The organism is Streptomyces sp. NPDC006476 (assembly GCF_040612015.1).
Classification (GTDB): domain Bacteria; phylum Actinomycetota; class Actinomycetes; order Streptomycetales; family Streptomycetaceae; genus Streptomyces; species Streptomyces griseorubiginosus_B.
The window spans coordinates 113,284-164,383 of the sequence record NZ_JBEXPK010000022.1; the positions used below are offsets into that span (position 1 = coordinate 113,284).

General features: G+C 70.3%; 36 protein-coding genes, 3 tRNA genes and 1 pseudogene (1 of these 40 cut by a window edge). 18 read left to right on the forward strand and 22 right to left on the reverse strand.

The window, feature by feature from the left end:
* Nucleotides 1-779 carry the 5' portion of an MFS transporter gene (locus tag ABZZ74_RS25250; RefSeq protein ID WP_356768545.1) on the reverse strand. Its footprint begins 667 nt before the window's first position, so the window shows 779 of its 1,446 coding nt (coding positions 1-779); it begins with the start codon at nucleotides 777-779; its stop codon lies beyond the left edge, outside the window.
* Nucleotides 780-898: 119 nt separating this feature from the next.
* Between ABZZ74_RS25250 and dusB the strand changes: the two genes are divergently transcribed.
* On the forward strand, nucleotides 899-2,044 hold the full coding sequence (gene dusB / locus ABZZ74_RS25255; protein WP_356768547.1) for a tRNA dihydrouridine synthase DusB: 1,146 nt from the start codon (nucleotides 899-901) through the stop codon (nucleotides 2,042-2,044).
* A gap of 290 nt (nucleotides 2,045-2,334) precedes the next feature.
* On the opposite strand, the gene ABZZ74_RS25260 is transcribed toward dusB, so the two are convergent.
* The 3 genes from ABZZ74_RS25260 to ABZZ74_RS25270 all read right to left on the reverse strand — a co-directional run bounded on the left by ABZZ74_RS25260 (nucleotide 2,335) and on the right by ABZZ74_RS25270 (nucleotide 7,684).
* Nucleotides 2,335-4,098, reverse strand: coding sequence for a CDP-alcohol phosphatidyltransferase (locus ABZZ74_RS25260; RefSeq protein WP_356768549.1), 1,764 nt, complete (start codon nucleotides 4,096-4,098; stop codon nucleotides 2,335-2,337).
* A 173-nt stretch (nucleotides 4,099-4,271) separates the two neighbouring features.
* Nucleotides 4,272-6,212 (reverse strand): glycogen debranching N-terminal domain-containing protein, encoded by a 1,941-nt coding sequence (locus ABZZ74_RS25265; protein WP_356768551.1) that lies wholly within the window; start codon nucleotides 6,210-6,212, stop codon nucleotides 4,272-4,274.
* The gene (locus tag ABZZ74_RS25270; protein WP_356768553.1) at nucleotides 6,209-7,684 is read right to left on the reverse strand and encodes a hypothetical protein; all 1,476 of its coding nucleotides are present in this window, start codon (nucleotides 7,682-7,684) and stop codon (nucleotides 6,209-6,211) included. The genes ABZZ74_RS25265 and ABZZ74_RS25270 overlap by 4 nt, the downstream gene beginning before the upstream one ends.
* Before the next feature lie 120 nt (nucleotides 7,685-7,804).
* Between ABZZ74_RS25270 and ABZZ74_RS25275 the strand changes: the two genes are divergently transcribed.
* The 5 genes from ABZZ74_RS25275 (at nucleotide 7,805) to ABZZ74_RS25295 (ending at nucleotide 14,343) form a co-directional block, all read left to right on the forward strand.
* A complete protein-coding gene (locus tag ABZZ74_RS25275) occupies nucleotides 7,805-9,001 on the forward strand; it encodes an ROK family protein (RefSeq protein ID WP_356768555.1) in 1,197 nt (398 codons plus the stop codon).
* Nucleotides 9,002-9,385: 384 nt separating this feature from the next.
* The gene (ppdK, locus tag ABZZ74_RS25280; RefSeq protein ID WP_356768557.1) at nucleotides 9,386-12,106 is read left to right on the forward strand and encodes a pyruvate, phosphate dikinase; all 2,721 of its coding nucleotides are present in this window, start codon (nucleotides 9,386-9,388) and stop codon (nucleotides 12,104-12,106) included.
* Nucleotides 12,107-12,287: 181 nt separating this feature from the next.
* On the forward strand, nucleotides 12,288-12,653 hold the full coding sequence (locus ABZZ74_RS25285) for a hypothetical protein (protein WP_356768560.1): 366 nt from the start codon (nucleotides 12,288-12,290) through the stop codon (nucleotides 12,651-12,653).
* Nucleotides 12,640-13,068: a hypothetical protein gene (locus ABZZ74_RS25290; RefSeq protein ID WP_356768562.1), complete on the forward strand. Its 429-nt coding sequence runs from the start codon at nucleotides 12,640-12,642 to the stop codon at nucleotides 13,066-13,068. The genes ABZZ74_RS25285 and ABZZ74_RS25290 overlap by 14 nt, the downstream gene beginning before the upstream one ends.
* A 348-nt stretch (nucleotides 13,069-13,416) precedes the next feature.
* Entirely contained in the window at nucleotides 13,417-14,343 is a 927-nt protein-coding gene (locus ABZZ74_RS25295; RefSeq protein ID WP_356768564.1) for an oxidoreductase, read from the forward strand.
* 7 nt (nucleotides 14,344-14,350) lie between these two features.
* Here the strand turns inward: ABZZ74_RS25295 and ABZZ74_RS25300 are convergent, their stop codons facing one another.
* A complete protein-coding gene (locus tag ABZZ74_RS25300) occupies nucleotides 14,351-15,661 on the reverse strand; it encodes an MFS transporter (RefSeq protein WP_356768566.1) in 1,311 nt (436 codons plus the stop codon).
* 30 nt (nucleotides 15,662-15,691) lie between these two features.
* On the opposite strand from ABZZ74_RS25300, the gene ABZZ74_RS25305 reads away from it, so the two are divergent.
* Complete coding sequence (locus tag ABZZ74_RS25305; protein WP_356768568.1) at nucleotides 15,692-16,276, forward strand: CGNR zinc finger domain-containing protein; 585 nt, start codon at nucleotides 15,692-15,694, stop codon at nucleotides 16,274-16,276.
* A gap of 87 nt (nucleotides 16,277-16,363) precedes the next feature.
* Here ABZZ74_RS25305 and nirD read toward each other — a convergent pair whose 3' ends face one another.
* Genes nirD through ABZZ74_RS25320 form a run of 3 tightly spaced genes read right to left on the reverse strand, consistent with a single transcriptional unit; the run spans nucleotide 16,364 to nucleotide 20,510 of the window.
* Nucleotides 16,364-16,714 (reverse strand): nitrite reductase small subunit NirD, encoded by a 351-nt coding sequence (gene nirD, locus ABZZ74_RS25310; RefSeq protein WP_356768570.1) that lies wholly within the window; start codon nucleotides 16,712-16,714, stop codon nucleotides 16,364-16,366.
* Nucleotides 16,711-19,299, reverse strand: a complete 2,589-nt coding sequence (gene nirB / locus ABZZ74_RS25315; protein ID WP_356768572.1) for a nitrite reductase large subunit NirB — start codon at nucleotides 19,297-19,299, stop codon at nucleotides 16,711-16,713. Before nirB ends, nirD begins: the two co-directional genes overlap by 4 nt.
* Nucleotides 19,299-20,510 carry an FAD-dependent oxidoreductase gene (locus tag ABZZ74_RS25320; RefSeq protein WP_356768574.1) on the reverse strand — a complete coding sequence of 404 codons (1,212 nt, stop codon included), beginning with the start codon at nucleotides 20,508-20,510 and terminating at the stop codon, nucleotides 19,299-19,301. Before ABZZ74_RS25320 ends, nirB begins: the two co-directional genes overlap by 1 nt.
* 214 nt (nucleotides 20,511-20,724) lie before the next feature.
* On the opposite strand from ABZZ74_RS25320, the gene cpt reads away from it, so the two are divergent.
* On the forward strand, nucleotides 20,725-21,288 hold the full coding sequence (cpt, locus tag ABZZ74_RS25325) for a chloramphenicol phosphotransferase CPT (protein WP_356768576.1): 564 nt from the start codon (nucleotides 20,725-20,727) through the stop codon (nucleotides 21,286-21,288).
* On the opposite strand, the gene ABZZ74_RS25330 is transcribed toward cpt, so the two are convergent.
* The 3 genes from ABZZ74_RS25330 to ABZZ74_RS25340 all read right to left on the reverse strand — a co-directional run bounded on the left by ABZZ74_RS25330 (nucleotide 21,266) and on the right by ABZZ74_RS25340 (nucleotide 24,605).
* Nucleotides 21,266-21,889 carry a class F sortase gene (locus ABZZ74_RS25330; protein ID WP_356768578.1) on the reverse strand — a complete coding sequence of 208 codons (624 nt, stop codon included), beginning with the start codon at nucleotides 21,887-21,889 and terminating at the stop codon, nucleotides 21,266-21,268. The genes cpt and ABZZ74_RS25330 overlap by 23 nt on opposite strands.
* A gap of 105 nt (nucleotides 21,890-21,994) precedes the next feature.
* Nucleotides 21,995-22,519 carry a hypothetical protein gene (locus tag ABZZ74_RS25335; RefSeq protein WP_356768580.1) on the reverse strand — a complete coding sequence of 175 codons (525 nt, stop codon included), beginning with the start codon at nucleotides 22,517-22,519 and terminating at the stop codon, nucleotides 21,995-21,997.
* 433 nt (nucleotides 22,520-22,952) lie between these two features.
* On the reverse strand, nucleotides 22,953-24,605 hold the full coding sequence (locus ABZZ74_RS25340; protein ID WP_356768582.1) for a M4 family metallopeptidase: 1,653 nt from the start codon (nucleotides 24,603-24,605) through the stop codon (nucleotides 22,953-22,955).
* Between the two features lie 130 nt (nucleotides 24,606-24,735).
* On the opposite strand from ABZZ74_RS25340, the gene ABZZ74_RS25345 reads away from it, so the two are divergent.
* Nucleotides 24,736-25,155 carry a gamma-glutamylcyclotransferase family protein gene (locus ABZZ74_RS25345; protein ID WP_356768584.1) on the forward strand — a complete coding sequence of 140 codons (420 nt, stop codon included), beginning with the start codon at nucleotides 24,736-24,738 and terminating at the stop codon, nucleotides 25,153-25,155.
* Here ABZZ74_RS25345 and ABZZ74_RS25350 read toward each other — a convergent pair.
* Both ABZZ74_RS25350 and ABZZ74_RS25355 read right to left on the reverse strand, forming a co-directional pair.
* The gene (locus ABZZ74_RS25350) at nucleotides 25,145-27,496 is read right to left on the reverse strand and encodes a molybdopterin-dependent oxidoreductase (RefSeq protein WP_356768586.1); all 2,352 of its coding nucleotides are present in this window, start codon (nucleotides 27,494-27,496) and stop codon (nucleotides 25,145-25,147) included. The two genes, ABZZ74_RS25345 and ABZZ74_RS25350, sit on opposite strands and share 11 nt — an antisense overlap.
* 102 nt (nucleotides 27,497-27,598) lie before the next feature.
* Nucleotides 27,599-28,285 carry an ElyC/SanA/YdcF family protein gene (locus ABZZ74_RS25355; protein ID WP_356768588.1) on the reverse strand — a complete coding sequence of 229 codons (687 nt, stop codon included), beginning with the start codon at nucleotides 28,283-28,285 and terminating at the stop codon, nucleotides 27,599-27,601.
* Between the two features lie 214 nt (nucleotides 28,286-28,499).
* Between ABZZ74_RS25355 and ABZZ74_RS25360 the strand changes: the two genes are divergently transcribed.
* From ABZZ74_RS25360 to ABZZ74_RS25380, 5 genes are all read left to right on the forward strand, one after another.
* Entirely contained in the window at nucleotides 28,500-29,315 is an 816-nt protein-coding gene (locus tag ABZZ74_RS25360) for a sirohydrochlorin chelatase (RefSeq protein ID WP_356768590.1), read from the forward strand.
* Nucleotides 29,316-29,380: 65 nt separating this feature from the next.
* Nucleotides 29,381-30,640, forward strand: a complete 1,260-nt coding sequence (locus ABZZ74_RS25365; RefSeq protein WP_356768592.1) for a deoxyguanosinetriphosphate triphosphohydrolase — start codon at nucleotides 29,381-29,383, stop codon at nucleotides 30,638-30,640.
* Nucleotides 30,641-30,801: 161 nt separating this feature from the next.
* Nucleotides 30,802-32,067: an FAD-dependent oxidoreductase gene (locus ABZZ74_RS25370; RefSeq protein ID WP_356768594.1), complete on the forward strand. Its 1,266-nt coding sequence runs from the start codon at nucleotides 30,802-30,804 to the stop codon at nucleotides 32,065-32,067.
* A 108-nt stretch (nucleotides 32,068-32,175) separates the two neighbouring features.
* The gene (gene dnaG, locus ABZZ74_RS25375) at nucleotides 32,176-34,080 is read left to right on the forward strand and encodes a DNA primase (protein WP_356768596.1); all 1,905 of its coding nucleotides are present in this window, start codon (nucleotides 32,176-32,178) and stop codon (nucleotides 34,078-34,080) included.
* Nucleotides 34,081-34,183: 103 nt separating this feature from the next.
* Nucleotides 34,184-35,500 carry an RNA polymerase sigma factor gene (locus ABZZ74_RS25380; protein WP_356768598.1) on the forward strand — a complete coding sequence of 439 codons (1,317 nt, stop codon included), beginning with the start codon at nucleotides 34,184-34,186 and terminating at the stop codon, nucleotides 35,498-35,500.
* Nucleotides 35,501-35,611: 111 nt separating this feature from the next.
* On the opposite strand, the gene ABZZ74_RS25385 is transcribed toward ABZZ74_RS25380, so the two are convergent.
* The 4 genes from ABZZ74_RS25385 to ABZZ74_RS25400 all read right to left on the reverse strand — a co-directional run bounded on the left by ABZZ74_RS25385 (nucleotide 35,612) and on the right by ABZZ74_RS25400 (nucleotide 41,257).
* Entirely contained in the window at nucleotides 35,612-37,543 is a 1,932-nt protein-coding gene (locus ABZZ74_RS25385) for an ABC transporter ATP-binding protein (protein WP_356768600.1), read from the reverse strand.
* Nucleotides 37,543-39,276, reverse strand: a complete 1,734-nt coding sequence (locus tag ABZZ74_RS25390; RefSeq protein WP_356768602.1) for an ABC transporter ATP-binding protein — start codon at nucleotides 39,274-39,276, stop codon at nucleotides 37,543-37,545. The genes ABZZ74_RS25385 and ABZZ74_RS25390 overlap by 1 nt, the downstream gene beginning before the upstream one ends.
* A 115-nt stretch (nucleotides 39,277-39,391) precedes the next feature.
* Entirely contained in the window at nucleotides 39,392-40,834 is a 1,443-nt protein-coding gene (locus tag ABZZ74_RS25395) for an FGGY family carbohydrate kinase (RefSeq protein ID WP_356768604.1), read from the reverse strand.
* A 117-nt stretch (nucleotides 40,835-40,951) separates the two neighbouring features.
* Nucleotides 40,952-41,257 carry a YtxH domain-containing protein gene (locus ABZZ74_RS25400; RefSeq protein ID WP_133041144.1) on the reverse strand — a complete coding sequence of 102 codons (306 nt, stop codon included), beginning with the start codon at nucleotides 41,255-41,257 and terminating at the stop codon, nucleotides 40,952-40,954.
* A gap of 143 nt (nucleotides 41,258-41,400) precedes the next feature.
* On the opposite strand from ABZZ74_RS25400, the gene ABZZ74_RS25405 reads away from it, so the two are divergent.
* From ABZZ74_RS25405 to ABZZ74_RS25415, 3 genes are all read left to right on the forward strand, one after another.
* Nucleotides 41,401-41,473 (forward strand) — tRNA-Asn (locus ABZZ74_RS25405).
* Nucleotides 41,474-41,478: 5 nt separating this feature from the next.
* A tRNA-Asn gene (locus ABZZ74_RS25410) sits at nucleotides 41,479-41,551 on the forward strand.
* 179 nt (nucleotides 41,552-41,730) lie between these two features.
* Nucleotides 41,731-41,807: transfer RNA gene (locus ABZZ74_RS25415), tRNA-Ile, on the forward strand.
* Between the two features lie 213 nt (nucleotides 41,808-42,020).
* Here the strand turns inward: ABZZ74_RS25415 and ABZZ74_RS25420 are convergent.
* From ABZZ74_RS25420 to ABZZ74_RS25435, 4 genes are all read right to left on the reverse strand, one after another.
* Entirely contained in the window at nucleotides 42,021-44,036 is a 2,016-nt protein-coding gene (locus ABZZ74_RS25420; protein WP_356768606.1) for an acetoacetate--CoA ligase, read from the reverse strand.
* 100 nt (nucleotides 44,037-44,136) lie between these two features.
* Nucleotides 44,137-44,658: an acetone carboxylase subunit gamma gene (locus ABZZ74_RS25425; RefSeq protein WP_356768608.1), complete on the reverse strand. Its 522-nt coding sequence runs from the start codon at nucleotides 44,656-44,658 to the stop codon at nucleotides 44,137-44,139.
* A 24-nt stretch (nucleotides 44,659-44,682) separates the two neighbouring features.
* Entirely contained in the window at nucleotides 44,683-46,923 is a 2,241-nt protein-coding gene (locus ABZZ74_RS25430) for a hydantoinase B/oxoprolinase family protein (protein ID WP_356768610.1), read from the reverse strand.
* A 35-nt stretch (nucleotides 46,924-46,958) separates the two neighbouring features.
* Nucleotides 46,959-49,109, reverse strand: coding sequence for a hydantoinase/oxoprolinase family protein (locus tag ABZZ74_RS25435; RefSeq protein ID WP_356768612.1), 2,151 nt, complete (start codon nucleotides 49,107-49,109; stop codon nucleotides 46,959-46,961).
* Nucleotides 49,110-49,478: 369 nt separating this feature from the next.
* Here ABZZ74_RS25435 and ABZZ74_RS25440 point away from each other — a divergent pair, with 369 nt between their 5' ends.
* Nucleotides 49,479-50,363 carry an AraC family transcriptional regulator gene (locus ABZZ74_RS25440; RefSeq protein WP_356768614.1) on the forward strand — a complete coding sequence of 295 codons (885 nt, stop codon included), beginning with the start codon at nucleotides 49,479-49,481 and terminating at the stop codon, nucleotides 50,361-50,363.
* Between the two features lie 653 nt (nucleotides 50,364-51,016).
* On the opposite strand, the pseudogene ABZZ74_RS25445 reads toward ABZZ74_RS25440, so the two are convergent.
* Nucleotides 51,017-51,100, reverse strand: a pseudogene (locus ABZZ74_RS25445) (transposase); the annotation flags it as partial.

A 51,100-nucleotide genomic window follows, 5' to 3' on the forward strand; every position in this document is an offset into this window, starting at 1 on the left:
CGGAAGAACCGCAGGTCGATGAGGGGTTCGTCGCGGCGGGGCTCGTACCAGAGGAGCCCGAGGAGGGCCGCCAGCGCGACGACCGCGAACGGCAGCACCGCGCCGAAGCCGGACTCCGGTGCCTGGATGATCGCGTACGTCAGTCCGGCGAACAGCGCGATGACCAGCAGCTGTCCGACGGGGTCGGGGCGGCGGCCCTTGGGGGCGCGGGACTCGGGGACGAACCTCAGGGTGAGCAGCAGGGCGGCCAGCCCCACCGGCAGGTTGATCCAGAAGATCGAGCGCCAGCCCACGGACTGCACCAGCAGTCCGCCGATCAGCGGTCCCGCGGCGAACGATATGCCGACGACCGCGCCCCACACGCCGATCGCACGGGCGCGCTCCTTCGGGTCCGTGAACGTGTTGGTGATGATCGACATCGCGACCGGGTTGAGCATCGAGCCGCCGACCGCCTGGATCACCCGGAAGGCGATCAGTGTGCCGAGGCTGGGTGCGAGCGAGCACAGGACCGAGCCGACGACGAACACGATCAGGCCGGTCATGAAGACGCGCTTGCGGCCGATCCGGTCCGCCGTCGAGCCGGAGAGCATCAGCAGCGAGGCGAGGACCAGGGTGTAGGCGTCGATCGTCCACTGCAGGCCGGACGTGCTCGCGTGCAGGTCGTCGCGGATCGCGGGGAGCGCGACGTTCAGGATGGTCACGTCCAGGCTGACGATCAGCAGGCTCATACAGCAGATCGCGAGGACCAGAAGGCGTCGGCGTTGGCTGAGCTCGGGCATGCGCCCCATCGTACGACTGCTTCGATAGTGTGTCTAACTAATAGTGCAGCTAACTAATGGCCTGTACCGGGATCCTGCTCCTGCGCCGGGTACCCCTCGGGGTGCGTGACAATGGGGGAATGCCCGAGACCACCGTCACGCCGTTGCAGATCGGCCCGCACACCGTCCAGCCGCCCGTCGTCCTGGCCCCGATGGCCGGGATCACGAATGCCCCCTTCCGTACCTTGTGCAGGGAGTTCAGTGACGGCAAGGGGTTGTTCGTCAGCGAGATGATCACGACGCGGGCGCTGGTCGAGCGCAACGAGAAGACCATGCAGCTCATCCACTTCGACGCGAGCGAGACGCCGCGTTCGATCCAGCTGTACGGCGTCGACCCCGCGACCGTCGGCAAGGCCGTCCGCATGATCGCCGAGGAGGACCTGGCCGACCACATCGACCTGAACTTCGGGTGCCCGGTACCGAAGGTGACGCGCAAGGGGGGTGGGTCGGCGCTGCCGTACAAGCGCAACCTGCTGCGCGCGATCCTGCGGGAAGCCGTGTCCGGGGCCGGGGATCTGCCGGTCACGATGAAGATGCGCAAGGGCATCGACGACGACCACATCACGTACCTGGACGCCGGTCGTATCGCCGTGGAGGAGGGCGTGACGTCCATCGCCCTGCACGGGCGGACGGCCGCGCAGCACTACGGGGGCACCGCCGACTGGGACGCCATCGCTCGGCTCAAGGAGCACGTGCCCGAGATTCCGGTGCTGGGTAACGGTGACATCTGGTCGGCGGGGGACGCGTTGCGGATGGTGCGCGAGACCGGGTGCGACGGGGTGGTCGTGGGGCGGGGCTGCCTCGGGCGGCCGTGGCTGTTCGCGGACCTGGTGGCGGCCTTCGAGGGGCGTACGGAGGACGTCGCGCGGCCGTCGCTGCGTGAGGTCGCCGACGTCATGGTGCGCCATGCCACGCTTCTCGGCGAGTGGATCGGCGACGAGTCGAAGGGTGTCGTCGACTTCCGCAAGCATGTCGCCTGGTACCTGAAGGGCTTCGCGGTCGGCAGCGAGATGCGGCGGCGGCTGGCGGTCACGTCGTCGCTCGGGGAACTGCGTGCCGGGCTGGACGAGTTGGACCTCGACCAGCCGTGGCCCAGCGATGCCGACGGTCCGCGTGGGCGTACCTCGGGCAACAACAGGGTCGTTCTGCCGGACGGTTGGCTGAAGGACCCGTACGACTGCGCGGGGGTCGGGGAGGACGCCGAACTCGAGACGTCGGGGGGCTGAGGAGCGATGCCTGCGGCGCCTGTGCGGGTTCGGTGGGGGCGGGCGTAGCGCCTTCGGTTCGGTGGTGGGTCGGGGCCGGGGTGGGGGGGTGTCCGTCCTCGGTCGGGCGGTGCTGTGGGTCATGCGGTGCTGTTTCTTGACGCCCGACACTGCGGGCGGACACCCCCCACCCCGTCCCCTTCTCGCCGTGGGCGACTGCAACGCGCCCCACAGGGGCGCGGGGAACTGCGCGGGCGGGCACGACGGGCCCGCAGCCGCCCTACGGCATCACGTGGCAGCTTCGCCCCGCGTCAGCTCTTCTTCGGGTGGGGAGTGGAGCCGTACGCCGTGAGGAACTTGTCCCGGAAGGCGCTCATCTTCCAGACCGGGGCGTTGTGGGCGGGGCGGAGGCCGTCCGTCCAGCCCCAGGACGAGATCTTGTCCAGGACCTTGGGGTCCTTGGCGACTATGGAGATCGGGACGTCGCGGCTGGCGTGGTTGCCGCTGACGCGGGCGATCGGCTGGTGGTCGCCGAGGAAGACGAGGACCGTGTTGTCGTTGCCGTAGCGCTCCAGCCACTGGGTGAGCGCGGTCACCGAGTACTGGACCGATTTGCCGTACTCCGCCTGGGACTTGGGGGAGCTGGCGATGATGTCCGCGGGCTTCTTGCCGGCCGCGTGGATGGCGTTGAAGACCGACCCGTCACCGAGGTCGTTCCATGGGACCATCTTGGGGATCGGCGCCCAGGGCTGGTGGCTCGAGGTCAGGATGACCAGGGACATCAGCGGCTTGCTCCGCTTCTTGCTGTGCTCCAGGTTCTGGAAGGCCTGCAGCGCGTACTGGTCCGGCATCGTCGACCAGCTGAACTTCGGCCCCTGGTAGCCCATCTGGAAGGCGTTGCGGTAGCTCTGCAGGCCGTAGTACTTCGACTCCGGCCACCCCTTCTGCACACCCGGCATGATGCCGACCGTGTCCCAGTCGCCCGTCTTGGCGAAGGCCTTGGTGAGGCTGAGGTGGTCGCTCGCCATGACCGTGCGGTAGCGGTTCTGGTTGTCGATCCACAGGCCGGACATGGTCGTGGAGTGGCCGAGCCAGCTGCTGCCGCCGTAGGTCGCCGAGGTCAGCCAGCCGCTCTTGGCGTGGAAGCCCGCCTTGGCGAGGGCTTTGGTGCGGGCGTCGAGGGTGGCGTCGACGCCGGGCGCCTCCACCGGGTCCTCGATCGCGCTGCGGCCGTAGCTCTCGATGAAGGTGAAGATCATGTCCTTGCCGCGCAGGTCGGGGACCAGCTGGCTGGGCGGTGTGTTGCCGAACTCGTCGACCTTGGCGATCTTCTGGAAGTCGGCCTCGTCCTTGAGGGTCTGCCGGACCCCCTTCGCCTGGAGAACCACCGCGCCGGCCGCCCGGTCGGAGGCCAGCGGCGTCCCGCCGAGCTGCAGGCCCAGCGCGGAGCAGAGGACCCAGACGACCGCGGCGGCGAGTGTGCCCCGGGTCGCCGCCTGCTTGTTGCGCGCCAGCAGGTTGCTGAGCCGGACCATCGCCAGCGCCATGACGGAGAGCAGCAGGAAAACCAGGACGAAGGCGCCGACCGTGGCGCTGATGGCCACCGCCCGGCCCATCGAGTCCTGCACGTAACTCTGCGCGTCCGGCAGCAGCTCCCAGTCCAGCACGAGGTTGAAGTGCCGGCCGAGGTACTCCCAGAACCCCATGTCCAGCAGGTTCAGGATCGTGAGCGCGCCGAGCGCGGCACCTGAGACCACCGCCACGATGATGCGCGGGCGGCGCGGCAGCACCAGCGCGACGGCCGCCCCGAGCACGGCCTCCACCGGTATCCGCACGAACCGCCCGGCGTGCAGCGCGCTCTCCTTGTTCGGCAGCACCAGTGCGCCGAGCACGAGGACGGCCGCGAGGATCGTGATCGTCCAGCGCACGACGCGCACCGGTACGGGGTGCCGCTCACGCCAGTCGGCGAACCGGGTGCGCAGGGTCGCCCTGGCATCCTGTTGCGGTGACGGAGATTCCGGCTCGACCTCGGGTGATGTGTCCGGTTGTTGGCGAAGGCGCGTGAAGACAGGCACCCGAAGGTCCTTCCGTTGCGAGGCCCGGCATCCGTGATTCGGACGGATCGGTCGGCGGGCCACACCGGGGAGGCAAGGACCCGCCACAGTCCGGTACGGGCTGCCTCCGGCGGTTGTTCACGCCCCAGGGCAAACACCGGGCAAACGCCTCGTCGACGGCACCCTCCCAACCGCTAGGCGCCCCCGACCGCCGTCAGCAGGGCCAGCGGTGCCGCCGCCGAGCGTGACTCCCTCACGCACGCGTGCGGATACGGAACGGGCTCCGCGTGCGAGTCCCGTCCGTATCCGGCGATGACCTCCGGCAGCCGGTGTCCCGTGGCCGTCGCCGCGTCGACCAGGGCGTGGGCGACCGTGCGGGCCTCGTCGTGCAGGCCGTAGCGGGCCAGGCCCAGCGTGATCAGCGCGTTGTCGTGCGGCCAGACCGAGCCGCGGTGGTACGACAGCGGGTGGTACGCCGGCTGTCCCGCGGCCAGCGTGCGTACGCCCCAGCCGGAGAAGAAGTCCGGGTCCAGCAGCCGCCGGCCCACCACCTCGCCGTACTCCTTGTCCAGCAGCCCCGACCACAGCAGATGGCCGGCGTCCGAGGCGAGCGCGTCGACCTGCCGGCCCTCGCCGTCCAGCGCGAGCGCCGGGAAGGAGGCGTCCGGCATCCAGAAGTCCCGCTGGAAACGGTCCCGCAGATCGGCCGCCGCCTGTTCCAGCAGCGCCGCGTACGTCTCGTCGCCCCACACCGTCCGGGCGACCGACGCCGTGCGGCGCAGGGCGTCGTAGGCGTACCCCTGCGCCCCGGCCGCCATCACCGGTCCGCTCGCGCGTGTGCCGTCGGCGGAGCAGATCGCGCCGGGGGAGTCCTTCCAGTTCTGGTTGGCGAGGCCGCCCTGGTCGGCGCGGTAGACGAGGTAGCCGCGCGAGGTCAGCCCGCCGTGGTCCAGCATCCAGCCGATCGCCGCACGGGCGTTGGGCTCGAGGCGGCGGGCCAGGTCCGCGTCGCCGGTCTGCTCGACGTAGGCGCCCAGGAGGACCAGGAACAGCGGCGTGGCGTCCACCGAGCCGTAGTAGCGGCCGTAGGGGACCTGGCGGAAGTGGGCCAGCTCGCCGTGGCGGACCTCGTGCACGATCTTGCCCGGCTGGGCCACCGATTCCGGGCCGGTCTCCGTCGCCTGGGTGGCGGCGAGCGCGGGGAGGGTGGCGGCGGCGAGCTGCGGGCGGTAGGGCAGGGCGAACAACGACGTCAGCAGGGCGTCCCGGCCGAGCAGCGTCAGGAACCAGGGGGCTCCGGCAGCGGGCACCCGCAGGTCCTCGCCGTCCGGGCCGGTCGCCTGGACCTGGAGGGAGGCGAGGTCGGCGAGGCCCCGTGCGCAGGCCGCCGCCAGCTCGGGCCAGCCCGTCGGGAAGGGCACACCCTCCACGAACTCGCCCTCGAGAGCGAGGAGTTGCTCATTGAGCGCGGCCGGGGACACCGGTACGCGCCGGGCCCGCCGGTCGCCGTGCGGGCGGGCCATCACCCGCAGCGCCAGCTCCGCCGTGCCGTGCGGATCCAGGTCGAGGGTCCATACGAGGCGCCGGGCGCCGGTGCCGGTTTCCTCGACGCCGTCCGGGGCGGGCTCCGCCGTCACCGTCGTACAGGACCGCCATTCACCACGCTGATAGCTGAACTCCACGCCGTCGTCGAGAACTTGGCGGGAGCGGGTGGCGCCGATCTTGGTGTAGGTGCGGTAGTCGGAGCGCAGCTCGAACTGGTCCGCGAAGTCCGCGTCCGCCGTGACCGCGAGGCGGACCGTGGTGGCGGTCGGGCGGTTGCTGGTGATGCGGAGGGATTCGACGAACGCGCTGTCCCCCACCGCCTGTTCGCGGAAGATCGTGTACGCGGGCGGTTCCTGCCGTCCGCCGCGCGGGACGAGGACACAGCGGGCCGTGTCCCCGTCCGCGACCGGCGTGAGCGACTCCGGTACCGCGCCGTCGACCGTCAGTTGCCAACGGCTCAGATGACGGGCGTCGCGCACGAACAACCCGGCCGGGGAGCCGGTTCCCCGGGCCCCGACGATGATGTCCCCGCCGTCGCCCACGGCCGCGAACGTCCCGCCGCGCACGAGCAGATGATGCCGGTCCGTCATGCCCGGTCCCCTCCCTTGTCACTCAACTCGAACGTGCCGATGCCCGTCGGGGACACGCCGTGTCCGGGGCGCGAATGGAGCAGATCCAGCGCGAGGGCGGCGGTCCAGCCGAAGCCGAGTGCTCCGCAGGCCTCGCCGGTGTACGGGTCGACGTACTCCGCGAATCCGGAGGCGTCGGCCAGGTCCAGGACGGACTCCCGCAGGGCGTCGGCGCGCTCCTGCTCGCCGTGGGTGCGCAGCCCTCGCTCCAGCAGCCAGCTCGTGTTGAACCAGGCCGGTCCCCGCCAGTACCGGTGCGGATCGAAGGCCTCGCCGAGGAGGTCGTAGGACGGGGGCAGCCGGGTCGTGTCGCCGAGTCCGAAGTGCGGACCGTGAAGGGTGGCGACGAGGGTCCGCACGACGTCGCGGGGGAGGCCGGGAAGCAGGAGCGGGATCAGTCCGGAGACGCTGCGCTCGGGGATCAGGGTGCCGGTGGGCGGGCGGTGGTGCGGGGCGGGGGCGCTGTAGCCGTCGCCGCGCAGGTCGCGGCAGAGGAACATGCCGCTCGGCCCGTCCCACAGGCGGTCCACCAGGGCCGCCGTCAGCCGCTCCGCGCGGGCGTGCCGTGCCGTGCCCGCCGCTCCCAGCTCCGCGGCGATCCGGGCCAGGGCGTGCTCGGAGGCGATGAGCAGGGCGTTGAACGCCGGGTCCTCCACGGCGAAGCCACCGCCGCCGTCGTCGTCGTAGCCGGCGTCCCGGTAGTCCGTCGCCAGGCGTACGTACCGGCCGTAGTCCAGGTCCGTCGGGCGGTCCTCGGGGGCGCCGTGGGTGAGGTCGGCGCGGCGGAAGGAGCGGGACGGGGCGGGGATGATCCGGGCGAGTGGGGCGTCCCAGCAGGGGCTGTTGTCCATACCCTGTTCCCAGGGGTGGACGACCGACGCGAGGCCGCCCCCGCCCAGGTCACGGCGGTGCAGCAGATAGCGGTGCCAGGCGGCCAGGCGCGGGTAGACCCGGGTGAGGAAGCCGCGGGCGCGGGACAGGCCCGGGTCGGCGCGGTGCACCAGCCAGGCCGCCAGCGCGTGCACCGGTGGCTGCACGATGCCGGAGGTCTGTACGGTGCGCGGGGCGCCCGCAGCGCGCCCCGCGGTCGAGGAGCGCCAGAAGTCGGGGCTCGGGAAGTAGGCGTCGAGCGGGACGGAGGGGTTGAAGACGATGTGCGGGATACGTCCGTCCGCCCACTGCGCGGCCAGCAGCGTCTCCAGCTCCGTCTGGGCCCGTAACGGCGACAGGTGCCGCAGGCCGATCGCGATGAACGCCGAGTCCCAGGACCACTGGTGCGGATACAGGCTGTGCGAGGGGACGGTGGAGGCGCCCGTCCAGTTCTCCTCCAGCACCCGGGCGGCCCTGACGTGCAGCGGACCCGGGACGGGCGGCGGATCGTATGCAATGGGGTGCTGTTCGCCGCGGCTGGTGAGTTGGGCAGTGCGATCCACTCGGGGCTCCCCGAAAGACGTACGGCCGACCGGTTCGGTCTGGGCTACCGTAGAGTTACGTCTATTTAACACGCAAAACTCACTATGTAATGCACGCTGGAGAAGCACAAGGGGGTGCGCATGACGGGACGCGGCCAGGCCAGCTCCGGAGATCTGCTCGAACTGGTACGAAGCGGACGCGCCATCACGCGCGGAGCCCTCCAGCAGGTCACCGGTCTGTCCCGGGCCACCGTCGGTCAGCGCCTCGACCGTCTCTTCCGTGCGGGCTGGCTGCGCGAGGGCGCCGGCGGCCCCGTCGACTCGCCCCTGGGCGGCCGGCCCTCCATCACCCTGGAGTTCGACGACGAGCACGCCGTCGTCCTCGCCGCCGACCTCGACACCCGGCACGCGCGCGCCGCCGTCCTGACCCTGACCGGCGAGATACTCGCCGAGCACGCGGACACGCTCGTCGTGGAGGACGGGCCGGACGTCGTTCTCGGGGCGCTCGGACGGTGGTTCGGGGAGTTGCTGGAGAAGGCCGGGCGGCCGGCCCGGGCCGTGTGCGGGATCGGGCTGGCGGTGCCGGGGCCGGTCGACAGCGAGACCGGGCGGGTCGTCCAGCCGCCGATCATGCCCGGCTGGGACGGCTACGACATAAGGGGCCGCCTGGCCCGGGCCTTCACCGAGCGGACGGGCGCCGGGCCGGTGCCGGTCCTGGTGGACAACGACGCGAATCTGATGGCGTACGGCGAACAGCGCACGGGATACCCCGGCTGCTCGGCCTTCGTGCTGGTCAAGGTGTCCACCGGCATCGGCGCGGGCGTGGTGGTCGACGGCTCGGTCTACCGGGGGATCGACGGGGGTGCCGGGGACATCGGGCACATCCGCGTGGGCGCCGACGCGCTGTGCCGGTGCGGGTCGTACGGCTGTCTCGCCGCCGTCGCCAGTGGCGGCGCCGTGGCCGGGCGGCTGGCGGAGGCCGGAGTTGCGGCGACCTCCGGCTCGGACGTACGGGATCTGCTGGCTGCCGGGCATCCGGAGGCGGCCCGGCTGGCGCGGGAGGCCGGGCGGCTGGTGGGGGACGTGCTGGCGACCGTCGTCACGCTGCTCAATCCCGGTGTGCTGATGATCGCCGGAGATCTGGCCGGAACCGCCTTCCTGACCGGGGTGCGGGAGCTGCTGTACCAGCGGGCGCTGCCCCGCTCCACGGCCCACCTGGACGTCATCACCTCACGGCTCGGTGAGCGGGCGGGGCTGGTGGGGGCCGGTGCGCTGGTCGTGGAGCATCTCTACGCGCCGGAGCGGGTGGAGGAACGGCTGCTCGCCATGGGGGTGTAAAGCGTCCGCATGGTGAAATCCGGTCCTCTGTGGGAGCGTGATTCTCGCCACCCTTGATAAGGGTTGCGCTCAGATGAGCGGATCTTGAGCGGCTGTACTTCCTCAAGGGGTGGCACTGGGTGCCACCCTTCGATCGTTCATCGATCGAAATCAGATGTTGTCGTTGACCGCTCATCTGAGCGTAAAACCGCACCGGTGGGCAGTGATGCCTTCAGGAAGTGAAAACATAAGCGCTTGGTTGCTTGCCGTCCCTTGACTTTCGATCCGCTGGCGGAGGGATGGTTACGGGCGCATGACGCGCGAGTAGACGTATCCAGACACCTTCGATCTGGGTATGTTCCTCGCCGTCAGGGCAGCCACCGCGTCCTCGAGGAGTCGAGACCCGTGTCGGAAAACAAAGAACCCCACGTAGCGAAGTTCGTTTACGACTTCACCGAGGGAAACAAGGACCTCAAGGACCTCCTGGGTGGCAAGGGCGCGAACCTCGCCGAGATGACCAACCTGGGACTCCCCGTTCCCCCGGGCTTCACCATCACGACGGAAGCCTGCAAGGTCTACCTCGACAGCGGCGAGGAGCCCGCGGCACTGCGTGACGAGGTGAGTGCGCACCTCGACGCGCTGGAGTCCCGGATGGGCAAGAAGCTCGGCCAGCCGGACAACCCCCTGCTGGTCTCCGTCCGCTCCGGCGCCAAGTTCTCCATGCCCGGCATGATGGACACGGTCCTGAACATCGGCCTCTCCGACAAGTCCGTGAAGGGCCTCGCCGAGCAGGCCGGCGACGAGCGCTTCGCCTGGGACTCCTACCGCCGTCTCATCCAGATGTTCGGCAAGACCGTCCTCGGCGTCGACGGCGACCTCTTCGAGGAGGCCCTCGACCAGGCCAAGGAGGCCAAGAAGGTCACGGTCGACACCGAGCTGGAGGCCGCGGACCTGAAGAAGCTGGTCGCCACCTTCAAGAAGATCGTCAAGAGGGAGGCCGGCCGGGACTTCCCGCAGGACCCGCGCGAGCAGATGGACCTCGCCATCCACGCGGTCTTCGACTCCTGGAACACCGACCGCGCCAAGCTCTACCGCCGTCAGGAGCGCATCCCGCACGACCTCGGCACCGCCGTCAACGTCTGCTCGATGGTCTTCGGCAACCTGGGCCCGGACTCCGGCACCGGCGTCGCCTTCACCCGCGACCCCGCCTCCGGCCACCAGGGCGTCTACGGCGACTACCTGCAGAACGCACAGGGCGAGGACGTGGTCGCGGGCATCCGCAACACCGTGCCGCTCGCGGAGCTGGAGCAGATCGACAAGCAGTCGTACGACCGGCTGATGCAGATCATGGAGACCCTGGAGAACCACTACAAGGATCTCTGCGACATCGAGTTCACCATCGAGCGCGGCCAACTGTGGATGCTCCAGACCCGCGTCGGCAAGCGCACGGCGGGCGCCGCCTTCCGGATCGCGACCCAACTGGTCGACCAGGGCCTGATCGACGAGACCGAGGCCCTCCAGCGTGTGACGGGTGCCCAGCTCGCGCAGCTGATGTTCCCGCGGTTCGACGAGCACGCGAAGACCGAGATGGTCGGCCGGGGCATCGCGGCCTCGCCGGGCGCGGCGGTCGGCAAGGCGGTCTTCGACTCGTACACCGCCGTGAAGTGGTCGCGCTCGGGCGAGAAGGTCATCCTGGTGCGCCGGGAGACCAACCCCGACGACCTCGACGGCATGATCGCGGCCGAGGGCATCCTGACCTCCCGCGGCGGCAAGACCTCCCACGCGGCCGTCGTCGCGCGCGGCATGGGCAAGACCTGTGTGTGCGGTGCGGAGGAGCTCGAGGTCGACACCAAGCGGCGCCGGATGACCGTGCCGGGCGGGCGGGTCGTCGAGGAGGGCGACGTCATCTCCATCGACGGCTCCAGCGGCAAGGTCTACCTGGGCGAGGTCCCGGTGGTCCCCTCTCCGGTCGTGGAGTACTTCGAGGGCCGTATGCACGCCGGCGCCCAGGACGCCGACGAGCTGGTCGAGGCCGTGCACCGGATCATGGCCTTCGCCGACCGCAAGCGCCGGCTGCGGGTGCGGGCCAACGCGGACAACGCCGAGGACGCGCTGCGCGCCCGTCGCTTCGGCGCGCAGGGCATCGGACTGTGCCGTACCGAGCACATGTTCCTGGGCGAGCGCCGCGAGATGGTCGAGAAGCTGATCCTCGCCGACACCCAGGACGAGCGCGAGGCCGCGCTGGCGGAACTGCTGCCGCTGCAGAAGAAGGACTTCGTCGAGCTGTTCTCGGCGATGGACGGTCTGCCGGTGACGGTACGGCTGCTCGACCCGCCGCTGCACGAGTTCCTGCCGGACATCACCGAGCTCTCGGTCCGTGTGGCGCTGGCCGAGTCCCGCCAGGAGTCCCACGAGAACGACCTGCGCCTGCTCCAGGCGGTCCACCGCCTGCACGAGCAGAACCCGATGCTGGGCCTGCGCGGAGTACGCCTCGGCCTGGTCATCCCGGGCCTGTTCACCATGCAGGTCCGCGCGATCGCGGAAGCGGCGGCGGAGCGCAAGAACGCCAAGGGCGACCCGCGCGCCGAGATCATGATCCCGCTCGTCGGCACCGTCCAGGAGCTGGAGATCGTCCGCGACGAGGCCGACCAGGTCATCGCGGAGGTCGAGGCGGCGACGGGCACGCAGCTCAAGCTCGCCATCGGCACGATGATCGAGCTTCCGCGCGCCGCCCTCACCGCCGGGCAGATCGCGGAGGCGGCGGAGTTCTTCAGCTTCGGCACGAACGACCTGACCCAGACGGTGTGGGGCTTCAGCCGCGACGACGTCGAGGCCTCCTTCTTCACGGCCTACCTGGAGAAGGGCATCTTCGGCGTCTCCCCCTTCGAGACGATCGACAAGGACGGCGTCGGCTCCCTGGTGAAGGCGGCGGCGACGGCGGGCCGCGAGACCCGCCCCGACCTCAAGCTCGGCGTCTGCGGCGAGCACGGCGGCGACCCGGAGTCCGTCCACTTCTTCCACGAGGTGGGCCTGGACTACGTCTCCTGCTCCCCGTTCCGCATCCCGGTCGCCCGCCTGGAGGCGGGCCGCGCGGCGACGAACTCGCAGGGCAGCGACCACCGCTAGCCCGTACGACCCCGGCCGGGCCCCAGGGCCACCGAAACCCCGGAACCGCCGCCCGTCCCCGACCCTCAACACCGATGGACGGCGGTCCCGGATCACCAGGAGGGCGGCACCCTGTGCGGGGGTGCCGCCCTCTTCTGCATGGTCTGCTGCGACTGTCAAGCTAAGGCGCTGACCAGGGAAAATGGCGTTTGCTGGCGTTGGTTGCCGCAGTTACTACGTGCTGGCGGATTCAACGCCGGTCCTGGTGCACAACTCGACGCCGTGCGAACCGGAAGCGGTGAACATCGCCAATCACGCAGCGCAGCGAACGGCGGCAGGGGACGGAACACACTACGTGCGGGGTGTCGCCCCGCAGGCCATGGCCGAGTACGTGGATGGGGTGATCACACAGGAGGTGCCCAATCTGCAGATCAGGTATCTGAAGAGAGGGCGCGTGGGTTACTGGGATCCGGACAAGGGCGCCGTCGTCATCGAAGATCCCGGCACTAGTGGCGGTACCGTCTTCACACCCAAGAACGGAAAGCAGTACTTCGATGAACTCGAGTGACGCGACGAACCCTGCCACAGGTGATCCCGGAGAGACGATGGAGATGGTTCCGGAGCGGTTCGGAGTGGTCTTCCAAGTGGCCAAGGAACTGCCGAACGTTTCGGATCAGGTGGTGGAGTCCCAGGGATGCACGCGCGGCGATGCGGACGAGTTGCTCGGCATCTTCCGGCTGGTCCGTGCGGCAATCAGGGAGGGCGCGACGCGCGTTCGGTTCCGGCCGGTGTCCCGAAGCGGTGAGGAACGAGTTCTCGCCGACCGGGCGGTGGTCGAGGTCGTCGCCGCTCGGGACGACAGGGTGAAGTGGTGTCGCATGCTGGAAGCCGTGTGCGCGTCGCTGGGTCCCGAGGAGTTGTACCTGCGGAGCGGCTATCGCGAGGCGGAGGTGAGGGAGGCTATCGGCTCCCTCGTCCAGTAGCCCCCCGTCAGCCCCGTAGGTGAGGAGAGCTCGTTGGCCGCTGGTGGCGAGGATTTCGAGGGTACGTGTCTCCGGGCCGCACGCATTCTGAGCGGGCTGGAAGGCTACTTCCTGGAACGGGTCTCGGCCGACACCGCTCCTGTGGGCGGCTGTGTGGACATCTGCCTGCGGCTGGGGCCGGACGCAGTCGCCGTCGTCACCGGGGCCAACAGCGGGCTCGGGTACGTCGTCGGGCGGGAGCTGGCGCGGAAGGGTGCACGGTGGCCGTGGCGGAGGTGTACTGACCTCGGCGGCGAAGTGGGTGCACGGTCGTAGGCTGGGGATCATCGTCAGCAGGAGGAGCCGACCATGCCCGGCTGGAACGAGAAGGCCGTCCCGGAACAGACTGGCCGTGTCGCCGTCGTCACCGGGGCCAACAGCGGGCTCGGGTACGTCGTCGCGCGGGAGCTGGCGCGGAAGGGTGCGCGGGTGGTGCTCGCGTGCCGGAGCGAGGTGCGGGGGAGGGCGGCGGTCGAGCGGGTGGTCGGTGAAGTGCCGGGCGCGGAGGTCGAGTTCGGGCGGATCGATCTCGGGGACCTCGCATCGGTACGGGAGTTCGCCGAGAGCTTCCCGTCCGAGCGGCTCGACCTGCTGGTCAACAACGCCGGCGTCATGGCCCTGCCCTACGGGACCACGGTGGACGGGTTCGAGACGCAGTTCGGGGTCAATCATCTCGGGCACTTCGCACTCACCGGGCTGCTGGCGCCGATGTTGCTCGCCACACCGGGCGGGCGGGTCGTCAACGTCTCCAGTGGGATGCACGCCCTGGCCAACATCGACATCGACGACCTCAACAGCGAGCGTCGGTACCGGCGTTGGGTCGCCTACGCCCGGTCCAAGACCGCCAACCTGCTCTTCACCCACGAGTTGGCCCGCAGGCTCGCGGCGCAGGGCGCGGACGTGGTGGCCGCCGCCGCGCATCCGGGCTACGCGGAGACCAATCTGCAGGGCGCCGCGCCGCAGATGGAGGGGCGGCGGCTGATGGGGCGGATGATGGATATCGGCAACCGCGTCTTCGCGCAGTCGGCGGAGGCCGGTGCGCTGCCACTGCTGTACGCCGCGACTGCCCCTGGCGTACGGCCCGACTCCTTCACCGGACCGTCGTTCATGATGTGGCGCGGGGCGCCGGGTCCGTCGTGGCGGGCGCCCTGGACGCTCAACGACGCGGCGGGGGAGAGGCTTTGGGCCGCCTCGGAACGGCTCACGGGAGTGACGTACGAGGCGCTGAAGGGCTGACGTCACGTCATGTCGGCTGGCTCCGCCGGACCGTGAAGTAAGCCAGCGCCGCCAGTGCCGCCGTGGCGGACGCCAGCGTCAGGGCGCCGGGCAGGGAGCGGCCCGCAATCGTGCCCGCGGCCGCCGCGCCCAGGGCGAACCCGGTGATCTTCAGACTTGCGCCCGTGGTGAAGATCTGGCCCCGCAGACGGTCGGGGGCCTCCCGATGCCGTATCGCGAACAGGGCGGTGAGCTGAGGTCCGGCGCCGATGCCGGTGAGCAGGGCGGCGGCGACGAGGACGGCCGGATGCGCGGTCGCCGCCAGGGCCAGCGCGGTCGCCTGCACGAGGGCGCCGACCCAGATCGCCGTGTCCGGGGCGATCAGGCGGGGGCGTCGCGCCAGTACGGAGTTGGCCGCCAGCGAGGCGACGGCCGTACAGGACAGCAGGAGCGCACCGCGCCCGGACCCGCCCAGGGCGTGCTGCCCGAGGAGGGGGACGCAGGCGGTGAACATGCCCTCGGCCGTACAGCAGAGGACCGAGGTGAGGGTCGCTCGGGCCAGGGCGGGCCGCCGGACGATGAACCGGAGCCCGGCGGTGAGAGGGGTGCGTCGCGCGGTGTCGGCACTTCCACCCGACCGGGTCCGGGACTCCGCCCCGAGGCCCCCCTTGTGCGAGCGCGTTGCGGCGAGATTCTGCTCGCTTCTCCGTGGGGGCGGCGCGTCGGTATCCCGGTCCCTGTTCGGCGCCGGTCCGGGGGCCCCTCGGTGGGTCGCCCCCGGCAGGCGCCAGGCCGCCGGCGTCGCGAGGCCGATCAGGGTCACTGCCGCCGCCACCGCCGTCGGCGCGCCCAGCGTCTCCGCCGCCGTCCCCGCCAGGGCCGGTCCGGCGAGGCTCGCGGTGGTGAAGGTCATCGCGTCCAGGGCGTTGGCCCGGGGCAGCGCGTCGCCCGCCACCACCCGGGGGAGCTGGGCCGTCCAGCCGCCGGAGAGGGCCGGGCCGAGCAGGCCCGTGCACACGGCGATCAGAACGGTCACGGGGAGGGGCAGGCGTCCGAGTCCCAGCAGGATGGCGGCCACTCCGGCGCCGTACGCGGCCAGCGCGCAGGCCAGCAGGCGGCCCGGGCGTGACGCCCGGTCCAGGAACGCGCCGAGCAGCGGTCCGCCGACCGCCGCGGCGACGTTGAGCCCCGCCAGCAGCGACGAGGCGGTCGCCGTCGAGCCGGTCAGGGCGAAGCCCGCCAGCATCATCGCCGGTCCGGACATCTCGTCGCCGGTGCGGGCGGACACCGCGCCGACGAAGTAGGAGGCCGTCGTGTAACGCCTTCGTATCAGGAACACGTTACGTGAGTAACCCTAAAACTAGTCAATATGCGTTACATTCGCTCCGTGGCTCCACCTCCCACCGGCGATCTGTCCGACCGACACTCCGTACTGACGACGGCCCGACGCGCCGCTGCCCTGGTCAGCGCCCTCACCCGCGAGCGCCCGGACCCGGAGGAGGTCGTCGCCGTCCTGCGTGAGTACGGCGAGCAGGATCCCCTCGATCTCACCCCGGACGACCTCGCCGGGATGCGCGCGGCCGCCGTCCTGCTGCGCGAGGTCTTCACCGCCGACGACCTCGACACCGCCGCCGCGCTCCTCAACCGCCTCCTCCGCGAGCACGCCGGCCCCCTCCGCCTGACCTCCCACGGTGGCGCCACCCCCTGGCACCCCCACCTCGACCGCGACGACGACGGCCCGTGGGGAGAGTGGTTGCTGGCCTCCTCCGCCCTGGCGCTGACCGTGCTCGTCTGGGACACCCAGCGGCCGCCCGGCCGCCTCTGCGCCGCTCACAACTGCCGTCAGGTCTTCATCACCCAGGGCGCCGGCCCCGAACGCCGCTACTGCTCGCGCCGCTGCGCCACCCGCGAACGCGTCGCGGCCCATCGGCGCAGAGCCGCGGCGTCGGAGTGACCTCCGAATTGAGGCCGGTGCGGATGACGAAAAGCGCCCCGCCCCGGGTGACGGGGCGAGGCGCTGTGGTGTGCAACTGGGGCGCTGTCAGTAGGCGCGGACCTCGTACGTCGCCACCCGTACCGTCTCGTCGTCCAGGCACTGGCCCGACTCCAGGTCGAACCGCTGCTTGAGCAGGGGGGAGGCGACGAAGGGGCGGCCCTGGTGGGTGCCGGTCAGGCCGCGGGAGAGGACGGCCGCGCCGCAGAAGGGGTCGCGGTTGTCGATGGCGTACAGATTGCCGTTGCGGTCCCGGAAGAGGGCGGCCTGGCGGCCGTCCGGCAAGAGCGCGGCGACGCCGCGTCCGGGGACCAGCCGGGTGAGGTCGCAGACCGTGAACCAGTCGTCCTCGAGCTGGAGTTGGACCTTGAGGTCGGTCGTCTCGGGTGCCAGGGTCATCGCTGGGCGCTTCCTTCCAAGGGACGGTGGCCGATGGTGAGCAGCGGCAGGTCGGGCTTGATCTGGTCGCGCTCCGGGACGAAGCCGACGACCGGGTCGGGGGTGTCGGGGGCGTTGACGAAGGACACGAACCGGGCGAGCTTCTCGGGGTCGTTGATGGTCTCGGCCCACTCGTCGCGGTAGTGGGCGACATGGGCGGCCATCAGGGACTCCAGCTCCTCACAGATGCCGAGGGAGTCCTCCACCACCACCTCGCGGACGTGGTCCAGGCCGCCGGGGATCCGCTCCAGCCAGGTCGAGGTGCGCTCCAGACGGTCGGCCGTGCGGATGTAGAACATCAGGAACCGGTCGATCAGACGCACCAGTTCGGCGTCCGAGAGGTCCTGCGCGAGCAGGTCCGCGTGGCGCGGGGTGGCGCCGCCGTTGCCGGCGACGTACAGGTTCCAGCCGTTGGCGGTGGCGATGACGCCGAAGTCCTTCGACTGGGCCTCGGCGCACTCGCGGGCGCACCCGGAGACCGCCGACTTCAGCTTGTGCGGGGAGCGCAGGCCCCGGTAGCGCAGCTCCAGTTCGATCGCCATGCGGACCGAGTCCTGGACGCCGTACCGGCACCAGGTCTGCCCCACGCAGGACTTCACCGTCCGCAGCGCCTTGCCGTACGCGTGCCCGGACTCGAAGCCGGCGTCCACCAACCGGGCCCAGATCAGCGGCAGTTGCTCGACGCGGGCGCCGAACATGTCGATCCGCTGGCCGCCGGTGATCTTCGTGTAGAGGCCGAAGTCGCGGGCGATCTCACCGATCACGATGAGGCCCTCGGGGGTGATCTCACCGCCGGGGATGCGCGGCACGACCGAGTACGAGCCGTTCTTCTGCAGGTTGGCAAGGAAGTGGTCGTTGGAGTCCTGCAGGGCCGCCTGCTCGCCGTCCAGGACATAGCCGCTCGCGCCGATCGTCGGGGCGAGGGAGGCGATGATCGAGCCGACGGCCGGCTTGCAGATCTCGCAGCCGTCGCCGCCCCGGGCGCCGTCGCGGCCGTAGCGGTCCAGCAGGTCCTGGTAGCTGTTGATGCGCAGGGCGAGGACGATCTCGTACAGCTCCTCGCGGGTCTGGGCGAAGCAGCCGCACAGGCCCTTGTCGACCTCGACGCCGGACGCCTCCAGCTCGGCGTCGACCAGCTGGCCGAGCACCTTGACGCAACTGCCGCACGTCGTACCGGCCTTGGTGCACTTCTTCACCTCGGGCACCGTGGTGCACCGGTGGTCGGTGACCGCGCCGCGGATCGTGCCCTTGGTGACGTTGTTGCAGGAGCAGATGATCGCGTCGTCCGGCAGCGCCGTCGGGCCGAGCTGCACAGACTCGCCGGCGCCGGCGGGCAGCACCAGCGACTCCGGCTTGACCGGCGGCACGGAACCGGTGAACGCCTTCAGCGTGCCGTACGCCTCCGCGTCGCCGACCAGGATGCCGCCGAGCAGGGTGCCGTCCCGGCCGATGACCAGCTTCTTGTACAGGCCGGCGCGGGAGTCGGAGTACACGACGTCCAGGCAGTCGTCCGTGGTGCCGTGCGCGTCGCCGAAGGAGGCGACGTCGACGCCGAGGAGCTTCAGCTTCGTCGAGAGGTCGGCGCCGGTGAAGGACGCCTCGTCCTCGGCGATGGTCGCGGCCGCGGTCTCCGCCTGCTCGTAACCGGGGGCGACCAGGCCGTACACCCGGCCGTCGGAGGCCAGCGCGCACTCGCCGATCGCGAAGACATGCGGGTCGGAGACGGTACGGCAGTGGTCATCGACCGCGATGCCGCCGCGCTCGCCGACGGTCAGGCCGCAGTCGCGGGCCAGTTGGTCGCGCGGCCGGACGCCGGCGCTGAACACCACCATGTCGGTGGCGAGTTCGGAGCCGTCGGACAGCTTCATGCCGGTGACCGCGCCGTCCTCGCCGACCACGATCTCCTGCGTGCCGACGCCCGTGTGGACGCTCAGGCCCATCTCCTCGATGGTCCGCAGCAGGGCCGCGCCGCCGCCCTCGTCGACCTGGACGGGCATCAGCCGGGGCGCGAACTCCACGATGTGGGAGGTCAGTCCGAGGCCCTTGAGCGCGCCCGCCGCCTCCAGTCCGAGCAGACCGCCGCCGACCACCGCGCCGACCGTCGCCCTCGACTTCGCGTACTCCTCGATCGCGAGCAGGTCCTCGATCGTCCGGTAGACGAAGCAGCCCTCGGCGTCCTTGTTCGGGACCGGCGGCACGAACGGGTAGGAGCCGGTGGCGAGGACGAGGGTGTCGTACTCGAAGACCTGCCCGGAGCGCGCGGTGACCTTCCGCGCCTCGCGGTCGATGGTCTCGGCGGGGTCGCCGACGTACAGCTCGATGCCGTGCGTGTCGATGAACTCCATGTCCGTCATGGACAGTTCCTCGGGCGTCCGGCCCGAGAAGTACGAGGTGAGGGCGACGCGGTCGTACGCGGGACGCGGCTCCTCGCACAGCACGACCACGCGGTGCGTGGCGGTCAGGCCGCGCCCGGCGAGCGCTTCGAGGAAGCGCTGGCCGACCATGCCATGGCCGACGAGCACGATCGTGGGGGTGCCGTTGGTCATCAGGAGCCTCCATCGTTGGTGAGCAGGTGGAGCAGGGGGCCGTCGTCGGGGAGCGGCTCCGCTCCCTCCCAGGCACGGGCGAGCGCGCCGACGGTGCCGAGTTCGCCGACGAGGACCCCGCCGACCAGGCGGTCGTCGCGGACGACGACCTTGCGGTAGGTGCCGCGGGTGGCGTCCGCGAGTTGGACGACGTCGTCCCCGGGACGCGGCTCCGTCTCGCCGAACGCGGCGAGGTCGAAGAAGTCCTCACCGGCCAGGGTGAGCCGGGTGAGCGAACGGGTGCCGGTGTAGCGGGCGTTCGCGTCACCCGCCAGCGACTCGGCCAGGACCTCGGCCTGTTCGAGCGCGGGGGCGGCCAGCCCGTACACCGTGCCCGCGTGCTGGACGCAGTCGCCGATCGCCCGGATGTGCGGGTCGGAGGTGCGCAGTTCGTCATCGACGAGGACGCCCCTGTGCACGGCGAGGCCCGCGTCCTGGGCCAGACCGACGCGCGGGTGCACCCCGCACGCGACGACCACGAGGTCGGCGTCGAGGGCGTACCCGTCGGCCATCTCGACCGAGCGGACCACCCCGCCGACGCAGCGCACGTCCCGCACCCGGCACTCGGTGTGGATCTCCACGCCGAGGTCCTGCAGGTGCCGCCGGACCAGCTTCGAGGCGGTCGGGTCGAGCTGATGCTCCATCAGACGCTCGGCCTGCTGGGCGAGCACGACCTGTGCGCCGCGCCGGGCGAGCGCCCGGGCCGCGGACACCCCGAGCAGCCCGCCGCCGATGACGACCGCGCGCACGCCCGGCCGTACCGCCTCGGACAGGCCCAGGCAGTCGTCCATCGTGCGGAACGCGTGGACGCCGACGGGCAGTTCGTGGTTCTCGGTGAACAGGCCGCGCAGCGGCGGCAGCACCGGGTTGGAGCCGGTGGCCAGGACCAGCGTGTCGTATGCGATCTTCGAGCCGTCCGCGAGGTGTACGGCTCGCACCTCGCGGTCGATGCCCGTGACCCGGCCGCGGACCAGCTCCGCGGGCGTGGGCAGCGCGATGACGTCGGGGCCGTACCGCCCGGCCAGCACCTCGGCGAGCAGCACCCGGTTGTACGGGCGGTGCTCCTCCTCGCCGACCAGGGTCACGGGCGTGCCGAGCTCACCGAGCCGCCGGGCGAGACGGACGCCCGCGAGGCCGGCGCCGATCACCACCACACGCGTATTCGAGGTCATGTCCAGGAGCGTGCGATGCCGGTGTTACCCGACCGCATCACGTCTGTTTCCCGTGAGGAACGCTGCCCTCTTCCGGGGCGCGGCCGGGGTGTGAGGGTTCCGCGTACGCGCCGGGGGCGTGGTGTGAGGCCGGCCGGGGTGGCATCTGTGCTGGCGATCCCGTGCCCCTGGAAAACAGCAGGAGCTCACGCCGCCCCGACGCTACGGTGACCGGGTGGCGACTCAGGTGATCGTGCTCAACGGCGGCTCCAGCAGCGGCAAGTCCGGCATCGTGCGGTGTCTGCAGGCGGTCCTGCCCGAGCCGTGGCTGGCCTTCGCGATCGACACGTTCGTCGACTCGCTGCCCGCGTCCCTGCGGGCGTCGCTCGCCGGGATCGAGTTCGCCCCGGACGGCACGGTCAGCGTCGGGCCGGAGTTCTCCAGACTCGAACAGGCCTGGATGGAGGGCGTCGGGGCCACGGCACGCGCGGGCGCCCACGTCATCGTCGACGACGTCTTCCTCGGCGGCGCGGACTCCCAGAGCCGCTGGCGCAAGGCGCTGACCGGCCTGGACGTCCTCTGGGCCGGAGTCCGCTGCGCCCCCGCCGTCGCCGCGGGCCGCGAGATCGCGCGCGGCGACCGGCCCCCCGGGATGGCGGAGCAGCAGGCGGACCTGGTCCATCGGGACGTCCACTACGACGTGGAGGTGGACACCACCCACACGGAGTCACTGGTGTGCGCCCGAACCATCGCTCAAGCGGTCACGCCGGCCACCGTCACCGGCTCCGGCTGCCCGTGAGGTGCGCGAACACGACCACGTTCCCCTGGTAACCGGTCGACCGCGAATACCCTCCGCCGCAGGTGATGATCCGCAACTCGGGCCGGTCGGCGGCGCCGTACACCTTCTCGTCGGGGAAGGCGGTCGCCTTGTAGACGGCGATCGCGTCGACGGTGAACACGGCGACACTGCCGTCGCGCCGGTCGACCTCCACCGAGGCGCCCTTCCGCAGGGCGCCGAGGTCGTAGAAGACGGCGGGTCCGTCGGAGTTGTCCACATGCCCGGCGACGATCGCCGTACCGGTCTCCCCGGGGGTGGTGCCGGCCTCGTACCAGCCGGCGAGGTTCTTCCGCGCGGCCGGCGGGACGTCGAGGCTGCCGGAGCGGGTGAGGCCGAGGCCCGTCAAGGGGGCGTTCACGCGGATCGAGGGGATGCGGATGCGGTCAGGCGGGGAGGGCGGCAGCGCGGGCGCCGACCGTGCGCCGCCGTGGCCCGAGTGCGCCTCGGCCGCCGTGGGCTGCGGGGGGGCGTGCGTCCCGGCGCCGCCGCTCAGCAGCCACGCCCCGGAGCAGAACGCGGCCACCGTCACGGCTGCTATCGCGGTGTTGCCCAACCTGCGCATTCGAGCCTCCTGGAGGGACCCGGTCCCCCTCCGGGCCGCGAGGGGCGTCGGACCCGGAGGGGGAGGGACATGCGGTACCGGCGGACGGACAGCGGAGGGTGTCCGTCAGATCCCGTCGCCTCTCGCCCGGCGATGCAGGAGCCAGGTACCGCCCGCGGCGGCGACGGCGAGGGCCGCCACGCCGGCCGCGGTCTGCACGGGGTCGGGGCCCATCACGCCGCCGACCCCCGTCTTCACACTTCCGTGGGGCTGCACCTGGCCGCGCGGCGCGTTCAGCGTCACCACCAGGTCGCCCGAGACCTGCCGTCCGCCCTCGGCGCACTCCGCGACGATCTCGTACGTCCCCTGCTGCGCGCTCTCAGGCACCCGGAACTGCCCGATCGCCTCGCCCTCGTGGGCGCTCGGCGCCAGCGTGAAGGCGCCGGCGCCCACCGCGCTGGCGTCCCCGGCCGCCGTGCCCTCGCTCCCGCAGGCCGAGGTGTTCACACTGACCTCCGCGCCCGGCACGACGGACGACGGGTACACCTCCAGACTGCCGCCGCCGTCGTCGCCGTACGCGGGCGCCGCGACGAACCCCGCGGCGACGACGGCGAGGGCGGTACCGGTCAGCAGACGGGCGGTACGTCGCATCGATGCTCCTCCGGGCGTCTTCGATGTCCCCTGCCCTTCCGAGGAAAGAGCCACGACGCCGGGGGCGCTTCCTGAGGGAGCGTCAGAAATGGCGCGAACGGGTGTCGGCCGTCACCCGGCCACACTCGACCCACTCGCGTTTGAGCAGGTCACAGGCTTACGGCAGGCCGCGGGAGAAGAGAACCCGAAGGGCGCAGACGGAGCGTGTGAACGGGTGACCCGCCCGCGGAATTCCCTGGCATGCGCATCTTGCGGGTGCGACTGCCGATGCTCATGCCGACGGAGGTGCTCGCGTACGTGACCGGTTTGCGGCAAGGGGACGCTCCGGCCCGTCTGGAGGCCGTGGCGACCGGGGCGCTGGTGCCGCCTGTCGATCCGGTGTTCGCCGTCACGAGCATCCGGCCAGGCCGGCGTCCCCTTGCTGGTGACCGCGTCAGTTCACATTGACGGCGCTCCACGCCGCCGCCACCGCGTCGTACTCCGTGCTGCCCGCTCCGTACAGGTCCTTCGCCGCGTTCAGGGTGGCCGTCCGGGCGCCCGCGTAGTTCGTCGACGACGTCATGTAGACCGTCAGGGCCCGGTACCAGATCGCGCCCAGCTTGGCGCGGCCGATGCCGGTGACCGGAGAGCCGTTGTACGTGGGGGAGTTGTAGCTGACGCCGTTGATGGTCTTCGGGCCGCTGCCCTCGGCCAGCAGGTAGGCGAAGTGGTTCGCGACGCCCGAGGAGTAGTGGACGTCGAGGTTCCCGACCGAGGAACTCCAGTAGTCGGCGGAGGCGCCGTCCCGCGACGGCTTGTCCATGTAGCGCAGGGCCGCACGGCCGAACCCGGACCGGACGACCTTCTCACCGATCAGGTAATCCCCGGGATCGGACGGGTTGTCGGCGTACCACTCGACGAGGGTGCCCAGGATGTCGGACGTCGCCTCGTTCAGCCCGCCGGACTCGCCCGAGTACGTCAGCGCAGCCGTCTTCGACGTGACGCCGTGGGTCATCTCGTGTCCGGCCACGTCCAGCGACACCAGCGGCCCGAAGGTCGTACCGTCACCGTCGCCGTACGTCATGCAGAAGCAACTGTCGTCCCAGAACGCGTTGTTGTACGCGTTGCCGTAGTGCACCCGGTTGTACGACCCCTTCCCGTCGCCCTCGATGCCGTTGCGGCCGAAGGTGTTCTTGTAGAAGTCCCAGGTGACGTCCGTGCCGTACTGCGCGTCGACGGCGGCGGAGGCCCGGTCGGCCGTCGCCCCCGTGCCCCAGTGGTTGTCGGCGTCCGTGAACACCGTCGAGGGGGCCCGGCTGACGCAGATGCTGGTCAGGAAGCACAGGTCGGTCTTGTTCGCCGCGTCACCGGTGTACGTGTTCCCACGCGTCGGATCCTTCAGCTGGTACGTCGACCCCGAGACCGTCGTCTCCAGCGGAACCGTGCCGCTGTAAAGGGACTTGCCGTCCCCGGTCGCCGTCTCGATGTCGTCCCAGGCGTCGATCTGCCGCCCGGAGACGGCGTCCGTGATCACGGTGCGGGCGACCGGGTTGCCGAGGGTGTCCTTGGCCGTGACGTTCGTGCGCCACGCCAGCTTCGGCGCGCCGTGCAGGGCGTCGACCACCAACTGCGGGCTCGCCGTCAGCTTCTTCAGCGTCTCGCCCAGGTTCACGGCGCGCAGCGCGTTCGCCGCGATGTCGGCGGCCTTCGGGGCCGATATGGAGGGGGTGATCGAGGCCAGGGATATCTGCTTCCTCGTCGCCCGGTTCGCGCCCCGGTACGCGCCGTCGGGCGCCAGGTGGACAACGAAGTCGCCGCCCAGCACCGGGAGCTGACGGTACGTCCGGTCGTAACGGACGTGCTGCGCACCGTCCTTGTCGACGATCACGTCCCGCACCGACGTGCCCTCGGCGGAGGTCAGACCGAGACTCGCGGCGTGCGCCAGCAGGGCGGACGCCGCGTTCTCGATGGCGCCGGCCCTGCTCGGCCGGTCGGCCGCGACGGCGGCGGGGGAGAGTGCGGACGCCAGCAGAGTGGCGGCGGTGGCGGCCACGCCGGCGGCGGCGAGACGACGGGAACCTCGGACGTGCGGCCGTATCCGGCTCATCGGTCTCCTCGGGGAGGCGCATGCGAATGCGTGGGGGGAAGCGCGGGCGTTGACCAAGATTTAAGGGGCCATGACAGCCAGAGGTAAAGAGTGCGAACGAGGAGGTGTGTGTGGAGAGAGAATCGTTTTTGTGAGCCTCCACCTCCCCTTCTTCGTCTACGGCACCCTCCGCCCCGGCGAGGTCAACCACGACCTCTTCCTGCGCGGCCGCACCCGGCACGAGGCCCCGGCACGGCTGAACGGCTCGGTGCTGTACGACGGCCCCGGCTATCCGTACGCCGTGGAGGAACCCGGCGGCACGGTGTACGGGGAACTGGTGACCGCGCTGCCGGAGCGGTACGAGGAGCTGCTCGTCGCCCTCGACCGGCTGGAGGAGTACGCGCCGGGCGATCCCGCCAGCCTCTACGAGCGGCTCGAGCGCGAGGTGACCCGCGAGACCGACGGAAGGTCCGTGCGGGCCTGGGTGTACCTCGCCGCCCCCGCCGTGGCCGCCCGCCTCCGCGCCCGGGGCGAGCTCATCGAGAGCGGCGACTGGCGGGTCAGGACCTGACGGCCTCCAGCCGCACCGCGCACGTCTTGAACTCGGGCATCCGCGAAGTGGGGTCCAGCGCCGGGTTGGTGAGCGTGTTGGCGCGGCCCTCGCCCGGCCAGTGGAAGGGCATGAAGACGGTGTCGGGCCGGATGGCGGTGGTGATACGGGCCGGCGCCACCGCCCGCCCGCGCCGTGAGACCACGGCCACCGGATCGCCCTCCGCCGCCCCGAGCCGCGCCGCCAGCCGCGGGTGCAGCTCCACGAAGGGGCCCGGCGCCGCCGCGTTCAGCTCCTCGACGCGTCGGGTCTGGGCGCCGGACTGGTACTGGGCGACCACCCGCCCGGTCGTCAGCAGGACCGGGTACTCGGCGTCCGGCTCCTCCGCGGACGCCCGGTGCGAGACGGCCACGAACCTCGCCCGCCCGTCCGGCGTGGCGAAACGGTCCAGAAAGAGGCGGGGCGTGCCGGGATGGACGGCCCCGTCCGCCACCGGCGCGTCCTGCGGCGCTCCGTCCGTCACCGGCTTCGCGCCCTGCGACTCCCCGCCCCTGAGCGGCGCGTTCTGTGGCTCCGCGCCTGTGAGCGGCGTGCCTTGTGGCTCCCCGTCCCTGGGCGGCGTGCCTTGTGGCTCCCCGTCCGTGAACGGCGCGTCCTGCGGCTCCCCGTCGCTGAGCGGCACGTCCTGCGGCTCCCCGCCGCTGAGCGGCGCGTCCTGCAGCTCCCCGTCCGCCACCGGCGCGTCCCGCACCTCCCCGTCCGCCGGGCAGGGCCAGAACACCCCGTTCTCCTCGGCGAGTCGGCGGTAGGTGATGCCGGAGTAGTCCGCGAGTCCGCCCGCGCTCGCCCGCCGCAACTCCTCGAAGACCTCTTCGGGATCGGTCGGAAACCCCTTCTCCACGCCGAGCCGGTGGGCCAGTTCGTGCAGCACCTCGAGGTCGCTGCGGATGCCGTCGGGAGGGGTGATCGCGCGTCGGCGCAGCAGCACCCGGCCCTCCAGGCTGGTGGTCGTGCCGGTCTCCTCGGCCCACTGCGTCACGGGGAGGACGACATCGGCCTGAGCTGCGGTTTCGGACAGTACTATGTCACATACCACCAACAGGTCCAGCGACCTCAGCCGCTCCTCCACATGCCCCGCCCGCGGCGCCGACACCACCGGGTTCGACCCCATCAACAGCAACGCCCGGACATCCGTGCCGAGCGCGTCCAGCAACTCGTAGGCGCTGCGCCCCGGCCCCGGAAGGGAGTCCGGGTCCACGCCCCACACCTCGGCCACATGCCGCCGCGCCGCCGGGTCGTCCAGCTTGCGGTACCCGGGCAACTGGTCCGCCTTCTGGCCGTGTTCACGTCCGCCCTGCCCGTTGCCCTGCCCGGTCAGACAGCCGTAACCGCTGAGCGGCCGCCCCGCCCGCCCGGTCGCCAGGCACAGGTTGATCCACGCGCCCACCGTGTCCGTGCCCTTGGACTGCTGCTCGGGCCCGCGCGCGGTGAGCACCATCGCGGCCTCCGGCTCGCAGAACATCCGCACGGCTTCCCGGAGTTGAGGCACGGGCACGCCCGTGATCCGCTCCACGTACTCCGGCCAGTGCGCCATCGCCGCGGCCCGCGCGTCCTCCCAGCCGACGGTCCGCCGCTCGACGTACTCCTCGTCCACCCGCCCCTCGGCGACGACGAGGTGCAACAGCCCCAGCGCCAGGGCGAGATCGGTGCCGGGCCGCGGCGCCAGATGCAGATCGGCCTGCTCGGCCGTCCTGGTCCGCCGCGGGTCGACGACGATCAACGTGCCGCCGTTCTCCTTCAGTTCGGTGAAGAACCGCAGCGACGGCGGCATGGTCTCGGCGAGGTTCGACCCGACCAGGATCACGCAACCGGTCTTCGGGATGTCCTCCAGCGGAAAGGGCAGCCCCCGGTCCAGACCGAACGCCTTGGTCCCGGCCGCCGCGGCCGAGGACATGCAGAAGCGCCCGTTGTAGTCGATCTGCGAGGTGCCGAGCACGACCCGCGCGAACTTGCCGAGCGTGTACGCCTTTTCGTTGGTCAGCCCGCCCCCGCCGAACACCCCGACCGCGTCCGGCCCGTGCTCCGTACGCGTGCGGCGCAGTCCCTCGGCGATCCGGTCCAGTGCCTCGTCCCAGGTGGCGGGCACCAGCGTGCCCTCGGAGCGCACCAACGGGGAGGTCAGGCGGACGTTCGCCGCCAGCACGGCCGGCGCGGTACGGCCCTTGCCGCACAGCGCGCCCCGGTTCACCGGGAAGTCCGTGCGCTCGCCCACCTCGACCGTGCCGTCCGGTGTGGGCGTCAGGTTCATCCCGCACTGCAGGGCGCAGTAGGGGCAATGGGTGGGTGTCACGGAGTTCTGCATACCGGCCAGCGTGCTTCGGCCGTGTTACGTGCGGCGAGGCCCCTTGTTACACGGGCGGGACGGTGACCTCCCCGCGCCGGGCCGACCGGCGTGAGCCCCCGGTCACCGGGCGCTCGCCAGCGCCTTCGCGACCCCCGTCTCCTTGTGCCCGAGGAACTGGGGGTCGGGATGGAACACCGCGTCCAGCGCCGCCTTGCCGGCCGCGAAGATCTCCCGGGTGCCGCCGTAGTACCAGGTAACGTCGTGCTTGTCCTGGACCCCGACGCCGTACGACGTCACCCCCGCCGCCCGGCACAGCGCGACCGCGCGCCGGATGTGGAAGCCCTGGCTGATCAGCACCGCCCGGTCGACACCGAAGACCTTCTTCGCGCGGACGCAGGAGTCCCAGGTGTCGAAACCGGCGTAGTCGCTGACGATCCGCGAGGCGGGGACACCGTGCTTGGTCAGATAGGTGCGCATGGCGTCGGGCTCGTCATAGTCCTTGCGGCTGTTGTCACCGGTGACGAGGACGACCTCGACACGGCCCTCCCGGTACAACTCGGCCGCCGCGTCGAGACGGTGGGCGAGATAGGGGGAGGGCTCCCCGTCCCACAGGCCCGCGCCGAAGACGACGGCGACCTGGGTGCGCGGCACGTCCGCGGTCGTCCGCAGCCGGTCGCCCGTCGTGACGTACATCCAGGTGGCCGGCAGCAGGGCGAGCACGCACACCGCCATCACAGCCTGCACGAGCCGCCGCTGTCCCCCGCGCGTGCGGGGCAGACGCGGTCTGCGCAGCTTGGGTCGGCGCATCGGACGGTCCCCCTCTTCGGCCTGTTTTCGACAGTCAGAGACGTCCTGTCGGGCCGTCCGGTTCGGCGGATGATACGTGACCAGGTTCACTCCGGCCGAGGAAACCGCAGGTCACCTCGCCTCACAGCTCCCCTGCACCCCACGGTGAAGCGACGGAAAAACCCCGTGATTCCAGCGCAACGGGACGGCAACGTGCCACCGCGAGGATCGGCCCATGACGGACAGTACGGCGGACCTCATGAGCCAGATCAGCAGGCGGCTCGCCAGCCAGCTCAGCCTCGTCTCTCTCGACGGCAGGCGGCGTCCCGGCCCGCCCGCGCTCGTCGTCGTGGCCCACGGCAGCCGCAACCCGCGCGCCCTGAGCACGGTCCGCGCGCTCCTGGACCGGGTCCGCGACCAACGCCCCGGTCTGCCCGTGCACCTGGGCCACATCGAACTGAACGCCCCGCTGCTTCCCGACACCCTGGCCGGCCTCGGCACGGCGGAGGCCGCCCTCGTGCCCCTGCTGCTCAGCCGCGGCTACCACGTCAAGCGGGACATCCCCGAGATGGCGGCCTCCTCCGAGGTACGCGCACGGGTGGCCGACGCGCTGGGCCCCCACCCCCTCCTCGTGGACGCCCTGTACGCCCGCCTGGTCGAGGCGGGCTGGCGCACTCGCATGAAGGAGGAGACGCGCCGCACCAGCGCGGTCGTCCTCGCCGCGGCGGGCTCCCGAGACCTCGAGTCCAAGGTCGACACCAACCGCACGGCCCAGCTGCTCGCCGAACGCCTGGGCGTACCCGTGGTCCCGGCCTACTCCACGACCGCGGCCCCGACGATCCCGGACGCGATCCGGTCCCTGACGGCGAGTGGCCGACACCGAGTGGCCGTGGCGTCCTACTTCACAGCCCCGGGCCGCTTCGCCACGGAGTGCGCGGAAGCGGCCCCGTGGATCGCCTCGGCCCCCTTGGGCACCCACCCGGCAATGGCAGAACTGATCCTCCACCGTTACGACCAAGCACTCGCCACGCCGGCGAGGACAGCTGCCTGAAGGAGCGCGGGGGGCGTGTCGATCCGCGTACGCGCATTGTCAGTCCATGCCCGTACTGTCGAGACATGCCGTACGACCTGTCCTCAACCGAGCGTTGGGCCCCAGAACCCGACAAACGCCCCGGCCGCACCGCCTTCCAACGCGACCGCGCCCGCGTACTCCATTCAGCCGCCCTCAGAAGGCTCGCCGGTAAAACCCAGGTCGTCACCCCAGGAACCAGCAGCCAGGTCTGGGACGCCAGCCCCCGCACCCGCCTCACCCACTCCCTGGAGTGCGCCCAGGTCGGCCGCGAGCTGGGCGCGGCCCTCGGCTGCGACCCCGACCTCGTGGAAGCCGCCTGCCTCTCCCACGACCTCGGCCACCCTCCCTTCGGTCACAACGGCGAACACGCGCTGAACGAGTTCGCCGAGGACTGCGGCGGCTTCGAGGGCAACGCCCAGTCCCTCCGGCTCCTCACCCGCATCGAACCCAAGCGGTTCACCCCGGAGGGCTCCGTCGGCCTCAACCTCACCCGCGCCACCCTCGACGCCGCCACCAAGTACCCCTGGCCCAGAGGCGCCCACCCGACCGACCCGGCCTCCCCCAAGTTCGGCGTGTACGAGGACGACAGACCCGTCTTCGACTGGATCCGCAAGGACGCCCCCGCCACCCGCACCACCTTCGAGGCCCAGGTGATGGACTGGTCGGACGACGTGGCGTACTCGGTGCACGACGTCGAGGACGGCCTGCACGCCGGCCACATCGACCCGGGCTGCCTGCACGCGGAACCGGAACGCCAGGCGGTCTTCGAGGTCGCCGTCGGCCGGTACGTCCCCGCCGGCACCGACCCGGCGGAGCTGTCCGCCGCCCTGGACCGCCTCCAGGACCAGGACTGGTGGCCGCACGGCTACGACGGCTCGGCGGTCGCGCAGGCCCGCCTCAAGGACGCCACCAGCCAGCTCATCGGCCGCTTCTGCCTGGCCGCCGAGTCGGCCACGCGCGCCGCGTACGGCACGGGCCGCCTCACCCGGTACGGCGCCGAGCTGGTCGTACCGCACGAGACGCGGCTGGAGTGCGCGGTGCTCAAGGCCGTCGCCGACCGGTACGTCATGCAGCGCGCCGAGCAGGAGCGGCTGCGGGCCGACCAGCGGATCGTGGTGGCCGAACTGGCGCAGGCGCTCACCGTGCGTGCACCCGACGGCCTCGACCCGCAGTTCCGCGCGCTGTTCGACCAGGCCGGGGACGACCGGACGCGCAAGCGGGTGATCGTGGACCACATCGCCTCGCTCACGGACGCGTCCGCCCGGTCGCTTCACGCTCGTCTGACGGGGAAGGCGAGAGACTGACGCGACACGAGTGACCCGATTGCGCCCGAACGTGACCCTCCGTGGCCTGATCGGGCCACTCCCTCTTCCCCCATCACACTCCGTGCGGGACGCTCGCATGTGGCGGCACCCGCCGTGTTCTCCGGGGGGACACCCCTCGGACACCCCGTAGGAGGCATCAAGTGGTCGACGCGGATCAGACATTCGTCATCGTCGGAGGCGGTCTCGCCGGTGCGAAGGCGGCCGAGACGCTCCGAGCGGAGGGCTTCAGCGGCCGCGTGATACTGATCTGCGACGAGCGCGACCACCCCTACGAGCGCCCTCCGCTGTCCAAGGGGTATCTGCTGGGCAAGGAGGAGCGCGACAGCGTCTTCGTCCACGAACCCGCCTGGTACGCGCAGAACGACATCGAGCTGCACCTCGGCGAGACCGTGGACGCCATCGACCGCGCGGCGAAGACCGTCCGCTTCGGTGAGGACGGCACGCTCGTCCACTACGACAAGCTGCTTCTGGCGACGGGCGCGGAACCGCGGCGCCTCGACATCCCGGGGACCGATCTCGCGGGCGTCCACCATCTGCGCCGCCTCGCCCACGCCGAGCGGCTCAAGGGCGTACTGGCGGCGCTCGGCCGGGACAACGGCCACATCGTCATCGCGGGCGCCGGCTGGATCGGTCTGGAGGTCGCGGCGGCGGCCCGGGAGTACGGCGCCGAGGTCACCGTCGTCGAGCCCGCGCAGACCCCGCTGCACGGCGTCCTCGGACCCGAGCTCGGCACCCTCTTCGCCGAGCTGCACCGCGAGCACGGGGTGCGCTTCCACTTCGGCGCGAAGCTGACGGAGATCGTCGGCCAGGACGGCATGGTGCTGGCGGCGCGCACCGACGACGGCGAGGAGCACCCGGCGCACGACGTCCTCGCCGCGATCGGCGCGGCCCCGCGCATCGGCCTCGCTGAGGCGGCGGGACTGGAGATCGCCGACCGGGCGCACGGGGGAGGGGTCGTGGTCGACGACCGGCTGCGCACCTCCGACCCCGACATCTACGCGGCCGGCGACGTCGCCTCCTTCCACCACGCCCTGTTCACCACCCGGCTGCGCGTCGAGCACTGGGCCAACGCCCTCAACGGCGGCCCCGCTGCGGCCCGCGCGATGCTCGGCCAGGACCTGACCTACGACCGCGTGCCCTACTTCTTCTCCGACCAGTACGACCTGGGGATGGAGTACAGCGGATGGGCGCCGCCGGGGTCGTACGACGAGGTCGTGATCCGCGGGGACGCGGGGAAGCGTGAGTTCATCGCCTTCTGGGTCAAGGACGACCGGGTGCTGGCCGGGATGAACGTCAACGTGTGGGACGTCACAGAACCCATCCAGAAGCTGATCAGGTCGAAGGCACAGGTGAACACGGAGTCCCTGGCGGACCCGCACGTTCCGCTCGAAAGCCTCGTCCCGTGAGTGTCGGACCACCACCGTGCTGCAATTCCCGGGGGGGGCAACCCCCGGACCCCCGACCGGAGGCCGTCTCGCCCCAGGAGTGTCAGTTCTGACCCGTAGAATCACTCCGTGGCTGGACGGATCAACGACGAGGACGTGAAGGCGGTACGGGACGCGGTTCCCATCGACGCCGTCGTGTCCGAGTACCTCCAGCTGCGCAACGCGGGCGGGGGCAACCTCAAGGGGCTCTGCCCGTTCCACGACGAGAAGTCGCCGTCCTTCCAGGTCAGCCCGAGCAAGGGGCTCTTCCACTGCTTCGGCTGCCAGGAGGGCGGCGACACCATCACGTTCGTGATGAAGGTCGACCACCTCACCTTCTCCGAGGCGGTCGAGCGCCTTGCCGCCCAGGCCGGCATCACCCTGCGCTACGAGGAGGGCGGCTACAACCCCTCCCACCAGCGCGGCGAACGCATCCGCCTGGTCGAGGCCCACAAGATCGCCGCCGACTGGTACGTGGAACAGCTCGCCACCAGCCCCGAGGCCGAGACCGGCCGGGTCTTCCTCGCCGAGCGCGGCTTCGACCAGAACGCCGCCGCGCACTTCTCCGTCGGCTACAGCCCCCAGGGCTGGGACCACCTCACCCGCTATCTGCGCGGCAAGGGCTTCACCGACAAGGAACTCCTCCTCTCCGGCCTCGCCCAGGAGGGCCGCCGCGGCCCCATCGACCGCTTCCGGGGCCGTCTGATGTGGCCCATCCGCGACATCGGCGGGGACGTCGTCGGCTTCGGCGCCCGCAAGCTGTACGAGGCGGACAACGGCCCCAAGTACCTCAACACCCCCGACACGGCGATCTACAAGAAGTCCCAGGTCCTGTACGGCATCGACCTGGCGAAGAAGGACATCGCGAAGGCCTCCCGCGCGGTCGTCGTCGAGGGCTACACGGACGTCATGGCCTGCCATCTCGCCGGCGTCACCACCGCGATCGCCACCTGCGGCACGGCCTTCGGCGGCGAGCACATCAAGATCCTGCGCCGCCTGCTCATGGACAACGGCAGCGCACGGGTCATCTTCACCTTCGACGGCGACTCGGCCGGCCAGAAGGCGGCCCTGCGCGCCTTCGAGGACGACCAGAAGTTCGCCGCCGAGACGTACATCGCGATCGCCCCCGACGGCATGGACCCCTGCGAACTCCGGCTCGCCAAGGGCGACGAGGCGGTCGCCGACCTCGTCGAGCCCCGCACCCCGCTGTTCGAGTTCGCCCTGCGCCAGATCGTCGTCCGCTACGACCTCGACACCCCCGCCGGCCGGGCCGCGGCCCTGGACGAGGCGGCCCCCATCGTCGCCCGCATCAAGAACACCGGCGCCCAGCACGAGGTCGCCGTCCAGCTCGCCGGCATGCTCGGCATCCTCGACACCCAGTTCGTCGTCAAGCGCGTCGCCCAGCTGGCCCGTTGGGCCCGCGACCGCGGCGGCAAGGGCGCCCCGGCGCCGACGTCCCGAGGCCCGCAGTCGTACGAGGCCGCGCCCCGCCCGGCGATCTCCGGCCCCGCCCTCACCCTCCGCAACCCCGTCTACGCCACCGAGCGCGAGCTGCTCAAACTCGCCCTCCAGCGGCCCGAGTTGGTCTCCCCGGCCTTCGACGCGTACGGCGTCGACGAGTTCACCGCCGCCCCGTACGCCGCGGTGCGCCAGGCGGTCATGGACGCGGGCGGCGCCGAGTACGGCGTGCAGGACGGCCAGGAGTACCTGGTCCGCGTCCGCGAGGCGGCCCCCGACGACACCGTCCGCGCGATGGTCACCGAACTCGCCGTCGAGCCGATCATGCGCCGCACCGTCGACGACGTGTACGCGGGAACGGTGCTGGTCCAGGTCCGCAGGCGGGCGGTGGAGCGCCGCATCCGCGACGTCCAGTCCCAGATGACCCGCCTCTCCGCCGGCGGCGATCCGGCCCAACTGGCCGCCGTACAGAACGAGTTGTGGGTCCTCCAGCAGTACGACCAGGCCCTCAGGGAACACGGCGCCGCGGCTCTCTGACCGCACCCGTACGCCACGGTAACCGCCGGGTCACGGGCCGATTGCAAAAAGTCACCGCACGCCCCTCGTGGCGGCGATGTGTCGTACTCCACACTGGGGTGCGGTGCCTGAGTCCTCGGAGCGCGGCCGATCCGTCCCACACGGGTCCCACACCCCCGCGGTTCCGCTCATCGCGTACGGGACGGACAGCGGCGTGGCCGCCGACTCCGCCCCCGAAGTACCGCTGCCGTACCCCCTGGCAGCGATCATCCTGGAGGTCGCCCCCGTGCAGACCCAGACCCTCACACAGACCGACATCAGTACGGACGGCACGGAACCGGACGCGGAGACCGACGTCCTCGTCGCGGTCCCCCCGCAGACCCGTGTCGTGCACCACCCCGAGGCGGATCCCGTGGAACCCGAAGGGCCGCCAGAGCCGGCCGAACCGCCCGCCGAGGCGCTGGAGGCCGCCGAGGCCCCCGAACCGGCGGAGACCACCGCCGCGGAGCGCGCCCGCGCCGACACCGGCGGCCCGTCCTCGGACCTGTTCCGCCAGTACCTGCGCGAGATCGGCCGAATCCCGCTGCTCACCGCCGCCGAGGAGGTCGAGCTCGCCCGCCGGGTCGAGGCCGGTCTGTTCGCCGAGGAGAAACTGAGCAACACCCCCGACCTGGACAGCCAGTTGGCCCTCGACCTGGACCGTCTGGTGGTCATGGGCCGGATGGCCAAGCGCCGGCTCATCGAGGCGAACCTGCGGCTGGTCGTGTCGGTGGCGAAGCGGTACGTCGGCCGCGGGCTGACCATGCTCGACCTCGTCCAGGAGGGCAACCTCGGCCTGATCAGGGCGGTCGAGAAGTTCGACTACGCCCGCGGCTACAAGTTCTCGACGTACGCCACCTGGTGGATCCGCCAGGCCATGTCGCGGGCCCTCGCCGACCAGGCCCGCACCATCCGGGTCCCGGTGCATGTCGTCGAGCTGATCAACCGGGTCGTCCGGGTCCAGCGCCGCATGCTGCAGGAGCGGGGCTACGAACCGACCCCGGAAGAGGTCGCCGCCCACCTCGAACTCCCGCCCGAGCGCGTCAGCGAGGTCCTGCGTCTGGCCCAGGAACCGGTGTCCCTGCACGCCCCGGTGGGCGAGGAGGACGACGTGGCCCTCGGCGACCTGATCGAGGACGGCGACGCGGCGTCACCCGTGGAGTCGGCGGCGTTCCTGCTCCTGCGGGAGCATCTGGAGGCGGTGCTCTCCACTCTCGGCGAACGTGAACGCAAGGTCGTCCAGCTGCGGTACGGGCTGGCCGACGGGCGTCCCCGGACGCTGGAGGAGATAGGCCGGATCTTCGGGGTGACCCGGGAGCGGATACGGCAGATCGAGTCGAAGACCTTGAACAAGCTGAGGGATCACGCATTCGCCGATCAGTTGCGGGGATACCTCGACTGAAGCCGACCAGGGGCGCGGGGCTGCATCAATGTGCGGCTCCGCCGCGTGAGCGCGACAAGCCACGACGGGCCGTCGGACGACCGACGACCGACGACCCATCGTGGCAACCCATTAGTCGACCTCGGCCACCGCCTGCGCGAACTGGGCCTTGTAGAGCCGCGCATACGCCCCGTCCGCCGCCAACAGCTCCGCGTGCGCGCCCTGTTCGACGATCGAGCCGTTCTCCATGACGAGGATCGTGTCCGCGTCCCGGATGGTCGACAGCCGGTGCGCGATCACGAACGACGTGCGCCCGTGGGCGAGTTTGGCCATCGCCTTCTGGATCAGCACCTCGGTACGGGTGTCGACCGAGGACGTCGCCTCGTCGAGCACCAGGATCGTCGGGTCGGACAGGAACGCCCGGGCGATGGTGATGAGCTGCTTCTCACCGGCGCTCACGCCCGTGCCCTCGTCGTCGATCACGGTGTCGTACCCGTCGGGCAGCGTCCGCACGAACCGGTCCGCGTGGGCCGCCCGCGCCGCCTCCTCGATCTCGCCGCGGGTGACCTCGCGCGAGGCGCCGTACGCGATGTTCTCCGCGATCGTGCCGCCGAACAGCCAGGTGTCCTGCAGCACCATGCCGATCTGGGCGCGCAGTTCGTCCCGGGACATGGTGGCTATGTCGACGCCGTCGAGGGTGATGCGCCCGCCGGAGACGTCGTAGAACCGCATGAGCAGGTTGACCAGGGTCGTCTTGCCGGCGCCGGTCGGGCCGACGATGGCGACCGTGTGCCCGGGCTCCACCTTGAGCGAGAGGTCCTCGATGAGCGGCTTCTCCGGGTCGTACCGGAACGACACGTGCTCCAGCGCCACCCGCCCGCGCAGCTCCTCGGGCAGCGCGCCCGGCAGCGGATCCGCCTCCTGCTCCTCCGCGTCCAGGAGTTCGAAGATCCGCTCGGCCGAGGCGACGCCCGACTGCACCAGGTTCGCCATCGACGCGACCTGCGTCAGCGGCATCGAGAACTGCCGCGAGTACTGGATGAAGGCCTGCACGTCACCGATGGACAGCGCGCCCGAGGCGACCCTGAGACCACCCACGACCGCCACCAGCACGTAGTTGAGGTTGGAGACGAACATCATCAGCGGCTGCATGATCCCGCTGTTGAACTGCGCCTTGAACCCCGCCTCGTACAGCGCCTCGTTCTGCTCGGCGAACTGCTGCGCCGACTCCTCCTGCCGCCCGAACACCTTCACCAGGGTGTGCCCGGTGTACATCTCCTCGATGTGGGCGTTGAGCTTGCCGGTGGTGCGCCACTGCTGCACGAAGTGCGGCTGCGACCGCTTGCCGATCCGGGTGGCCACCACGAACGACAGCGGCACGGTCACCAGCGCGACCAGCGCCAGCAGCCAGGACACCCAGAACATCACCGCGAGCACACCGATGATGGTGAGCACCGAGTTGATCAGCTGGCCCATCGACTGCTGGAGCGTCTGCCCGATGTTGTCGATGTCGTTGGTGGCGCGGGAGAGCACCTCACCGCGCTGCCGCTGGTCGAAGTACGACAGCGGCAGCCGCGACAGCTTCGCCTGCACGTCCTCGCGCAGCCGGAACATCGTGCGGTTGACGCTGCGGTTCACCAGCCTCGTCGCGAACGCCATCAGCAGACCGGCGACCAGGAACGTGCACAGCGCCAGCAGCAGGACCCGGCCCACCGCGTCGAAGTCGATGCCCTTGCCGGGGGTGAAGTCGGTGCTGCGGAGCATGTCGGCGATCTGCCCCTGGCCCCGCTCCCGCATCGAGGCGAGCACCTGCTCCTTGGTCGCCCCGGCCGGCATCTGGCGACCGATGATCCCGGAGAAGACCAGGTCGGTCGCCTTGCCCAGGATCTTCGGCCCGATCACGTTCAGGCCCACGCTCACGACCACGCACAGCAACAGGGCGTAGATGGTGAGCCGTTCCGGCTTGAACTGTGCGAGCAGGCGTTTGCCCGACACCTTGAAGTCCATCGAACGGCTGTCGGGGCCGCCGCCCTGGCCCATCATCCGCGCCATCGGCCCGGCCATCAGGCAGCCTCCGCTTCCGTCAGCTGGGAGAGCACGATCTCCCGGTAGGTCTCGTTGCCGGCCATCAGCTCGTGATGGCGGCCGGTGCCGACGACCCGTCCCTCGTCGAGGACGACGATCCGGTCGGCGTCGCGGATGGTCGCCACCCGCTGGGCGACGATCACCACGGTCGCCTCGGCGGTCTCCCGGGCGAGCGCCGCCCGAAGTGCCGCGTCGGTGGCGTAGTCGAGGGCGGAGAAGGAGTCGTCGAAGAGGTAGATCTCCGGCCGCTGGACGAGCGTGCGCGCGATCGCGAGCCGCTGGCGCTGACCACCGGAGACATTGGTGCCGCCCTGCGCGATCGGTCCGTTGAGCCCGCCCTCGAGCCTGCTGACGAACTCCTTGGCCTGCGCCACCTCCAGCGCGTGCCACAGCTCCTCGTCCGTGGCGTCCGGATTGCCGTAGCGCAGGTTGGTCGCGACCGTCCCCGCGAACAGGTACGGCTTCTGCGGGACGAGCCCGACCGTCTTGGCCAGCAGCTTCGGGTCGAGGGTGGACACCTCCGTGCCGTCGACCAGGACCTCGCCGTCGGTCGCGTCGAACAGCCGGGGGACCAGGCCGAGCAGCGTCGACTTGCCGCTGCCGGTAGAGCCGATGACGGCGGTCACCTCACCGGGCCGGGCGACCAGGTCGATCGACTTCAGCACGGGCTCCTCGGCACCCGGATAGCGGAAGCCCGCGCCCCGGATCTCCAGATGCCCGTGCCGACGCAGCTCGACGACCGGCGCGCTCGGCGGCACGACGCTGGATTCGGTGTCCAGCACCTCCTCGATGCGCTCGGCGCAGACCTCCGCGCGCGGCACCATCATGAACATGAAGGTGGCCATCATCACGGACATCACGATCTGCATCAGATAGGCGAGGAACGCGGTCAGGTCACCGATCTGCATCCCGCCGCTGTCGATGCGGTGCGCGCCGAACCACACGACCGCGATCGACGACAGGTTGACGGTCGTCATGACCACCGGGAACATCAGCGCGAGCAGGTTGCCCGTCTTCAGCTGCATCTCGGTGAGGTCGGTGTTCGCCTTCCGGAACCGGTCCTTCTCGTACTCGTCCCGCACGAAGGCCCGGATCACCCGGTTGCCGGTGATCTGCTCGCGCAGCACCCGGTTGACGGTGTCCAGACGGACCTGCATGGCCCGGAACAGCGGCCGCAGCCGCCGTACGATCAACGTCACGCAGATGCCCAGCGTCGGCACCACGGCGACCAGTACCCCGGACAGCGGCACGTCCAGGCCGAGCGCCAGCACGATGCCGCCCACGCACATGATGGGCGCCGACACCATCAGGGTGAACGTCATCAGGGCCAGCATCTGGACCTGCTGCACGTCATTGGTCGTACGGGTGATCAGCGAGGGCGCGCCGAAGTGGCCGACCTCACGCGCCGAGAAGGACTGCACCCGGTCGAACACGGCGGCCCGCACGTCCCGGCCGAGCGCCGACGCGGTCCGGGCGCCGTAGTACACGGCCCCGATGTTGCACACGACCTGCGCCAGCGAGATGCCGATCATCAGGGCACCGAAGGAGAGGATGTAGCCGGTGTCGCCCTTGATGACACCGTTGTCGATGATGTGAGCGTTCAGCGTGGGCAGGTAGAGGGTGGCGCAGGTCTGCAGGAACTGCAGCAGCACCAGCACAGCGATGGGTTTCTTGTACGGCCTCAGATAGGTCCGCAGTAGTCGTATGAGCACGCTACGTCTCTCGGAGTCGGCGATGGGGCGGGTTCGTTGCCCGTGGCCCCTATCGTCGGACACTCCACCCGCGTTACCTCAACCGATTAAGCCGACAGCAGTCCTCTTTGTCGTCCTACGGACGGAACGCGCCAGGGTGTGTCTGCTCCCTGACCGAAACGTACTGCTGCCGCACCGCCTGCCCCACCGCCAGCTCCTCACCGGGCTCCAGCACCTGCGCCGCCGCACCCTGCCAGGCCGGGGGCGTGCGCGGATCGAGCGTGCCCTGCGAGACGCCGAGCGCCCACGCGGCCTGCCGGGCGGCCCCGATCGCCGCGTAGTCGGCGGGCTGCGGTACGACGACCTGCGCGCCGAACAGCGCCGGTGCCGCCGCCTGCACGGCCGTCAGCTCGGCGGCCGCCCCCAGCAGGAAGATCCGCCGCACCTCCACGCCCCGCCCGCGCAGCACGTCCAGCGCGTCCGCGAGCCCGCACAGCATGCCCTCGAACGCGGCCCGCGCCAGATGCTCGGCCTTCATCGACTCCCGCCGCAGCCCCGACAGCGTCCCCGCGGTGTGCGGCAGATTCGGCGTCCGCTCACCTTCCAGATAGGGCAGGAGTACGAGGCCGTGGGCGCCCGGCGTCGACTTCATGGCCAGGTCGGACAGGCTCTCCAGATCCGGCAGCCCGAGCAGTTCGGCGGTCCCGCGCAGGGTGCGTACGGCGTTCAGGGTGGTGACGACGGGCAGGTGCATGCCGGTCGCGTCGGCGAGGGCGGTGATCATCCCGGTGCCGTCGACCAGGGCCTCGGGATGCACGGCCATGACGGACCCCGACGCGCCCAGCGACACGACCGCGTCCCCCAGCCCGATGCCGAGCCCGAAGGCGGCGGCCATGGTCTCGCCGGTCCCGGCGGAGATCAGCAGCCCCTCCGGGGTCGTACCGGCCGCCTCGGCCGGGCCGATCACCTCGGGCAGCATGGCCTGGTGACCGAGCGCCAGCTCGACGAGGTCGGTGCGGTAGCCGCCGGTGGCCGCGGACCAGTACCCGGTCCCGGAGGCGCCGCCCCGGTCCGTGGTTCTCCTCACAGGCCGCCCCAGCAACTGCCAGACCAGCCAGTCATGGGCCTGCATGAGGATCGCGGTGCGCAGGGCGGCGTCGGGCTCGTTCTTGGCGAGCCAGCGCAGTTTGGTGACGGGCTGCGCCGCCTGCGGCACGCACCCCACGGCCTGCGCCCACGCCTCCCGCCCGCCGAGCGCGTCGATGAGATCGGCCGCCGCGACCTGGTTCCGCCTGTCTGCGCCGACCATCGCCGGGCGCACGGTGTTGCCCTGCGCGTCCAGCGGGACCACGGCGTTCTGCTGCGCGGACACGCCGATGGCCTGCACGCCCTCCAGCAGACCGCCGCCGGCCGCCTCGCCGAGGGACAGCAGCCAGGCCTGCGGATCGACGTCCGCGGGGCGGTCGCCGTCCACCGGATGCGGGGCGTACCCCTGCCTGAGCACGGCGCCTGTGTCCGTGTCGCAGACGACGATGCGAGTGAAATCGGGCGAACTGTCCAGCCCGGCGACTATCCCCATGGCGGAAATTCTATGGGCCGTCCGCCATGGGGGTGTCGGCCGCGGGGGTCTCTGCCGCGTGGCTGTGTGCCACGTGGCTCTGTGCCGCGTGGCTGTGTGCCGTCGGCTGTCGGGAACCTATGTATTGCTGGTACCCCAGTCGTCCTGCCCCGTCCCGTTGGTGTTGCGGTCCCTCAGGGACCGCACCCGCCCGGCCACCGACTCCGGCACACGGTCGACGACCTTGTCGCTGACCGTGTGGTAAGCCTTGCCGGCGAACTGGCGGCCCTGCTGGGCCGCCGTCTCGGCGGTGTTGCGGACGGCCGGGTTCTGGGCGACCTGGCGTGCGGATTTCTTCAGCTGCTCGTAGCGTTCGCGCCCTGCGCGTGTGCCGAGCACGTAACCCAGAGCCAGGCCGACGACGAACGTGAGCTTGTAGCGCATGGAGGCCACCCTTCCCTCGTGTAGGTCGGCGCCGGGGGAACCGATTGGCGGAGCACCCCCCTGCTTGCGCTAATGTATGTGTCGCAGCGAGCGCCCGCCCCCTGGCGAATACCCAGGTAGGTACGTTCGATGCAACGAGGCATTCCTCCGTAGCTCAATTGGCAGAGCAGCCGGCTGTTAACCGGCAGGTTACTGGTTCGAGTCCAGTCGGGGGAGCTCGGTCCTCCGTAGCTCAATTGGCAGAGCAGCCGGCTGTTAACCGGCAGGTTACTGGTTCGAGTCCAGTCGGGGGAGCATGCTGAACGAGGGCCCCCGAAGGGGTCCTTTTTCATGTCCTCACCCCTGCCCCGGGAACCGCGCAGGTCACGGCGGAGTCCTCAAGGGCATGCGAAGTCGCCCCTGCGAAGCAGGAGATCGTATGAGCGGCTATGCTGCGGCAGACGGCGCGCACACATGTACGCGACACGCCGTACGGGGCGGTAGCTCAGCCGGTTAGAGCAGCGGACTCATAATCCGTCGGCCGTGGGTTCGAGTCCCACCCGCCCCACCACTCGCTACGCGGGGAGAATCGATCTGACCTGCGGTTCTTGCTGCTCTGGCACGTGGGTTCGACGGTTGCGCAGCGACATTTGAGGGGCCTCTGCTGTCCCAGGGGCCAAGTCAGGGGCCAGCAGCTGTCTGATATATGGCTTTCGCTTGATGCGCCGGCAGCTCAGTGAGTGCCACGCAGTCGGCCGGACCTCGCACGCCGCCTCGGCGGCGCTCAGGCAGGGCGGCTGTCGGCCCTGGATGATCCGGTGATGAACTCAGCGGCGTACTCCGCGAACCAGATCAGCATCTCCTGGTGGGTGACAGCGCCTGTCGCAACAACCTCGACCGGGTCTGCGCCCTGGAGGATCCGTTTGACGGGAACCTCCAGCTTCTTTCCGGTGAGAGTCCGCGGGACGGCCGGGACGGCGACGATCGTGTCCGGTACGTGGCGCGGGGACAACGCGTGCCGGACCGCGTCCCTGATCCGGCCGCGGAGGACGTCGTCCAGTACGACGCCGGGAGCCGGGACGACGAAGAGGGGCATGATGTAGCCGCCGTCCTCGAGTTCGGCCCCGATGACGAGGCTGTCGGTGATCTCGGGGAGTTGATCCACGACGGCGTAGATGTCGGCGGAGCCCATGCGAACACCCATGCGGTTGAGGGTGGCGTCCGATCGGCCGGATACGACGACGGTGTGTTCCGCGGAGACGGTCACCCAGTCCCCGTGCCGCCAGACTCCGGGGTAGGTGTCGAAGTAGCTCGCTCGATAGCGGGAGCCGTCGGCGTCGGCGACGAAGTGCAGCGGCATCGACGGCATCGGCGCGGTGACGACCAGTTCGCCCTGTTCGTCGATCACGGGGTCTCCGCCAGGGTTCCATGCGGCCAGTGCCACGCCGAGGGCCGGGCACTGGATGCGGCCGGTCCGTACGGGGAGGAGGAGGGATCCGCCGGCCAGCGCGGAGCACACGTCCGTGCCGCCGCACACCGACTGCAGCCAGACGTCGGGCGCGAGATGGTCGTAGACCCAGCGCCAGGTGGACGGTGGCAAGGAGGAGCCGGTCTGCAGGATCGACCGGATCGCGCCGAGGTCCAGGCCGGCGCCGGGGCGGGCGCCGGCCTTCTCGCCCGCGACCAGATATCCCGCGCCGACGCCGACCAACGTCGCGCCGGTGCGCTCGGCGACCCGCCACGCGCCGTCGACGTCGGGGAAGGTGGGGCTGCCGTCGTAGAGCACGATCGTGGCCCCGTGGAGGAGCCCTGCGACGAGGAAGTTCCAGACCATCCAACTGGTGGAGGTGATGAAGAGGAACCGGTCGTCGGGACGCAGGTCGGCACTGAGACCGAGGGCCTTGAGGAGCTCCACGACGATCCCGCCGTGGCTGTGCACGATGCCTTTCGGGATGCCGGTCGTCCCCGACGACCACAGGATCCACAGCGGGTGGTCGAACGGCACGTCGGTGAACTCCGGGAGAGCATCGGCGGCGGCCCATGCGGTCCACTCGTGCTGCATCACATCACTCCGTCGCGACCACGTGCCCGAAACTGCCGGAAGCAGTCGGTTGACGGTGACGAGGTGGCGGACCGTGGGCAGATCGTCCACGATGTCGGCGACCTGTCCACGGCGGTCGCGCTCCTTCCCCCCGTGCCGATATCCATCCGCGGCGACCAGAACCGTCGGCCGCGCCTGCCCGAGCCGGGCCAGCACGCTGGGGGTGCCGAAATCGGGGGAACACACGGTCCAGACGGCGCCCACCGCCGCGGTGGCGAGCAGGGCGACAACGGCCTCGGGGATGTTGGGCAGGTATCCCGCGACGCAGTCGCCGGGCCCGACGCCGAGATCGCGCAGGGTGGTACTGACCGCGGCGACCTGTTGGCGCAGGTCCGCCCACGAGGTCTCGGCCGGAATGCCGCCCTCGGTGAGGCTGACCAGAGCCGGGCGGGACGCCGCGGGATGCGCGAGGCATCGCTCGGCGAAGTTGATCCGGGCTCCGGTGAACCACTGGGCTCCGGGCATGACCGGGGTGGCCAGTACCTCGTCGTAGGTGGTGACCTCGTCGAGGCCGTAGAACTGCCAGACGGCGGACCAGAAGGCGGGCAGGTCCATCGTGCTCCATCGCCACAGGTCGGCGTAGTCGGCGAACGACAGGCCGCGCGTGTCCCCGAGCCATCGGATGAAGCCGGAGATGTTGGAGCGGGCGGCGGTTTCGGGATCCGGGCTCCACAGCAGGTCGGTGTCGGGTGTCTTCATCGTCGCCTTTCCAACTCCGTGAGGCCGGCACGTGCATCGGGCGCGAGGGGGGAGGGGCCACGGCCGGCGGGAGCGTGGGGGCGCCCCGCCGGCCCGGGTCCTACAGCGTCACGGGCAGGTCGCGGCCCAGCCACTCGTTGTAGAACGTCGGCAGGTCGGGTGTGAAGTCGACCTCCACCGGAAAGGTCGGCGGCACGCAGTCGACGTCGAGGAGTGTGCCGCTGACCGGGCACAGGAACTCGCGGATCTCGACGAGTTCGGGATCGATGGTGAGGTGTTCCTCGGGGTAGATCTCCAGGAAGTCCTCGCGGGTGCGTCGGACGATCACCCGGCAGTGCATCTTCCAGTTCCCGTTCCAGGGGCCGAGTTCTGCGCCGGCCTTCGTCTTGACGATGGCCTTGCCGTCCTTGGCGACGATGAACAGGTTCTCGCCGAGGGGGAGCAGGATCTGCTCCTCCCAGTCGACGAGTTCCTGCAGCGCGACGAGGGTTTCGGCGAAGCGGGACTCCTCCTTCGGGGCCCGCATGAGCCCGAGCAGTTCCTCCCACGACAGCTTGCGCTGCACCAGGGCGGTCGTCGTCTCCTGGCTGGAGACAGGGGAGCGGTCGTCGGCGGTGGTCATGGTGCTGCCCTCTTTCCGGAGGTGTCAGGAGGCGGTCGCGTCGGGCCGCGGGCGGCTGGACGAGCTCGGGTAGTAGAAACCGACGGGTGCCGGGGCGGAGAAGTTCGGCTCGCCGGTCTCGGTGTAGGGGAATTCGTCGAGCTGCCAGAACGCCTTGTACTGGGTGACGAGGGCGTCGGACAGTTTCGCCGACCGGGCGAAGGCGTGGTGCACCATGTCGGAGACCTCGCCCGCGGCGGCGCGGTCGCGTTCGCCCTCCCACCACTGGGAGGCGGGTACGGACGCGGCCAGCCGGGCCTGCCGCCGTCGTTCGCGTTCGGCTTCGGTGCCCGTGTCCGAGCCGGCGTAACCGTAGGCCGCACTCGCACCCTGAGTGGTCATCAGTCCGTTGGCAAGGTCCTTCTCGATGGAGGGAATCTCGCGATCCAGCGGGTCGCCGTAGCCCGCGCCGCCGTAGTACAGCACGCCGAACAGGTCGCCTTCCCGCAGGTTCGGTGACCACTGGTTGTCCGGACCGCAGTACCAGTCCTCGGCGGTGATCGTGCCGTCCAGCAGCATCTGCTCGGCCTCTTCGAGGCTGGACGGCAGCTTCTCGCCGCGGGCGATGAGGTCGCCGATGCTGGTTCCGGTGGCCCACAGGCACTTCCAGCCCGCCGGCGGGTAGCCGCCGAAGAGCCCCTTGTGGAACACACCGCCGTTCATGCACCCGGATCCCGAGAGGGTCACGTTGACCACGTCGGAGCCCTTCACCATCCACAGCGACTGCCAGCCGGACCCGCCGCGGAAACGGCCGTAGCCCTGGTGGTCGGGGATGAAACTGCGGCCGAGGTAGACGTTGGGGCCGGTCAGCTCCCAGACCTCGGCGTCGCCCTGGATGCCTTCCGAGTTCCAGATCGGACTGCCGCAGTCCATGCCGTCGGCGACCCCGCGGGCGCCGAAGCTCTCCCCGGCCATCTCGAAGTTGTTGTAGCCGGTCGGCCCGCCGAACTGGTCGAAACCGGTGACCCCCACCATGCAGGTCGGGGTCGACATCAGGATCTCCTCGGTGAATCCCCTGGCGTACCAGCTGATTCCCATCAGCCGCCAGACGTTGGCGAAGATCGGGATGAGGGTCCACCAGGCCAGTGAGGTCGCCACGCCCTGATAGTTGGCGTTGACGATCGATCCCTCGGGCAGGTACTGCTTGACCGCCAGATACGCGCCGTCGTTGACCCGTCCGTCGTAGTTGAGGAGTTGGGTCAGGGTGATCCAGAAGCCGCCGTTCATCGGCCCGGGGGCGCAGTTGAACGGGTGGAAACTCCAGCCGGTCGAACCCTCGTAGTCGAGTTCTATACGGCCCTCGCCGGTGACCGTCATCTCCTGGCGTACGAGGTCGATGAAGTCGTTCTTCGCGAGCGGGTGCACGAACGGCACGTGGCTGCGCTTGTGCACCGGCATGGTCAGCCCGCGGTAGGTGCCCGGCACCATGGTCGTACGGACCCGCTTGAGGAACTCCCGGCGGCCTTCCTCGATCAGTTCCTTCGTGGCCTGCCGGTAGTAGTCCAGGCCGAAATCGTCGATGATTCCGGTGAGCGCGTCACGGACCATCAGGCAACCCGACAGCTTGGCCTTGTCGTCCAGGATCCACCAGTTGGCGTTCCTGAGGCCCATGCGCAGCCGCAGCAGGTAATCGTGGCGGAAGTGGTCGTCCTCGCCGACCTTCTCCGCGCTGATGTGCAGACCCTCGCCGTAGCGGTCCGGGGTGAGGACCGACATGCCGGGTCCTTCGTAGGTGCCCGCCTCCAGTTCGTGGGCGACCGCGCCGACCCAGGCGATGAGCTCGTCGCCGTGGAAGACCGGGATGACCGTCATGACGTCCGGCGTGTGCACACCGCCGGCCCACACCTCGTTGTTCTCGAAGATGTCCCCGGGCCGGATCTTCGGGTTGTCCTCGTACCCGTTCTTGATCATGAACTTGATGAACTCGGACAGGGTGTGGACGTGCACCATGATTCCGCTGGACAGGGCGATGGCGTCGCCTTCCGGGGTGTAGAGCCCGATCACGAACTCCTCGAAGTCCCGGACCGCGGGCGAGGAAGCGATGTACTTCATCGTCTCGCGCGTCGAGATGATGGTCGACAGCAGCCGGGAGTGGAACGACTCGAACTGCAGGGGGTCGGCTTCGAGGTTGGTCAGCTCGGTCAGTCCCTGGTAGTGACCGGTTTCCTCGAAGAGTTGTTCGCTGCGTTGCAGTTGCTGGAGCAGCGTCGGCTTCTCGATGGCCATGGTGTGTGTCTCCTCGGCGGGAAGCGGGACGGCGGTCAGGCCTGACCGGCGCGGTAGTGGATGAGGCGGCGGCTGTCGAACTCGACGTGATGGGTGGGCGGGATGAGTAGCGTGGTCGCCGGGTGCTCGATCACCGCCGGGCCGCCCACGACGTTGCCGGCCTGCAGCTCGTCCATCTCGTAGATCTGGAAGGTGATGTCCTGGCCTCTCCAGTGGCCCGGTCGGGTTCCCTTGAGGGCCGAAGAGGGCGGCGTCCTGCCGTGCAGGTCGAGCACCGGGACGGCAGGCTTGGGTGTGTCGAGGTCCGCGGAGAGGGCCAGCTCCAGGATCTGGTAGCCGACTTCGGAGTACAGCGCCTGCTTGGGGTAGATGCTGGTGTAGACATGCTCGTAGCCGCGCATCAGCTCGTGCAGGTCGTCGATCGATTCGAGCCGCTCATCGTCCCAGGGGACCTCGAAGTCCGACAGCTGGTTGGTGAAGCGCACATAGGCCGAGCGGTTCAGCTTGGCCGCGCCGAAGTCCCAGCCGTGGACGGCGAAGTCCTGACGCGCGCGTTCCTCCAGCGATGCCCAGGCCGCGTTGATCGCCTCGATCGCCGCGCCCTTGACCGCGCGGGCGGGAGCGTCGTCCCCAGGCGGGCAGGCCGCGATGGTCGCCTGGTGGTAGCGGTAGCGCCGCGGCGCGCAGAGCACGCCGAACGCCGAGAAGACGGCGGCGAACGGGAAGGTGATGATCTCCTTGAAGTCCAGCCCGTCGACCACCCCCGACAGTCCCAGCGGGCCACCACCGCCGTACATCAGCATCGAGTACTCCTCGGTGGTGTACCCGCGGCCACGGAGCATGTTTGACAGGAACTCCCGCATCGACTCGGTGACCAGCTGGTGCGCCCGCTCGCAGAACTCCATGACGCCGACCTTGAAATGCTTGGCCATGGGCTCCAGCGCCGCCTGCGCCGCGTCCTTGTCCAGCGGCACGTCACCGCCGAGGAAGTTGTTCGGATCCAGATAGCCCAGCAGCAGGTGGCAGTCGGTGATCGTCGGGTTCGGCCAGTTCAGGCAGGCACCGACATCGGACCCCGCGCTCCGCGGTCCGATGGTGAGCTTCCCGGTCAGCGGATGGATCCCCAGTTCCGAGCCCATCCCGGCGCCGATCGACTCGGTGTGGATCATTGGGATGTTGGTGCGGAAACTCAACAGGGTGGGTTCCCGGGTGATCGGGATGGTGCCGTCGCGGACGATGCCGACGTCGAAGCTGGTGCCGCCGATGTCGCAGCAGACTACGTTGTCCGAACCGAGGATCTCCCCGACGTAGTGCCCGCCCAGCACACCGCCGACCGGACCGGACACGTACGACTCGTACAGCCGGGGGGTGTCCACCGGCACGGTGCCGCCATGTGCCAGCAGCGTGGAGACCTCCCGCTGGAAACCGTCCGAACGCGCCTTGCTCTCCACGGACTTGAAGTGAATGCGCGCTCGCTCCCCGGCGTAGGACTGCGCGACGACACTGGCCAGCCGCGTGTACTCCTTGTGGGTCGGCGCGATCGCGGAGGACAGCACCACCGAGACGCCGGGTGCCTCCTCGGCGATGATCTCGGCCGCACGCTGCTCGTGCGCGGGGTTCATGTGCGAGAACAGGAACATCACACCGATCGACTCGACCCCGGCGGCCGCCAGCTCCCGCGCGGCGATCCGTACGTCTTCCTCCCGCAGGGGGACGGTCACCTGGCCGAACAGATCGATGCGTTCCTGGGCGCCATGCACCCGCTGCCGCGGGATCACCGGATCGTCGTGGTGATGGGTCACGGTGTGCAGCCGGTCGGCGTAGGGATAGCCCAGCCAGCCGCCCTCGGCTTTCTCCATCAGCAGGTAGTCCTCGAAGCCCTGCGTCAGCAGCAGCCCCACCGTCGACCCGGTCTTGCTGAGCAGCGTGTTCAGCATGATCGTGCCGGCGTAGACGATGACCTCACTGTGCGGCATCACCTCGGACAGCTGTCGGCCGTCGGTCTTCGCGGCATCGGCGATCGACCCGATGAAACTGACCGACTCGTCCTGTTTGTTGGTCAGATATTTGCCGACGAGGAAACGGCCGTCCTCGCTGACGATGACCGCGTCGGTCATCGTGCCGCCCGCATCCAGGGCGACCCAGTTGCTCTCGTCTGTACCGGGTGATTGATCTTCAACTGTCACGGGTGCATCTCCGATCCAACGGAAGCTGCGGCGCCGTACGAGCCCGCCTGACGGCTCAGCGCCGTACGAGCGCACACCTGATGGCCGAGAACGGTGCACCGGAACCCGCCGAAAAGGCTTGAACAGGAACGCCCGGGCATTGAAGGAACACGCACGGTCGGCAACGAGACGGAAGAAGCAGCAGGTCATAGAGGCGCGGCGCGTCTCGACGCGTTGAACAATCTGCCGCCCGGATTGAACATGCGGGCACCGCAAGCCCCCTGATCTGTCGCATACCGCTCTCAGGCGCTAGCGTCGAAAGGCGACGAATCGCCGCCCGCGCGGCGCGGCCCGTCGCCGAGCGTCAGCGTGGACGTGGAGGGCAGTGCGATGGCGCAACACCTGATCAGGCCGGAGGAGCTTCCGACCTGGGTGCCGGGGCGCCTCACCGTGCACAGTCCCGAACAGGGCTGGGACGGCATGTCGGTCCGCGGATACCGCTACGCCGGCTCCGATGTCGCAGTCCCCCCGATACGGGACTACATGATCGTCGCCTATCGCCGCGGAACCACGGCCATGCGACGTCGCCTCGACGGCCATTGGTCAACCGAGCACCTTGGCCCCGGGGACGTCTCACTGCTCACCCGCGCCGCCGAGTCCCACTGGGTCTGGCCGGAGGGGATCGAGGTCGTGCACGTCTACCTCACCAAGGACGAACTCGCCGCGACCTGCCGTCAGATGTACGAACGCGATATCGCCGACATAGAACTCCACGACGTCCTCAAGGCCAGCGACCCGGCGATCCACCGCACGGCCATGCACATCGCGGCCGAGGCCGCGCACAGTGACGTGGGCAGTCCGCTGCTGATCGAGTCCCTGTCCTGTCAACTGTCCGTGCACATCCTGCGGCGCCACGCCCAGGTTCAGTTCAAGGAGCACAGCCCCAACGACACGCTCACCACCCGACAGATCGGTGCCGTTCAGGAATTCATTCGCTCGCACATGCGCGAGAACATCTCCCTCGACGACCTCGCTGACTGCGTCGGCCTGAGCCGCTATCACTTCGCGCGGCGGTTCCGGCAGACCACGGGTACGACTCCACACGAATTCGTCATCAAACAGCGTGTCTCCCGGGCCCAGCTCATGCTCCAGCGGACCAGCAACCCACTGCGGGAAATCGCCACCCTTTGCGGCTTCTCCGACCAGAGCCACATGACACGCGTCTTCCAACAAAGGCTGGGCACCACGCCGGGCAAGTTCAGGGCCGAAAGCTGAGTCGGCGGGGGAACCGCACCCGGAAACGCGCATGAGGCGCGGCGCCGTGCGTGCGCCGTACCACTTGACCGCCAAGGTGCCACCGCCGCTGCTCATGGCCTGCGTCGCAGACGTCCAGCCTGCGGCGACCACAAAGGCTCCACCTCAGAGACCGAGGCGGCGCATCTGCGCGCTGGAAAGCAGACCGCCGCGCGATCGTTCTACCCGTTTTGCCGAGCTGGGCGGACGCGGCTGCCGCGGCCGTAAGCGTCTCTCTCAAGGACCGCCAGGGGCCATCGAGGGGCCACAAGGACAGGCACGGATCGGCAAGGACCGTTCAGGGCCGACATCGATCAACGTCTCTGACCTGGGAAAATGCCAAGGATGGGCATGGATTGGCAAGGCCTGCCAAGATCCTCAAAGGACTCATAATCCGTCGGCCGTGGGTTCGAGTCCCACCCGCCCCACCACTGACTACGCGGGCAGAACCGTTCCCACCTGCACTAACAAGAAGGCCCCCGCCGAGTCGGGGGCCTTCTTGCTAGCACCAAGATCGTTAGCTCGGCCATTGCTCGGCCGAAGTGAAAACTGCCACCCTGGCGGCCTAGTTGGTGGTCCGGCTGGATCCCGGCGGCCGCAGCGGTAACACCTGAGAGCCTTCAGCTAGTGCCGCATCAGGCAACGTTCGCCCTGTGCACGACCTCGCGTAGGCGTTCGTCGGTGGCGTGCTTGTTCCGCCAGATGATGTAGCGGCGGAT

What these genes read in the sequence shown, in the direction of transcription:
- nirB (WP_356768572.1), bottom strand. Translation starts at nt 19,299, where the DNA reads ATGACCAACGGCACCCCCACGATCGTGCTCGTCGGCCATGGCATGGTC.
- ABZZ74_RS25385 (WP_356768600.1), bottom strand. Translation starts at nt 37,543, where the DNA reads ATGGCCGGGCCGATGGCGCGGATGATGGGCCAGGGCGGCGGCCCCGAC.
- ABZZ74_RS25425 (WP_356768608.1), bottom strand. Translation starts at nt 44,658, where the DNA reads ATGACCACCGCCGACGACCGCTCCCCTGTCTCCAGCCAGGAGACGACG.
- dusB (WP_356768547.1), top strand. Translation starts at nt 899, where the DNA reads ATGCCCGAGACCACCGTCACGCCGTTGCAGATCGGCCCGCACACCGTC.
- ABZZ74_RS25335 (WP_356768580.1), bottom strand. Translation starts at nt 22,519, where the DNA reads ATGCGACGTACCGCCCGTCTGCTGACCGGTACCGCCCTCGCCGTCGTC.
- ABZZ74_RS25360 (WP_356768590.1), top strand. Translation starts at nt 28,500, where the DNA reads ATGACGGACAGTACGGCGGACCTCATGAGCCAGATCAGCAGGCGGCTC.
- ABZZ74_RS25340 (WP_356768582.1), bottom strand. Translation starts at nt 24,605, where the DNA reads ATGAGCCGGATACGGCCGCACGTCCGAGGTTCCCGTCGTCTCGCCGCC.
- ABZZ74_RS25355 (WP_356768588.1), bottom strand. Translation starts at nt 28,285, where the DNA reads ATGCGCCGACCCAAGCTGCGCAGACCGCGTCTGCCCCGCACGCGCGGG.
- ABZZ74_RS25440 (WP_356768614.1), top strand. Translation starts at nt 49,479, where the DNA reads ATGGCGCAACACCTGATCAGGCCGGAGGAGCTTCCGACCTGGGTGCCG.
- ABZZ74_RS25350 (WP_356768586.1), bottom strand. Translation starts at nt 27,496, where the DNA reads ATGCAGAACTCCGTGACACCCACCCATTGCCCCTACTGCGCCCTGCAG.
- ABZZ74_RS25295 (WP_356768564.1), top strand. Translation starts at nt 13,417, where the DNA reads ATGCCCGGCTGGAACGAGAAGGCCGTCCCGGAACAGACTGGCCGTGTC.
- ABZZ74_RS25395 (WP_356768604.1), bottom strand. Translation starts at nt 40,834, where the DNA reads ATGGGGATAGTCGCCGGGCTGGACAGTTCGCCCGATTTCACTCGCATC.
- ABZZ74_RS25290 (WP_356768562.1), top strand. Translation starts at nt 12,640, where the DNA reads ATGAACTCGAGTGACGCGACGAACCCTGCCACAGGTGATCCCGGAGAG.
- nirD (WP_356768570.1), bottom strand. Translation starts at nt 16,714, where the DNA reads ATGACCCTGGCACCCGAGACGACCGACCTCAAGGTCCAACTCCAGCTC.
- ABZZ74_RS25305 (WP_356768568.1), top strand. Translation starts at nt 15,692, where the DNA reads ATGCGTTACATTCGCTCCGTGGCTCCACCTCCCACCGGCGATCTGTCC.
- ABZZ74_RS25285 (WP_356768560.1), top strand. Translation starts at nt 12,288, where the DNA reads ATGGCGTTTGCTGGCGTTGGTTGCCGCAGTTACTACGTGCTGGCGGAT.
- ABZZ74_RS25430 (WP_356768610.1), bottom strand. Translation starts at nt 46,923, where the DNA reads ATGGCCATCGAGAAGCCGACGCTGCTCCAGCAACTGCAACGCAGCGAA.
- ABZZ74_RS25330 (WP_356768578.1), bottom strand. Translation starts at nt 21,889, where the DNA reads ATGCGCAGGTTGGGCAACACCGCGATAGCAGCCGTGACGGTGGCCGCG.
- ABZZ74_RS25320 (WP_356768574.1), bottom strand. Translation starts at nt 20,510, where the DNA reads ATGACCTCGAATACGCGTGTGGTGGTGATCGGCGCCGGCCTCGCGGGC.
- ABZZ74_RS25365 (WP_356768592.1), top strand. Translation starts at nt 29,381, where the DNA reads ATGCCGTACGACCTGTCCTCAACCGAGCGTTGGGCCCCAGAACCCGAC.
- ABZZ74_RS25265 (WP_356768551.1), bottom strand. Translation starts at nt 6,212, where the DNA reads ATGACGGACCGGCATCATCTGCTCGTGCGCGGCGGGACGTTCGCGGCC.
- ABZZ74_RS25420 (WP_356768606.1), bottom strand. Translation starts at nt 44,036, where the DNA reads ATGAAGACACCCGACACCGACCTGCTGTGGAGCCCGGATCCCGAAACC.
- ABZZ74_RS25275 (WP_356768555.1), top strand. Translation starts at nt 7,805, where the DNA reads ATGACGGGACGCGGCCAGGCCAGCTCCGGAGATCTGCTCGAACTGGTA.
- ABZZ74_RS25400 (WP_133041144.1), bottom strand. Translation starts at nt 41,257, where the DNA reads ATGCGCTACAAGCTCACGTTCGTCGTCGGCCTGGCTCTGGGTTACGTG.